This window comes from Caproiciproducens galactitolivorans (genome assembly GCF_029266045.1).
In the GTDB taxonomy this organism is placed as follows: domain Bacteria; phylum Bacillota; class Clostridia; order Oscillospirales; family Acutalibacteraceae; genus Caproiciproducens; species Caproiciproducens galactitolivorans.
In genome coordinates this window covers 230,686-288,356 of record NZ_JAJUFJ010000001.1, presented here as the reverse complement: position 1 = coordinate 288,356, position 57,671 = coordinate 230,686, and the positions used below count along the sequence as shown (strand labels likewise).

Below are 57,671 nucleotides of genomic sequence, written 5' to 3'. Positions count from 1 at the left end.
GAGAGCAAATGCTCGTCTATACGGGTATAAACAAGGAAACGGACGGGATCGTTATAACGACCCGCATCCAATTCGGTGATTATTGCCGGGGAAAAACAGAGCGGCTCGGCTTTCCCGATTGCGAATCGGAAAATGACCAGGAGCGGCATATGGCGGTTTTGCTTTTCCAGTTGCTTACCGATTATTGCGGGTTTGTACCGAAATGGGGGATTTTGACCGGAGTTCGCCCGGTAAAGCTGCTGCGCCGCTTGATTTCCGAAATGGGCGAAGCCAAAGCGCTGGATTTTTATCAGAAGGAACTGCTGGTTTCAGAGCAAAAAACAACATTAAGCTATATCACCATGCAGAACGAGGAGAAAATTCTCTCCTTATCGAAGCCGGAATCTTTCAGCTTGTATATATCCATTCCGTTTTGCCCAACCCGTTGCTCGTATTGTTCCTTTGTCTCTTCCTCTGTGGAAAAGACCGCAAAATTGGTTCCGGCGTATCTGAAACTTTTATGCAGGGAAATTGCGCATACGGCGCAGGTAGCCGCGTCTTTGCAATTGCGGCTCGAAACGGTTTATATCGGCGGGGGAACGCCAACGACTTTATCCGCGGAGCAGCTCGATATTCTTTTGAGCGCAATACGGGGAAGCTTTGATCTGTCTTTTTGCCGCGAGTTTACGGTGGAAGCCGGAAGGCCGGATACCATAACGATGGAGAAGCTTTTTTCGCTGAAAAAGTACGGAGTGACCCGTATCAGCATTAACCCACAGACATTAAACGATGAAGTTTTAAAAACCATCGGCCGCCGACATACGGCGGAACAGGCGCTCTCGGCTTTTGTCCTTGCGCGCCGAACCGGGTTTGACAATATCAATATGGACCTTATCGCAGGGCTGCCCGGCGATTCTCCGGAAAGCTTTGTTTCCACACTGGATCAGACGATTCGGCTGGCTCCGGAAAGCATTACGGTGCATACGTTGTCCTTAAAACGGTCGGCAAGGCTGTTTCAGGATGAAAGCGAACCTTACCGCAACGATGCGCAGGCTGCAGAGCAAATGATCGATTACGCGGATGAGCAGCTGTTAAAATACGGATATAAGCCGTATTATCTTTACCGCCAAAGCCGGATGGTTGGCAATCTGGAGAATACCGGATGGGCAAAACCGGGCTTTGAAAGTCCCTATAATGTTTTCATTATGGATGAAACCCACACGATCCTTGCGTGCGGCGCGGGAGCCGTCAGTAAAATCAAGGATCCGTATTCCGATAACCTCAACAGGATTTTTAACTTTAAATACCCCTATGAATATATAAGTCGGTTTGAGGAAATGATTATTAGAAAAGATCAGGTGAAAGCTAATTATGGTAAATTTTGTAGAATATCAGAACCAACTCCATCTGATTAATGCTGCTGCTTCCGATCACCCGGAAGCTTTTGTCAATCAGACGGAGGAAGCTTACCACGAAAGCATCCGCAATATCGCAGAGAGCATTGTCACCCAGAAAAGGAACTGCGGACTGGTAATGCTTTCTGGTCCGTCCAGCAGCGGAAAAACAACTACTGCGAATTTGTTGAAGAATGCCTTTCAGAAAATCGGCGTCGGCTCAACCATTATCTCCCTTGATGATTTTTACCGCGGGGAACGTCAGGCGCCGCTTCTTGCAAACGGGCAGCACGATTATGAAAGCGTTGACGCGCTTGATGTTCCGGAAGTGGAGCGGTGCCTTCTCAGCTTAATTGAAACAAGGCGCTGCAATATGCCGGTTTTCAATTTTGAAATTCATATGCCGTATCCCCACAAGCGGCAGGTTACCTTGGGGGAGCATGACATCGCGATCGTGGAAGGAATCCATGCGCTGAATCCGATTTTTATCAATAAGCTTCCTGCAAATGATGTCTGCAAAATTTATATTAGTGTGAAGCAGGGGATCCACGAAGGGAAAACCGAACTTTTTACTGCGAACGGGATGCGCCTGATCAGAAGGATTGTCCGTGACTATAAATTCCGCGGAGCCAAACCGGAGCGGACGTTGGAAATGTGGCCGAATGTCATGGATGGGGAAAGGAAGTACATCAAGCCCTATCGCGGAGATGCAGATTACACTATTAATTCCCTGCATGCCTATGAAACCTGTGTATTGGCGAAAGAAGCGATTCCGATTTTGCAGGAAGTTCCACAGGACTGCAAGGATTATGATTTGTCCCAGAAATTGATACAAAATTTGAAAAAATTCACAATAATCAGTAGTGAATTGGTTCCGAATAATTCAATCATACGGGAGTTTATCGGCGGCGGGATATATTAAACGAATTTTCATTGATTTTTCCGTCGTTCGTGTTATAATTTCAATAAGATAACCTTTAATAAAGGAGTGTGTATTATGGGATTGTTTGAAGATGTAGTTGTTAATGCGAAATCAGCGGTTAACGTTGTTGGAAAAAAAGCAGGCCAGTTTGTTGACATATCCAAGCTTAGAATCAGTTCTGCAGATTTAAATAATGAGATTTCAAAGCGCTTCGAGGCGCTGGGCAGGACGGTTTATGAAGCGAAAAAAACCGATAATGATGTTTCTGATCTGGTAAATGAATGTATTACGGCAATTGATGATTTGTATGAACAGCTTGACGCTGTGAATGAACAGTTGGTTGCCATGCGCGCGAAGCAGGTTTGCAAAAACTGCGGTCAGGAAAATCCGCAGAGTGCAGATTACTGCAGCAAATGCGGGCATAAGTTGTCGGAAGAGTAATCGGCATTTCATAAAAAAGGGGGTTGCACCCCTTTTTTTATTGCTTGCAATTCTGTTCATATTCTCTTTATTTATATAGTATACTATTTTATCGTGTTTTTTATCGGGTTTACGTTTGACTTTATTGATTGGATGTGTCTTAATGGAAAGGAAACGGGCTGCTGAAAAACAGAGCTTTTTACACGGTGCCTTAATTTTAATGGTGGCAATTGCGCTGGTCAAGATTATCGGCGCGTTGTTTAAAATACCGCTGGCGTGGATTCTTACGCCGGTTGGGAACGGTTATTTCGGAAACGCTTATTCGCTTTATTTCCCGATATTCAGCCTTGCGACCGCTGGATTCCCGATTGCAATTTCCAGACTGGTTTCCGAAAATTCCGCCCGTGGCCGGTATCGCGACATCCGCCAGATACATACGGTTTCCATCCGGATTTTTTTGATTCTGGGGATTGTTTCGTTTTCCATTATGTTTTTTGGTGCCAAACCCTATGTGACTTACGCGGCAAGCAATAACCCGGAAAACGCTCTACCCGCGATTTACGCGTTGGCGCCGGCCATTTTCTTTAATAGCCTTATGGCAATTTACAGGGGATACTACGAAGGGCTTCGCAATATGTATCCCACGGCGATTTCCGAAATCGTCGAAGCTTTGAGCAAGCTGGTTTTCGGGCTTACCCTCGCGTCGCTTATCATTCAGTCCGGAATGAAGGAATACGCTGCCAATGGCACAGTTTATGGCATAAAAAGGGTCTCGGAGGAATATGCTAAGATTGCAACCCTGCCATACGCCGCCGCAGGGGCGATTTTCGGGGTCACCATCGGCTCGGTCATGGGCTTCCTTTTTTTGTTCCTATACCATAAAAGGCATAGCGACGGGATAACCAAGGAAATGCTCCGTTCTTCTCCGCGTCCCCTTCCAATGCGGATAACGACTTCCCGGTTAATACGGACGGCAATTCCGATTGCGCTGGGCTCCCTAGCGGTAAACCTGTCCACTTTTATCGACAGCACATTTTTGCAGAAGCGCATCAATGACATTATGGCCGAAAATTCAGAAGTACTGCTGAAAATGTACGAGGGCGTTTTGCCCTCTTCGGTTGTGCAGTTAAATAATGTCCCTACGTTTTTATTCGGGTGTTTTTCCAACGCGTCCACGCTGTTTATGCTGGTGCCGGCGATAACACAGGCATTTGGTGTGAGCGCCCTTCCGAGTGTAACCGAGGCATGGACAGGCGGCAATCCGAAGCAGATCAAGCGAAGCATCGAGCAGGTTTTGCGTATTGTTGCGATGATTACGGTTCCGGCCGGTTTGGGGCTGTCCGTTCTTTCCACGCCGATTGCTGCCCTATTGTACGGGGAGAAAAACGCCCCGACGGTTATTGGAAAAATTCTGGTCGTATTGGGCCTGGGCGCAATTTTCGCCGCCATGAGCACGCCGATCAACAGCATGCTGCAGGCGGTCGGAAGGGTGGATCTGCCGGTAAAGCTGCTCGTGGTCGGTCTTGTGATTAAACTGGTGTTGAATTATACGTTGGTCGGAATCCCGGAAATTAACGTGATGGGAGCCGGAACGGGAACATTGGTGTGCTACATCTTTATCACGGTTTTTGCACTACATTACCTCTGCCGGGAAACAAAGGTCCGTCTCAATTTTGTCCGCATCTTTTTCAAGCCGCTTCTGGCTTCAATCATCAGCGTGGGCTTAGCATATTTTGTCCAAAAAACGGGAACATTGTTGCATTTTGGGAAATTGTCCACCCTGGTGGCAATTGCCTTTGCGGGTGTCGTTTATATGGCTTGTATGCTGTGGTTTAAAGCCCTTACAAGAAACGATATTCTTATGCTGCCGAGGGGACAAAAAATTGTAAAAATACTTGAAAAACATAATTGGATAAGGTAAAATAATAAAAGTTTACCGATAATTGGGTTTTACAGGAGATAAAAATTTGGATTTTCAAATGAAAGAACAATATAATATGGATGACCTTCTGAAAATTATGGAAATCCTACGTTCACCGGAAGGATGCCCTTGGGACAGGGAACAGACGCACCAAAGCATCCGAAACAATTTCATTGAAGAAACCTATGAAGCGGTTGAGGCAATTGATAATAATGACACGGATCTGTTAAAGGAAGAATTGGGCGATGTTTTACTGCAGATAGTATTCCACGCGCAATTGGAAAAAGAGAAGAACAGTTTTGGGTTTTCAGACGTTGTGGATGGCATAGTAAAAAAGCTGATTGTCCGTCATCCTCATGTCTTTGATAATACCGTTGTCAGCAATTCGGATGAGGTACTTGTCAATTGGGATGCGATCAAAAAGAAAACTAAGAACCAATCCACCCAGTCGGAAGTCCTGCAGAGTGTTTCCAAAGCCCTTCCTGCGCTGATGCGTAGTGCGAAAGTGCAGCATAAAGCGGCCAAGGTGGGGTTTGACTGGCCCGATGTATCGGGAGCACTTGATAAAGTCACGGAGGAAGTCTGTGAATTAAAAGAGGCAATCGATTCTGGCAGCGGGGAAGACCGTATGGAAGAATTAGGCGATCTTTTGTTTTCTGTGGTAAACGTTTCCCGATTTTTGAAAGTTGAGCCTGAACAAGCGTTGAGCAATTCCTGCGATAAGTTCATCCGGCGTTTTCAAAAAATGGAACAGCTTGCGGAAGAACGAGGAGCTTATATGGCTTCCATGTCACTGGAACAGCTTGATTCCCTCTGGAATGAAGCGAAGATAATGGATCATTCTCAGCTTTCAGCTGTAGAATAATAAAAAAACGGAGGTCAAATTTATGAACAAAACAGAATTAATTGCTGCTGTTGCTGAAAAAGCAGGTATGTCCAAAAAGGATGCAGATAATGCTGTTAATGCAATGATTGACACAATCGTTAACGCTGTTGCCGAAGGCGAAAAAGTACAGATTGTTGGTTTTGGTACTTTTGAAGTACGCAGCCGTAGTGAAAGACAAGGCCGTGACCCGAGAACAAATTCTCCGATTACTATTCCTGCATCCAGAGTGCCTGCATTTAAAGCCGGAAAGGCGTTTAAGGACGCTACAGCAAAATAAATTTTATTTTTGGGTTTTAAAGGCTGTAACAAATTTGCTGTTACGGCCTTTTTATATGAGAGGATAGTATGCGACTGGATAAGTATTTAAAAGTATCAAGAATTATTAAGCGGCGTACCATTGCAAACGAGGCCTGCGATGCCGGGCGCGTGCTGGTGAACGGGAAACCCGCCCGCGCTTCCTACGACGTAAAGGTTGGCGACATCCTGGAATTGCAGCTTGGTTCGCGCAACATAAAGGCCGAAGTGCTCAGCGTAAACGAATACGCCAAAAAGGAAACCGCGTCGGATATGTACAGAATATTGGACGACGGGTCGGCAAACCTTTAAGTATATGTCCCTCCGCTTATGCATACAAATTGGTATGAATGAGTAGGAGGGTTTTGAAATGGCAGAAGAAAAAAAGTCTGTTAAAGGCCCGCAGAATTTGATTCTTGAAAACCGCCGGGTGCTTACTGCGACGGGTGTTTCTAATGTTGACAGCTTTGACGAACAGACGATCATTGCTTATACGGATTTGGGGCAGCTCATTATCAAGGGAACCAAACTGCAAATTAATAGACTGAATATCGAAACCGGGGAGCTTACTCTGAACGGTGAAATCAGTTCGTTGTCCTATTCGGACAATCAGCCGTCGGGCGGCTTTTTGACAAAGCTGTTCAAATAGAGGAGTGAGGTTGCTTGAACGTTACACTCACTTGGCAGTTTCAGGGGTTTTTGATATCGATTGCAGCTGGCTTTTTTTTAGGCGCGTTTTATGATGTCTTTCGTATTTTCCGGACGGTTTTCCAATCCGAACAGCGCGCGGTTTTTTGTCAGGATCTCTTTTATATGGTTGTCGTTGCTTTTGTTACGTTTCTGGTGGCTTTAGGGGTCAATTATGGGGATGTGCGGTTTTACATATTGGCAGGAGAAGGCATTGGATGGTGCTTTTATTTTTTAACCGTTGGATTTGTAACTCTTCAGGTATTTCGGTTCCTCTCAAAAATTGTGAAAAGGTATATTATCAGCCCGATTCAATGGGTTAATTCGAAAATATCTCATTTCATCGCCCAAATGATTGGAATAATTGTGAAGAATATAAAAATACTAGCGGCAATTCCGAAAAAACGCTTGAAACATTGCCGTTCTATAGTGTATAATCAATGTATAGGTATAGTGAGAGAGAGGGTTAAGCAAAAAGGGGGCGGCTCTGCCAAATGAAAGTTATTAAAAACAGAAAACCCCAAAGGAGCCTTTTGCTTCGTCTTGCTGTTTTTTCATTTGCGGTGTACGCCACGATCGCGCTTATTAACCAGCAACTCCTGATTAGTCAAAAACGTCAGGAGTTGGATGCAATTAAACAAAAAATTGCTATCCAGCAAATGAAAAATGAAGATATAAAACATGCTTTACAGGCTGGGGCCAATGAGAACAGCGATTATATTGAGCGTGTTGCACGGGAAAGTCTTAATTTTGCAAAGCCGGGAGAGCGCGTGTTTGTCAATATTGCGGGGAATTGATCTCTCTAATTATTAAGGAGGAAATCACTTACATATGCAGCTTGAGGTAGGAACCATCCTGGAGGGTAAAGTTACGGGGATTACAAAATTCGGTGCCTTTGTTGAATTGCCGGGAGGAAAAACCGGTATGGTTCACATTTCGGAGGTAGCTCCAACTTTTGTTAAGGAAATCCGTGATTTTGTAACCGAAAATCAAATTGTAAAAGTAAAAGTTTTGAGCATCAGCGAGGATGGAAAAGTAAGCCTTTCCATGAAGAAGGCGGTTGCGCCCACACCAAAGAGCAGCACGCCGGCTCCTCGTTTGGCACGGCCCGGAAATTATGAATGGCAGAGCCGGAGAAACGAATCTGCCAGCTTTGAGGATATGATCTCCAAGTTCAAGCAGACAAGCGATGAAAAGATTTCCGATCTTAAAAGATGCGTGGAATCGAAACGCGGCGGTTTTTCCAAGCACGGTTCCAAAATCAATTGATATAATTTTAAGCGGAGTGTTGCGCACTCCGCTTTTTTTGGAGGTAAACGATGTTAATTACGAATGCAAAAATCCATACGATGGCAGGGGATACGATCGACAACGGCTGGATACATATAAAAGCGAATAAAATCGCAGCGATTGGTTCCCGTACGGATAAACCAATAAAAGACGAAGAGGTTCTGGATGTTCACGGCGCCGGGGTGTATCCCGGCTTTATCGACGCCCATACGCATCTTGGCATGTGGGAAGACGGCCTTTGCTTTGAAGGGGATGATGGAAATGAGGAAACTGACCCCATAACCCCGCAGCTTCGTGCAATTGACGCGATCAACCCCATGGATCGCTGCTTTTCCGAGGCGCTGGCGGCGGGCATAACGACGGTTGTAACCGGCCCCGGCAGCGCGAATCCGATCGGCGGGCAGCTTGCGGCGATGAAAACCTCCGGTTCCCGTGTGGATGATATGATTGTGAAAGCACCGGTCGCGATGAAGATGGCGCTTGGCGAAAATCCGAAATCCGTCTATCATGGGAAAAGCCAAACGCCCTCCACCAGAATGGCTACGGCGGCGCTTATTCGCGAGGAATTATTTAAAGCGAAACGTTATATGGAGGATCTGGAGCGCTCGAAAAACGACGAAGATTTTGAAGCACCGGAATTTGATATCAAATCGGAAGCGCTTCTGCCTGTGCTTCGGGGAGAAACGGAAGTACATTTCCATGCACACCGTTCCGACGATATCTACACCGCTATCCGGATTGCGAACGAGTTCCATCTCAATTACGTCATTGTCCATGGAACGGAGGGACACCTGATTGCGGATACCCTAGCAAAAGAAGGCGTGCGCGTGCTTGCCGGCCCATATCTCTGCGACCGTTCAAAGCCGGAGTTAAAAAACCAGACGCCCGCGAATCCGGGTATCCTCTCGAAAGCGGGGGTTTTTACTGCGATTATTACCGACCATCCCGTTATTCCTTTGCAGTACCTTCCAACGTGTGCGGCACTAGCTGTTCGGGAAGGAATGGATTATGAAGAAGCTTTAAAGGCTATTACCATTAACCCTGCCAAAATTTGCGGGATCGATCAGCGGGTAGGGTCCATTCAAGTTGGAAAAGATGCGGATCTGGTCATTTTTGATTCGGATCCCCTTCAAATGACGTCGAAGCCAGTCCATGTAATCGCCGACGGGAAAATTATGTTATAAGGAGAAAGACGATGAGAGAAATTGACGTTTCAGAAATTACAGTTGCGGTTAAGTCCCTTTTTATTGACGCAAACCGCGTCTTGCCGTCCGATCTTGAGAGCTGCATTGCAGCTGCGGCAGAAAAAGAAACCTCTGGGATCGGCAGGGAAGTCCTTTGCGATTTATGTGAAAATATGAAAGCGGCGAAGGAACTGAACATCCCCGTTTGCCAGGATACGGGCATGGCGGTTGTGTTTGCGGAAGTCGGGCAGGAGGTCCATATTACTGGCGGTTCCTTTGAGGACGCGGTCAATGAAGGCGTACATCAAGGCTATCTGGAAGGCCTCCTGCGCTGTTCGGTTGTTGCGGACCCCATTCGGCGCGGTAATACCGGCGACAACACGCCGGCAATCCTGCATACCCGCATCATACCTGGAGACAAGCTTGTGCTAACCGCGGCCCCGAAGGGGTTTGGAAGCGAAAACATGAGCCGGATAAAAATGTTTACTCCGTCAGCTAGCGTAGACGACATCCTCGATTTCGTAACCGATACCGTCCGTACGGCCGGCAGCAATCCGTGCCCGCCGATTGTACTTGGCGTTGGAATCGGCGGGGATTTTGAAAAGTGCGCTCTGCTTGCAAAAAAGGCGCTTTGCCGCCCGGTGTCTGAGCGGAACCCCGATCCGTTTTACGCGGAGTTGGAAACCAGAATGCTCAGTAGGATCAACGAACTGAATATTGGGCCGCAGGGGTTCGGGGGAATAACCACGGCTCTCGCCGTGAATATAGAGCAGTATCCTACGCATATTGCAGGTTTGCCTGTGGCGGTTAATGTAGGTTGCCATGTGACCCGTCACAAAAAGATTACGATTTAGACACGGATACTTTCTTTTAATAGAAGATTATGGTATATTATAGTTAGCGGATGTTCTTTCCTCAATTCTAGAAAAAGGAGATGCTCATATGAAGGTTTCGATTACTGGAAGGAAAGTGAATTTGAGGGATAATTTTAAAGAACTTGCCACAAAAAAGCTTTCCCGTTTTGACAGAATCTTTGACGAAGATGCACAGGCAAATGTTGTTGTAACAGTTGAAAGGAACCGCCAGACCGTTGAAATTACGATCAAATCAGGCAGCAGGATCTATCGGGCCGAGGAAACGGATTTTGAAATGAATGATGCGCTGGATAAGGTGATTAGTGCCCTTGGAAGACAGATTCGCAAAAATAAAACGCGGCTTGAAAAAGAAATCCATTCTGCCGCTTTGGATCAATATGTGCAGGATTATCTCCATACTGAAGAAGAACCGGATGAATATAAGATTGTGCGTACAAAGCATTTCTTTGTAAAACCGCTTAGTATTGAGGAAGCTATTTTACAAATGAACCTCCTTGATCATCAATTCTTCATGTTCCGCAATGAAACGACCGGGGAAATTAACGTGGTTTACAAACGTAAGGATGGAAATTACGGATTATTGGAACCGGACGTGGAATAATAGAATATCGCGCCGATTGAATAAGAATGGTGCCTAACGGAAAAGAGCTTATCCAAATTCGGGGCTGCGTACCGTCGCAGCCCCATATTTCGTTTTTATGGAGAGAAACATGCATAATTTTAAACTTGTATGCCCCTGCCTTCTTGGTGTGGAAGGTTTGGTTGCAGATGAATTAAGAAAGATGGACGCGCAGAATGTTGAACCGCAAAACGGGCGCGTTCTTTTTGACGGTTCCGAAGAAATGCTTGCGCGCGCAAACATCGGTTCCCGTTTTAGCGAGCGGGTCCTTGTTCAAATGGGAAGCTTCCCGGCACGGAGCTTTGAGGAGCTGTTTCAGAGCGTGAAAGCGCTCCCCTGGGAGGAGTGGATTGGCAAAAACGATCGTTTCCCTGTAAAAGGGCGAAGCCTGAATTCCAAACTTACCAGTATTCCGGATTGCCAGTCCATTATTAAAAAGGCGATTGTGGAGCGCCTGAAACAGAAATATAAATTGAATTGGTTTGAAGAAACGGGCGCATTGTATCAGATTCAGTTTCTAATCATGAAAGACAATGTAAGCGTTATGATCGACACTTCCGGGGAAGGGTTGCACAAGCGGGGTTACCGCGCCGCTTCTACGGAAGCGCCAATTAAGGAAACCCTTGCCGCCTGTATGGTGCATCTGTCGCGCGTGCGGCATGACGCCCATTTCATCGACCCGTTTTGTGGCTCTGGAACCATACTGATTGAAGCCACCCTGTATGCGCTGAATATTGCGCCGGGGCTGCGCCGCCGTTTTTCCGCCGAACAGTGGGCGCAAATCCGCCCGGACATTTGGCGGAGAGAAAAGGAACGAGCGCAAAGCCTTATAATGCATGACGCGCTGTTCACAGCCTATGGCTACGATATTGATGGCGCCGCCATAGCGCTTACGCTTGAAAATGCAAAAAAGGCTGGTGTTATTTCGCGGATTCACGCCGAAAAACGGTCGATTAAGGACTTCCGGTCCATTGGGGAATACGGCTGTGTGATCTGCAACCCGCCTTATGGGGAACGCCTGCTGGATATTCGTCAGGCAGAAGAACTTTACCGGACGATGGGGAAGGTGTTTGTGAAAAAGCACGGGTGGAGTTATTCGATCATCAGCCCGGATGAAAAGTTTGAGGAATGCTTTGGCAGAAAGGCGGACCGACGCAGAAAGCTTTATAACGGGATGATTAAATGCCAGTATTATATGTATTTTAAATGATCCCGGTTTCGTTAATATGCGTCCCTTGATTTCTTGCAAACGCCGTAAGCGGCGGAGAGCGGAAAGGGAATTTCGTTGCAGAAGATTTATGCTGCAGGCGGCGATACGCCAAATAAAATACCAGAGGAATTGCTAGAAGAAAAAAACGGAAACAGGAATTTTTTCCTTAAATTTGGAAATGATTACATCAGAATGTTTGGAAAACCGGAGTTTTTTAATAAAATTGTAAATATTTTATTAAATCGCAGATTTTAGTAAAAAAGCTCTTGATTTTCTGCAAGCAAGTATATAAAATATATCTTAGCACTCGGGTGTAATGAGTGCTAAAAGATCAAATGATTTGAAGGAGGACATATTATGACCATTAAACCATTGGCAGACAGAATTTTAATCAAAATGCAAGAAGCCGAAGAAACAACGAAAAGCGGCATTCTTCTTGCCGGTTCTGCAAAGGAAAAGCCACAGATTGCTGAAGTAATTGAAGTAGGACCGGGCGGTGTTGTGGACGGCAAAGAAGTAAAAATGTACGTGAAAAAGGGTGACAAGGTCATTACCAGCAAATATTCCGGTACCGAAGTTAAACTGGATGATCAGGAATATACGATCGTACGTCAGAGCGATGTTTTAGCGGTCGTTGAATAATCGGCTTGTTTTTATAATTTTATATTATTGGAGGTAATATATAGATGGCTAAACAGATTATTTACGGTGAAGATGCCAGAAAGGCGCTTTTAAGCGGCATTAACCAGCTTGCCGATACAGTAAAAATTACTCTTGGCCCAAAGGGAAGAAATGTTGTTCTTGATAAGAAGTTCGGCGCTCCCCTCATTACAAACGATGGTGTAACCATTGCCAAAGAAGTTGAGCTGGACGACCCGTTTGAGAATATGGGTGCGCAGCTTGTAAAGGAAGTTGCTACCAAGACAAACGATGTTGCCGGTGACGGTACCACAACAGCAACACTGCTTGCTCAGGCGATTATGCGCGAAGGCATGAAAAACGTAGCTGCTGGCGCAAACCCGATGATTATTCGCAGAGGTATTCAGAAAGCGGTTGACGCAGCCGTAAAATCCCTGAAAGAGCATTCCAAGAAAGTTGACGGTTCCGAAGATATTGCCCGTGTTGCAACGATTTCCGCTTCCAATGAATTCATTGGCAAGCTGATTTCCGAAGCAATGGAGAAGGTTACTTCCGATGGCGTTATTACTGTTGAAGAATCCAAGACAGCGGAAACATATTCTGAAGTTGTCGAAGGCATGATGTTCGACCGCGGTTATATTACCCCCTATATGGTAACCGATACCGAAAAAATGGAAGCGGTTATCGATGACGCTTATCTTTTAATTACAGATAAGAAGATTTCCAATATTCAGGAAATTCTCCCGCTTCTGGAAAAGATTGTTCAGTCCGGCAAGAAGCTCGTTATTATCGCAGAGGATATTGAGGGCGAGGCTCTCACCACCCTGATTCTGAACAAGCTTCGCGGCACATTCACCTGCGTTGGCGTTAAGGCTCCCGGCTTTGGCGACAGAAGAAAAGAGATGCTCCGCGATATCGCTGTTCTGACAGGCGGTCAGGTTATCTCTGAAGAGCTGGGGCTGGAGCTTAAGAATACAACGATCGAACAGCTTGGTCGTGCCCGTCAGGTTAAGATTGACAAAGAAAATACCATCATTGTCGACGGTATGGGTAATAAGGATGATATCAAAGCGAGAGTTGCCCAGATTCGTTCGCAGATCTCCACAACAACTTCCGACTTTGACCGTGAAAAGCTCCAGGAGCGCCTTGCAAAGCTTTCCGGCGGCGTAGCGGTTATCAAGGTCGGCGCTGCTACCGAAGTAGAAATGAAAGAGCAGAAGCTCCGCATTGAAGATGCTCTTGCGGCTACCAAAGCGGCCGTTGAAGAGGGTATCGTAGCAGGCGGCGGCGTTGCTTTACTCGATACAATTAAAGATGTTCAGAAGGTTGTTGACGCTTGCGAGGGTGACGAAAAGACAGGTGCAAAGATTATTCTGAAAGCTCTCGAAGAGCCGGTTCGTCAAATCGCAGCGAACGCAGGTCTGGATGGTTCTGTCATTGTTGACCACATTAAGAGTGCCAATAAGGTTGGCTACGGCTTCAATGCCCTTACCGAAGAATATGGCGATATGATTTCCTTCGGTGTTGTCGACCCGACTAAGGTAACCCGTTCCGCGCTGCAGAATGCTTCCTCTGTTGCGGCAATGGTGCTTACCACAGAGTCCCTTGTTGCGGATAAGAAAGAGCCCGCATCGGCACCGGCTGCTCCGGCAGACCCGGGCATGGGCGGCATGTATTAATTTCTCGGACAATAAAATTGAATTTCAACAAAAAACGGACGTCATTTTTGGCGTCCGTTTTTTATGCTATAAAATCCATCGGTTTATTTTCATTAACCTCCGTGACGTTCTGCTCCTATACCTTAATTGGAAATTTGAAAGATATGCAACTACGATAGCAGGAGGTCGATATACAATATAAGAATTATATCGGGAGAAATGATCCCAATGCCTTGAGAAAAGGCTTACGCATAAATATATGGTTGTGCGCAAGAAGAAAAAATTATGAAAAAGTGGAGGTTCTTCTTTCAAAAAGAAAGGCCGTTTGTTAATTATAGAGAGAATTTTGAAGTGACGCCTCTATTTTCAAAATAAAACATTCCCTTTTATTTCCAACTATAGTATAATGGGCTATAAGATTATATGTTTTTCTACAATAAAAATTATCAAGCGGATGTGAACCAACTCGAGCCATTTCGCCCCGATTCGATTCCATAAGACGGTATGGCGGATTCCATGAAAATGCGTTAAATTCGGTTTTTTTAGCTTATTACCGTCTTTGTGTTGAAATCCGATTTGTGATAAGATAGCAACTACAATCAGGAAAGGGGTGGTAACATGGAAGCATATTTACCGTATATCTGGCTTGGAGTAATCATTATTGCTGCAATTCTGGAAGGGTTAACCGCACAGCTTGTGTCAATTTGGTTTGTAATAGGCGGTGTGGCCGCGCTGATTGCGAATCTTTTAGGCGCTCCGATGTGGCTCCAAACCGTTTTCTTCGCTGGGGTGACGACGGTTACATTAATAGCGACGAGGCCGGTTGTTGGAAAACTGATGCGTTTTAAAAAGGAGGATACGAATACCGGTCGCTATATTGGTGAAACAGGCCTTGTCATTGCTGAAATCAATAATACCCTCGGCGTTGGCCAGGTAAAAGTCCGTGGCAGTATCTGGACCGCGCGCAGCGAGGACGGTTCCATTATTCAAACGGGAGAAAATGTACGAATCAACTCCATTGAAGGAGTAAAACTGATTGTAGCACCCATCCATAAATAAGGAGGATTTTTTAATGGGTTATATTTTGTTATTTTTAATCATTGTCGTCATTATAATTTTTATTACGAATATTAAGGTCGTTCCGCAGGCACATTCTTATGTTATTGAGCGTTTAGGCGCCTACAATAGCACATGGTTAACCGGGCTTCATTTCAAGATTCCGTTCATCGATAAGGTTGCGAAAAAAGTATCTTTAAAGGAACAGGTGATTGATTTCCCGCCCCAGCCTGTTATTACAAAGGATAACGTTACCATGCAGATCGATACGGTTGTTTATTTCCAGATAACGGATCCGAAGTTGTATGCTTATGGTGTTGAACGCCCGATTTCTGCAATTGAAAATTTATCCGCCACGACATTGCGTAATATTATCGGTGAGCTGGAATTGGATCACACGCTTACTTCCCGTGACGTAATCAATACGAAAATCCGCACTATCCTCGATGAGGCAACCGATGCCTGGGGCATTAAGGTAAACCGTGTTGAACTGAAGAATATCATCCCGCCGAAGGAAATTCAGGAATCTATGGAGAAGCAGATGAAGGCTGAGCGTGAACGCCGTGCGCAGATTCTGACGGCGGAAGGCGAAAAGAGTAGTGCGATTCTGATTGCCGAAGGTGAAAAAGAATCCGCGATCCTGCGTGCCGAAGCGAAGAAGGAATCCAAGATTCGTGAAGCACAGGGTGAAGCGCAGGCAATCCTGCTGGTACAGCAGGCTTACGCGGACAGTATCAAGCTTTTGAACGAAGCAAACCCGCGCGACGGCGTTATTGCCCTGAAGAGCCTAGACGCATTTGCAAAGGCTGCCGATGGCAAAGCAACAAAGCTTATTATTCCTTCCAATATCCAATCTATAGCCGGCTTGGCAGCCTCCGTAAAGGAATTGGTCGCAGATGAACCGAAACCGGCAGAATAGCGGCGGCATATTATACAAAGTAATGCCGAGGTTCATACCTTACAGCAATAGTTCTGTACAAAAATAATTTTTCGTACGATCATCTATTGAAATTCAGGTTTGAATCCCCTACAATAAATATATCATAAGTTGTCGGAGGGAACGCAAATGACAGGATTTTCCGTTTCCAGCAATTTTGAAATGCAAGGAATTCATTGTCGAGTTGCGCCAATATCCCGTTTGTTATCATAAGCTTAGGCTGTGCCTTTTCGTGGGGTGCAGCCTTCTTTTTATGTTCTTTTTACGGGCCGACGAAAACAATAGGAGAGTGTAATGATGGGTGTAAAAAAGGCAGCGATTATTATGGGTAGTGACAGCGACTTTCCAACCGTTTCAGCCGCTGTAAAGCGTTTAAAATTACTGGACATTCCCATGGAGGTACACGTAATGTCCGCTCACAGGACGCCGCAGGCAGCGGCGGAGTTCTCCGCTTCCGCTGTGAAGAACGGTTTCGGCGTCATCATCGCCGCGGCAGGAAAGGCAGCGCATTTGGCGGGCGTACTTGCCGCGCATACGACCCTTCCGGTTATCGGGATTCCGATTAAGTCGTCAACGCTGGACGGGCTGGATGCACTTTTAGCCACCGTACAGATGCCAAGCGGCATTCCGGTTGCTACCGTGGCAATTGACGGCGCGGACAATGCGGCCATTCTTGCTGCGCAAATCCTTGCTCTTTCCGATGAAACCCTTGCCGCAAAGCTGGTGGAAATGAAAAAGCAAATGGCACAGGGCGTTGCGCAGAAGGACGCGGCAATACAGGCAAAGGTTCAGGAACTGTGACAGGAGTAGGGAGGATAAAAATGAAAAGTTTCAGCGACAGCTATAAGGCGGCCGGAGTGGATGTTACTGCGGGATATAAAGCGGTTGAACTCATGAAAAGCCATGTTGCGCGTACAAACATACCGGGCGTTGTTTCCGGGCTCGGCGGCTTCGGCGGCCTGTTTCAGCCCGATCTGTCGGGAATGAAAACGCCTGTATTCGTGAGCGGCACGGACGGTGTGGGAACAAAACTGAAAATTGCTTTTTTAATGGACAAGCATGACACCATTGGCATTGACTGCGTCGCCATGTGTGTAAACGATGTGGTTTGCTGCGGGGCAAAGCCGCTGTTTTTCCTAGATTATCTTGCTGTAGGGAAAAATTTCCCGGAAAAAGTCGCGCAGATCGTATCCGGCGTGGCGGAAGGCTGTGTGCAGTCCAACTGTGCGCTGATCGGCGGGGAAACCGCAGAAATGCCCGGCTTTTATCCGGTCGACGAATACGACCTTGCCGGCTTTTCCGTGGGCATAGTGGATCGCGAAAAAATAATCGACGGATCGCAGATTGAAGTGGGCGACGTACTGATTGGCCTGCGCTCATCCGGCGTCCATTCCAACGGTTTCTCGCTTGTTCGCAAAATCTTCAATATTAGTGAAAAGAACATCAATATGCATATCGATGAATTCGGTCATACACTTGGCGAAGAGCTTCTAACGCCGACAAAAATTTATGTAAAACCGGTGCTTGCGCTGATGGAAAAAGTCTGTATCAAAGCAATTTCCCATATTACCGGCGGCGGATTTTTTGAAAATATCCCACGCATGCTTAAACCGGATACTACTGCGAAAATTGAGCTTGCGTCCCTGCCGAAGCTGCCGGTCTTTTCCGTGCTGCAGCGTGAGGGGAATATTCCGGAACGCGAAATGTACAATACGTTCAACATGGGAATCGGTATGTGTATGGCAGTTTCGAAGAACCAGGCCGATACGGCGGTTCAAGAGCTGAATTCCATGGGCGAACAGGCCTATATCATCGGAAGTGTTGTCAGCGGCGGGGAAGGGGTATCCCTATGTTGAATATTGCCGTGCTGGTATCCGGCGGCGGCACGAATTTGCAGGCGCTGATTGACGCCCAGAACCGTTCCGAGATACTGGGCGGCAGAATTGCGGTTGTCATTTCCAGCAAGGCGGAGGCCTACGCGCTGGAGCGCGCGAAAAAAGCCGGAATTCCAACGGAAACACTCATCCGGAAAGAATATTCCACCCAGGAAGACTATGATGCGGCGCTGCTTCGAATTTTGGGTCGCTATCAAATCGGTTTGATTGTTCTTGCTGGTTTCATGACTATAATCAGCGATAACGTTATCCGTCATTATGAAAATAAGATCATAAATGTTCACCCGTCGCTGATTCCGTCGTTTTGCGGCGCAGGGTTTTATGGCCTGCGGGTACATAGGGCGGTGCTTGAAAGGGGCGTAAAGCTGACTGGCGCGACAGTACATTTTGTCAATGAGGTCTGTGACGGTGGTCCGATTATTTTGCAGAAAGCGGTGAAGGTGCTTGAGGGTGATACGCCCGAAATTCTCCAGCGCAGGGTGATGGAACAGGCCGAATGGATATTGCTTCCTAAAGCGGTTGCTCTATTTTGCGAAGGGAAAATAACGGTTCATAACGGGAAAACTAAGATTCGGGAGGATTCGATATGAAAAAACAATGCCTTTTAGAAAATCTGAAAGCAAATGCTTACCCTGGTCGGGGGATTGTCGCTGGAAGAATCGGTTCGTGTGCGGTCATTGCTTATTTTATCATGGGCCGCAGCGAAAACAGCCGCAACCGTATTTTTGTTCAGGACGGCGAGGGTATCCGAACTGAAGCGTTTGATCCCGCCAAGCTGGTTGATCCTTCTTTGATTATCTATTCTCCGGTGCGGGTGTTGGATGGTACGACAATTGTTACAAACGGCGACCAGACGGACACGATCTATGCGTTTATGAAAGAAGGTAAGTCTTTTGCCGACGCCCTGCGCACGCGTACTTTTGAACCCGACGGGCCGAATTATACGCCCCGCATTTCCTGTATTATGGATAAATCGGGGGATTACCGGCTTTCCATTCTGAAAAGCGCAAACGGCAATCCGGATTCCGTACAGCGTTATTTCTTTGAATATACTTCTCCTGTCAGCGGAGAAGGTCACTTTATCCATACCTATTGCGGGGACGGGAGTCCGCTTCTGTCTTTTGAAGGCGAACCGACACTTGTTGGCATTTCCGGTGATATTGACGAATTTACCGGGAAAATATGGGAAAGCCTGAACGAAGACAATAAAGTTTCACTCTTTACCCGGTTCATCAATTTGGAAACCGGGGCGACAGAAACACGGATCGTAAATAAAAATCAATGACAGGAGAGGTTGAAATGGCAAACGAGCTTACGTTGAAATATGGATGCAATCCAAATCAAAAGCCGTCGCGCATTTTCAGAAAAGACGGCGGAGATTTGCCGGTACAGGTGCTGAACGGCAGACCGGGTTATATCAATTTTCTCGACGCTTTCAATAGCTGGCAGCTTGTGAAAGAGCTGAAGGAAGCGACGGGGTTGCCTGCGGCGGCTTCCTTTAAGCATGTCAGCCCGGCGGGCGCCGCGGTGGCAACCGAGCTTTCCGATACCTTAAAGAAGATTTATTTTGTAGACGATCTTGATCTTTCCCCTTTGGCCAGCGCATACGCCATGGCCAGAGGAGCGGACCGGATGTCCTCCTACGGCGACTGGATTGCCCTTTCCGATCCCTGCGACGTGCAAACCGCAACGCTGATCGCACGCGAGGTTTCTGACGGCATTATCGCGCCGGGCTATTCGGATGAAGCGCTGGAAATTCTCAAATCCAAACGTAAGGGCAGTTATAATGTCGTTGCGATCGATCCCGATTACCGGCCGGAGCCGATTGAATGCAAGGACGTATTCGGAATTACTTTTGAACAGGGCCGCAACGAAGTTAAAATTGACAACCAAATGCTCGAAAATGTTGTTACCGAGAATAAAAACATTCCGGAAAACGCAAAGCGCGATTTGCTGATTGCATTGATTACGCTAAAATATACGCAGTCGAATTCCGTCTGCTATGCGAAAGGCGGTCAGGTTATCGGCGTGGGTGCGGGGCAGCAGTCCCGAATTCACTGCACACGCCTGGCGGGCAATAAAGCGGATACATGGTACCTGCGCCAGCATCCGAAGGTGCTTGGTCTGAAGTTTAAGGAAGGCATCCGCCGTCCCGATCGTGACAATACCATCGACGTTTATATTTCCGAGGAATATATGGATGTTCTGGCGGAAGGCACATGGCAGAACCTGTTTGCAGAAAAGCCGGAACCGCTTACCCGCGAAGAAAAGCGCGCGTGGCTCGATACCCTTCAGAATGTTGCGCTTGGTTCGGATGCCTTTTTCCCGTTTGGCGACAATATTGAGCGCGCGCACAAGACGGGCGTGAAATATATTGCACAGCCAGGCGGCTCTATTCGGGACGACCATGTAATTGACACCTGCAATAAATACGGTATCGCCATGGCATTCACCGGCGTGCGGCTGTTCCACCATTAATTGACAAGTAAATAAAAGGAATTGAGGCGAAAGCGATGAAGATATTGGTAATCGGCGGGGGAGGTCGGGAGCACGCAATTATCCGAAAGCTAAAGGAAAGCCCCAAAGTAACGGAAATCTACTGTGCGCCCGGGAACGGAGGAATATCCCGGGACGCAGTCTGTGTGGATATTGCTGCAACAGATATTGACGGCGTTGTAAAGTTTTCCAAAGAGAAGAAAATGGATCTGGTGTTTGTTGCTCCGGACGACCCGCTTGCCGCCGGAATGGTGGACGCTCTGGAGGAAAACGGAATCCGTGCATTCGGACCGCGTTCCAATGCGGCAATCATCGAGAGCAGCAAGGTGTTTTCCAAGAATTTGATGAAGCGGTATCATATTCCTACTGCAAATTACGAAGTATTCAGCGATTCGGGCAAGGCTTTGGACTATATCCGAAAGAACGGGCAGTATCCCATTGTGATTAAAGCAGACGGACTGGCGCTTGGCAAAGGCGTGATCATCGCCGCGGATTTCAAGGAAGCGGAGAATGCCGTAAAATCCATTATGGAGGACAAGGTATTCGGCGCTTCCGGAAATCAGATTGTCGTCGAAGAATTTATTATGGGGCCGGAAGTGTCTGTCTTAGCGTTCACTGACGGCAAATGCGTCAAACCGATGGTCTCCTCGAAGGATCACAAGCGTGCCCTTGACAACGACAAGGGCCTGAATACCGGGGGAATGGGAACGGTCAGCCCGAACCCCTACTATTCCGAAGAAATCGCCAAGCTCTGTATGGATACAATTTTTCTTCCCACAATACAAGCGATGAACGCGGAGGGAAGGATGTTTAAGGGCTGTCTGTACTTTGGCCTAATGCTGACAAAGGACGGGCCGAAGGTAATTGAATACAATTCCCGTTTCGGTGATCCGGAAGCGCAGGTTGTGCTGCCGCGTTTAAAAACGGATTTTGTCGATATTCTGAACGCTGTGATTGACGGCCGCTTGGAAGAACAGCCCATCGAGTGGAGCAGCGACGCCTGTGCCTGTGTAGTAATGGCTTCCGGCGGCTACCCGGGAAAATACGCCAAGGGGCTTGAAATAACCGGACTGGACGAAAACGGGCAGGTGGAAGGCGCCACCGTATACCATGCGGGAACCAGCTGCAAAGACGGTGCGTTTTATACCAACGGCGGGCGTGTGCTCGGCGTTACTGCTTTAGGAAAAACGCTGGAGAAAGCGTTGCGGAAGGCGTATGAAGCAGTAGATAAAATCCATTTCGAAGGCGCGCATTTCCGGCACGACATCGGAAAATAAAGAAGCACGAAAAGGGCGATACGGTTATTCCGTATCGCCTTTTATCTATTGTTATTCAGCCAAAGCCCTTGTAAGCCATGCGTCCGCAATATCCATCGCTAAATATAATCCTTCTTTTTCGCTGGATTTTACAATCTGTTTCCGTGCGCGGATGTTTTGGTCGGTATACATTAGTTGAATGGTTACTTTATCGGCAACGTCCATGTCCTTAACTTTTTTTTTGCTTTTGATTTCAAGCCGGACAACATATTTATCTTTCATGCTTCCGTAATAAATCACATCACCGCAGCGCACCAACGGTTTGCCCTTATAGGTTGGAAACTGAGGTGTGCTCTCCTTAGAGTCATTCATTCAAAAGTGTCCTCCTTATTATTCGATTCATATGATAAGTGCTTCTTTACAAGTGCTGTGATTTACTCACCTAAATACGATTTTAATAATACTTGTAACAACTCGTCGCGATCAATTTTGCGGATCAGGCTGCGCGCATTATTGTGTGTAGTAATATATGTGGGATCTTCCGAAAGAATATAGCCAACAATTTGGCTGATGGGGTTGTACCCCTTTTCTTTCAAAGCATCGTACACCTGGGTGAGTGTTTTTTTAATATCCTCTTCACGGTCGTTACCGAGTGAAAAGGTCATTGTTTTATCAAGCATGGAAACACCTCCAACAATGTCATCATACAACATACATACAATAATTTCAAGAACTATTTTGTGAACACATGTTTAAGAGCGCAATCTGGCCCCCACTTTTTCAAGTTCATTTATTGTTTTTTTGATGATTCCGCTTACGCGTTCTTCGGTAAGTGTTTCGGTTAAAGAACGTAAAACAATACTGAATGCAACGCTCTTTTTGCCTGCGTCAATCTGTTCTCCCTTGTAGACATCGAACAGTTTAATGTTTTCCAGCAGATTTCCCGCGCCGCGGACAATTGCCTTTTCAAGCGTTAAAACAGGAATGCTGTCGTCGCAAATCAGCGCAAGATCGCGGGTAACAGCCGGGAATTTCGGTAGCGGCACATACGTTTTCTCTGTTTTCGCGTATTGGAACATCAGCTCAACATCCAATGAAAAGCAATAAACCCTTTCATCAATGCCGTAATTTTCAGCAACCTTCGGGTGAATTTCACCAATAACACCCAGACGGTGCCCGTCAATGCTCAGAACGGCGCAGCGGCCGGGGTGGAAGCTTGTTTCTTCGGATGAAGCTTCAATTTCATAATCGTATACACTAAGTTTTTCCAAAAGCTGCTCTGCCATACCCTTCGCGGTAAAGTAATCCGATTTATTTCCGTACATTCCAACAATCAGGCTGGTTTTTTCGATTGGCAACTTATCGTCGGTTGTCGGAATATATTCGCTGGCCAGCTCAAACAGGCACGCCTCCGCGTTGCGGTTATTAAAGTTGCGGGAAAGCACTTCCAGCATGGAGGGAAGGGCGGTTGTGCGCATGATGCTGGTATCTTCCCCGAGCGGATTGGAAATGGTAATGGACTTGCGAAGCGGGGAATCGGCGGGCATGCGGATTTTATCGTAGTATTTCGGGCTGATAAAAGAATACGTCATAATTTCGCTGGCGCCGAGCGCAAGCATGGTATCGCTGATGGCGCGGTTGAATTTCTGGCGCGGGGAATATTTTCCCTGCGCGCCGCCGCTGAGGGACGTTGAGAGAATTTTGTTGTAACCGTAAAATCTGGCGATTTCCTCCGCAATGTCGGCTTTATGCTCCAGATCAGGACGGAAGGTTGGCACCAAAATATCGTTACCGTCAAATTCGCAGCCCAGTTTGGCAAGGATCGCTTTCATCTGGTCGGCGCTCAGGTTTATATTGAGGAAATGATTGATCCAATCGGCGTCCAGATGGATTCTTTTGGGTTTCCTGTGGGAATGGTCGTCCAGAATCACGTCATCCAAAACATCGCCCGCGTCCAACAATTCCACCAGCTCGCACGCGCGCTCAAGAGCGGGTAGGCAGTTGTTCGGGTCAAGCCCTTTTTCGTACAGGGAGGAAGCGTCTGTGCGCATGCCCTGGTTCCTGGCGGTTGTACGCACGGAAGCCCCGTTGAAGCAGGCGGATTCGAAAACGATGGCGGTTGTGTCGTCCATAATCCCGCTGTACTCGCCGCCCATTACGCCGGCAATGGCAATCGGTTTGTTTGCGTCGGCAATGACAAGGTTTTTTGGAGTCAGCTTCCGCTCAACGCCGTCAAGCGTGGTGATGCTTTCGCCGTCTTTTGCGCGGCGCACACGGATTTTCCCTTCGTCGATGAAACGAATATCAAAAGAATGCATCGGCTGGCCGTATTCCAGCATAACGTAATTCGTAATATCGACGATATTATTAATAGGGCGTACACCCATGGCGCGTAGGCGCTCGCGCATCCAGCGCGGCGACGGCTTTACACGCACATTTTTTACAACGCGCGCGGAATAAATGGGGCATAGCTCGGGCTCCTCGACTTTTATGTCCAGCATTCCCTTGCAGGAGCCGTTTCCCGCTTTCACAACGGGCTTGTGCAGCTTTAACGGTTTGTCGAAAGTAGCGGCGGCTTCCCGCGCAAGCCCGATGACGGAGAAGCAGTCCGGGCGGTTCGAGGTGATTTCGAACTCCACCTTTGTATCGTTAAAGCCGAGCGCCTCACAGATCGGCTGCCCCAGCTTGCAATCCTCCTGCAAAACGAAAATGCCGTCCTCAATGGCATAGGGAAAATCATGCTTTGTAAGCCCCAGTTCGCCTAACGAGCAAAGCATGCCATTGCTTTCCACGCCACGCAGTTTGCCTTTTTTAATTTTTTTACCTCCCGGAAGAGTGGAATTATGCATGGCAACGGGAACTATGTCGCCGACTTTTAGATTCTGCGCGCCGGTGACAATTTGAATAGGTTCACAGGAATCAACGTCAATCTGTGTAATCCATAAATGATCGGAATCCGGATGCTTATTCAGAGAAAGCACCTTGCCGACAATAACATTCTCAATTTCGCTGCCTTCGACTTCCCAGCCCTCTACTTTGGAGCCGCTCATCGTCATCGCCTCGGCGAAATCCCGGATCGGCATTTCCTCCAGCGTTACAAATTCTTTTAACCATCTCATAGAAAGATTCATTATTCAGGCCCCCTTAAAATTGCTTCAGGAAACGTACGTCGTTTTCGTAGAAAAGGCGTAAATCGTCAATGTTGTATTTCCGCATGACTACGCGTTCCAGTCCCATGCCGAGCGCAAAGCCGCTGTATACCTCCGGGTCGATGCCGCAGTTGGAAAGCACCTTCGGATGAACCATGCCGCAGCCGAGAATTTCAATCCATCCTTCGCCCTTGCAAAGGCGGCAGCCTTCTCCGTGGCAGTTGAAGCATTGTACATCCACTTCGGCGGACGGTTCGGTAAATGGGAAGTGGTGCGGACGGAAACGCACAACGGAATCTTCGCCATACATGCGTTTCACAAAGGTTTCGAGGGTTCCCTTCAAATCCGCAAAAGTGATTCCCTTGTCAACCACTAAACCCTCAATCTGATGGAAGAGGGGGGAGTGGGTAGCGTCCACAGCGTCGGAACGGTAAACCCGGCCGGGGGAAATAATGCGGATAGGCGGTTTTTGCTTTTCCATCACGCGTACCTGAACCGGGGAGGTTTGTGTGCGCAGAAGAATATTGTCATTGATGTAGAAAGTATCCTGTGTGTCGCGCGCGGGATGGTCTTTCGGAATATTCAGCGCTTCGAAATTATAATAATCGTATTCGACCTCAGGGCCTTCCACGATTTCAAAACCCATGCCGATAAAAATTTCTTTTATGGTGTCAAGCTCAATGCTCAGCGGATGCTTTGCACCGAGTTCGCGGCGGGTTCCCGGCAGGGTAACGTCGATTTTTTCCCTTTCCAACCTTTTTTGCATTTCGGCTTCTTTTATTTCGGCTGCGCGTTTTACTAAATCTTTCTCTATAAAAGAGCGCACTTCGTTGGCCAGTTGCCCGATTTTCGGGCGTTCTTCCGCCGAAAGGCTGCCCATTTGTTTTAAAATGGAGGTGAGTTCTCCTTTTTTACCGAGGTATTTTATTCGCAGATTTTCCAGAACCTGCTGCCCTTTTGCTTCATTCAATTCACGCACTGCTCTTTCGCGAATTGCCTCAAGCTCCTGCTTCATAGCATAATCTTCCTTTCAGTTAGAAACTTTCCATTGGAATTAAAAAACGCCCCCGTCCCAAAGGGACGAAGACGAAACCTCCGTGGTACCACCCTAATTGATTCTTTTGGGGCCTCTAACGGTGCCTGCCGTCACAACCTACTGCTATTTCAGCCGTGCCACTCCGAAGGGAACTTCGCTGTTAGCATCTGCAGGCACGCTTTCAGCCGTGACGCACCCTCTCTTGGCAGGCGGGATAAACAGTTACTTCCTTCATCATCGTGTTATATTAATTAAATACTATATCATCTTCATGCGAAGATTGCAAGTACAACCTTATAATTTCGGATTCGGGCCTGTCGAATCGCGGACAATCAGTTCTGGCTTCAGCAGAACCTTGCTGATGTTAATGCCGTTGATCAATTCTTCAAGCATCATGAACGCGCTTTTCCCGAGGGAGAGACGGTCCTGGCGTATTGTGGTAAGCGAGGGGGAAAGGCGCCGCGCAATCGGAAGGTCGTCAAAACCAACCACGCTCACGTCCCTTGGAACCCGGACGCCAAGGCGTTTCAGCTCATATAATACGCCGGACGCGATTAAATCGCTAGCGCACATGATGGCGGTCGCCCCATGATTAAGAAACGTACTCACATAATCCTTTGCACAGTCCGCCACATAATACCCGTTGGCGATCAGCTTTGGATCGGCTTTTAAAGAATACCGTTCCATAGCTTGAAGGAACGCAAGGCGGCGGTCATTCGTTACCATGCAGTTCTTTGAGCCGTTCAGAAGGGCAATCTTTTTATGCCCATAGTCGTGTAAATGTTTTATCGCCATGTCGATGCCATGATATCCGTCAGTACCGACATAGCCGACAAACGGGTTGGGATTGTAGTTATCAAGCAAAACGGTAGCCACATTCGTTTTATTCAACTGTTGGATATAATCGTCGTGAAGGGCAAAGCCTAAAAGAAAAGCCCCGCTGAAGCCGTTCTTTAGCATAAAGCAATCGTATTTTTCCCGCGTCAGCAGGTTCAAGTTCGTGGGGATTACGGAAACCTCGCAATGGTGCCGAACCGCGCTGAGTTTAAAGCCAAGGACGATTTCATAACCGAACTGGTCAATATTTTCGTATTCCAAGTTTTCAATTAAAATACAGACCCTGCGTTTTCCGGGTTTCTTTCCCCTTTTTGGGGCGTACCCCATTTCCACAGCGGTATCCAGCACCATTTGCCGCATTTCTTCGCTGATGTCGTCGGCGCCGTTAAGCCCTTTGGACACGGTGCTGATCGAAACTCCCAGCTTATTTGCAATGTCTTTTATTGTGACCACTGCAATCCCTCATTTATTTTATTCCTAAGCGGGAATCATTCCGCAACCTATTTGAAATCATACAATAAAAAATTGGAATTATAAAATAGAAAAAAGAAATTTTGAATATTATGCAATTGACATTCATTATCCACCTTGTTATTATAAGGTGATATTTTCGTTATTTTTCGAAACAAGGGGCTGATATTCATGCCTGATACCGTCAAACACAAACAAAATAAGCGAAGTTCAGGAATTTTGCTCCCGGTAAGCAGTCTGCCTTCCGATTATGGCATAGGTGCTTTTGGAAGCGAGGCTTTCCGTTTTCTTGATTTTTTAAAAAGCGCCAGGCAAAAGTACTGGCAGATTCTCCCACTTGGCCCTACGAGTATTGGGGACAGCCCTTACCAGTCTTTTTCAGCTTTTGCGGGGAATCCTTATTTTATCGACTTGAACATTTTAATTGAGGAAGGATTGATAACGAAAGAGGAGGCCGGGGCGTTTAACTGGGGAAACCGGAATGAAGTGGATTATTCCTCCCTTTTTGCATCGCGGTATAAGCTTTTGCGCATGGCCTATAACAGAAGCAGACATTCAGCCACACAGGAATACGAAGTATTTTGCGGGGAAAATGCATATTGGCTGAATGATTACAGCCTCTATATGGCGCTGAAATTCCATTTTGATCAGCAGGCGTGGTGGCTCTGGCCGGAAGACATCCGCTTTTATGAAGTTTCCGCCATTCGGAAATACGAAAAAGAGTTAAAATACGAAACCGAATTTTGGAAGTTTTTGCAATTTAAATTTTTTGAACAGTGGAAGAAGGTAAAGGATTATGCAAATCATAACGATATAAAAGTGATAGGTGACATCCCGATTTATGTCGCTATGGACAGCGCGGATGTATGGTCGCACAGCGAATTGTTCCAATTGGACGCTCGGCGCAGGCCGGTAAAAGTTTCCGGCGTTCCGCCGGATGCCTTTTCAAAAAAGGGACAGCTTTGGGGTAATCCGCTGTATGATTGGGAAGCAATGGAGCGGCAGGGCTTTGACTGGTGGAAAAAACGGATGGAGTATTCGGCAAAAATCTATGACAAGATCCGAATCGACCATTTTATCGGCATTGTGCAGTATTATGCTATTCCGGCGGGGGAAACAACGGCGGTTAACGGAATCTGGGAAACGGGCCCCGGTCTGAAGCTTACGAACGCGATAAATTCCTCCGTAGGGAAAACAAGAATTATTGCGGAGGATTTGGGCGTTGTGGCGCCGGAAGTAAAACTCCTTCTGAAAAAAACAGGCTATCCCGGAATGCGGGTTTTGCAGTTCGCTTTTGAAGGGGACCCTCAAAACGAGCATTTGCCCTGCCATTATACCAACAATTTGGTGGCCTATTCCGGGACGCATGATAATAATACCCTTGTCGGTTTTTTTGACAGCTTGAAAAGAAAACATTTGAAATTCGCCAAAGAATACCTTCATGTGAAAAAGAAAAAAGAACTGCCGCAGGCTGCTATATGCGCTTTATATGCAAGCGTGGCGGATACGGTTATTTTACAGGCGCAGGATATTTTAATGCTGCCTGCCGGCGCAAGAATGAATTTCCCTTCGACAATCGGCAATAACTGGCGCTGGCGATTGGGGAAAAATGAGCTTAACCGGGAACTTGCGAAAAAGCTGGAGCGTTTAACCGTTGTTTATGACCGGTGATTTTATTATGGGAGAAGAATATGAACACATTTAAAAACGACGTTATCTTGTTGCTGGAATTGGAGTATGGGAAAACAGTTCAGCAGGCAAGTACCGTTGAGCTATATCATGCAATTACAAAAGCTGCCATGAAGCAGGTAACAGCAAAATGGGAAGTCCCGGTACCAGGGAAAAAAGCCTGTTATTTCTCTGCTGAGTTCTTAACCGGCCGGCTGATTTACAGCAATCTGATGAATTTAGGCCTTTTAAACACGCTTTCGGAATTGTTTCATGAACACAATATCGATGTTCAAGTTTTGGAAGAAGTAGAAGACGCCGCCCTTGGAAACGGTGGGCTTGGCAGGCTTGCCGCCTGTTTCCTCGATTCCGCGGCCACAAAGGAGATTCCCCTCAACGGATATGGAATCCGTTATCGCTACGGCCTATTTAAGCAGTATTTTGAAAATGGCTTCCAGAAAGAAGTTGTAGATGATTGGCAACGGTTTGGCGATCCATGGTCGTTGCGGCGCGAAGAGGAAAAAGTAACCGTTCGGTTTAAGAACCAGACGGTTTACGCAGTGCCATATGATATGCCGGTAATTGGCTACGGGGCGCAAATGATCAATACGCTTCGCCTTTGGCAGGCGGAACCCATTCATCCCTTTGATTTCCAACTCTTCAATGATCAGAAATTCGAAATGGCGGTTCGGGAGCGGAATGAAGCGGAGGCGATTTCTAGTGTATTGTATCCGAATGATTCCTCTTTGAAGGGGAAAAAGCTCCGCCTGAAACAGCAGTATTTCTTTACCAGCGCCTCCCTGCAAGATATGATATGTAGCTATAAAAAAAGGTATGGGAACAACTTTTCACATTTTCCGGATGAATACGCCGTGCAGTTGAACGATACGCATCCGGTTGTGTCGATTCCGGAGTTCATACGCCTTTTGGTTACAAATGAGAGAGTCACTTTTTCGAAAGCGTTAAAGCTTGCTAGGCAGATGTTTGCCTATACAAACCATACGATCATGTCGGAAGCCTTGGAAAAATGGGATGTCAGTCTTTTTAAGAGCGTCATTCCGAACGTGTACCGTTATGTTGTAATGATCGACAAGGCTCTGGTTAAAGAACTTGCGAAAATGGGGATTCCCGAAGACGAGCGGGGAGAGTATCGTATTATCGATGAAAACAATCAAATCCATATGGCAAGGCTGGCGGTGTTTGCCACGCATTCGGTCAACGGTGTTGCAAAAATTCACACGGAAATTTTGAAAAATAATACGCTGAAAGAATGGTATGCCCTTTACCCCCAGCGGTTCAACAATAAAACAAACGGGATTACACAGCGGCGCTGGCTTGCGCTCAGCAACCGGGAACTGTCCGGGTTCATTACTGAGAAAATCGGCAGCGGATGGCTGACCGATCTTAATAAATTAAAGAATCTGGAAAGATATAAAGATGATCCGGAAATGATTCGGCAGTTTGCGGAAATCAAGCAGATTAAGAAGCGCCAGCTAGTGGAGTATATTGAAGGGCAGGAAGGAATCAAACTGGATCCGAGCTTTCTTTTTGACGTTCAGGTAAAACGGATGCACGAATATAAGCGTCAATTGTTAAACGCTTTTTCCATCATGGATATTTACTACGGGATTAAGGAAGGGAGAATTCAAAACTTCCAGCCGACGGCTTTTCTTTTCGGCGGGAAAGCAGCCCCCGGTTATCTCCGTGCGAAGGGGATTATCAAGTTTATCAACGAGATTGCTAATCAAATCAATAATGACCCGGAAGTAAACGACAAGATGAAAGTCGTTTTTCTTTCAAATTACAATGTTTCCTATGCGGAAAAAATTATGCCCGCAGCGGATATTTCCGAGCAGATTTCAACCGCGGGAACGGAAGCTTCCGGAACCGGAAATATGAAGTTGATGCTCAACGGGGCTGTAACGCTGGGGACGTATGACGGGGCGAATATTGAAATTGTGCAGCAGGCGGGGGAGGAGAATAATTATATCTTCGGCGCGCGCGTTGAGGAATTAGAAAAGATAAAATCATTCTATGACCCGAAAGAAATCTATCAGCGTGAAGAAAGGGTACGCAGAGTGGTGGACAGCCTGGTCAGTGGGGAACTGGACGACGGCGGGACGAAGATATTCAGAGAATTATTCGATTCCTTGTTAATAGGCGCAAGCTGGCATCAACCGGACGCCTATTTCCTGCTTTATGATTTTCTGCCCTATTGCGAGAAAAAGCTTCAGGCAATTCAGGATTATGCGGATCGCTTCCGTTTTACCCAGAAATGCTTTTTGAATACCGCCAACGCGGGCGCGTTTTCCAGCGACAGAACCATTCAGGAGTATGCGGAGCAGATATGGTATGTATAAAGGCGCGGGCACGGCTCGTCCTTGCAAACCGGAGAAGGTTATGCTACAATAACGAGTAATAATGGTTGGGGAGATATGCATGGATATTTTTATTGAACAGCTTGTTAAGAGAAAAAAAGGAAGCAAGGACATTCTCATTTGGGTCGGCGTCCTGCTTGGTATTGCAATCATACTTTTTCTGGTTTTTGCCATGGCTCCTGTCCTGCTTCTACCTGTACTGATCGGACTTATCGCCGCGGCGTATTTTATTTTATCTTCCCGCAATATCGAATACGAGTACAGCGTAACAAACAGCGACATTACGATTGATAAGATTATTAACCGCCGGAAAAGAAAAAATGTTCTTTCCGTGGATGCGCACGACATAGAGTTTTTGGGGAAGTACACCCCGAAGGATCCTCATGCTAAATCCGGTGCGCAGCGCATCAATGCATCGGATAACGAAAAAGGAGAGGACGCGTGGTGCTTTACAGCGCGCCATCCACAGAAGGGAAATGTCTTTGTGCTGTTCAGCCCGAATGAAAAGGTTTTAACTTCCATAAAGCCATTTCTCACAAGGCAGGTAGCAATTGATGTTTTTGGTAGGAATTGATCTGGTCGAAAATAAAAGAATACAAAAATCGATATCTAATCCGCGCTTTTTAAGGAGAATACTGGGAACATCCGAGTATTCCCAGCTTGAGATGCGCGGATTTCCTGTTCAGAGCGTTGCGGCAAGTTTCTGTGCGAAAGAGGCTTTTTCCAAAGCGCTTGGAACCGGAATGCGCGGGTTTTCGTTGAGCGAAGTCGAGCTGCTACGCAAAAGTAGTGGGGAACCGTATTTGTGTTTAAGCGGGGAAGCTCAGCGGATTGCGGAAAGCCGGGGAATCGTCTTTCGTGTTAGTGTAACGCATACGAAAGAATATGCTTCCGCAGTAGTAATCGGGGAGGAAAAAAACAATGAAGGTATTAAATTGTGAGCAGTCGAAGGAGCTTGAAAAAAAGGCTGTAGACGCAGGAATGAGTTATTTGGAGCTGATGGAAAACGCCGGCGCCGCAGCCGTTCGCTTTATGCGGAAAAAATTCAGCCTGACCAATAAGAAGGTGGTTATTCTCTGCGGGAAGGGAAATAACGGAGGGGACGGGTTTGTTGCCGGCCGCCTTCTTTCTGAATACGGCGCACAGGTTTCCGTGGTTCTTGTGGACGGATACCCGGTGACGGAAATCGCCAAAACTATGTTTTCTCGTCTGAGCGACACAGCGGTGCGTATTGTTCATTATGCGGACAATGCGGGTACTGTCCATCTGCTGGTAAGCGGAGCGGATTTTATTCTGGATGCAATTTACGGAACGGGTTTTCATGGTTCCGCCGCAGAAAACCTACTTCCGCTTTTCCATTCGGTGCGCCATTCCTCCGCGACCGTCATCGCTGTGGATATGCCAAGTGGGGCCAACTGTGAAACCGGCGCTGTGGAAGGGGAATGCATCAAAGCGGATTATACGGTTACGTTTTCCACTTTGAAAAACGGACATATGATTCGGCCTGCACAGGAATACTGCGGGGAAATCGCCGTTGCGCCGATCGGTATCCGTTCGGATCTGATCAATTCGCAGGAGCATTCCCTTGAGGTTACGGAGCAGGCCGACGTCCGTTCGTATTTTACGCCAAGGAACCAGGAAAGCAACAAAGGGGATTATGGTCGCCTGCTGTGCCTGTGCGGGAGCGACGGAATGGCGGGGGCGGCCGTAATGAGCGCAAAAGCCGCTGTCCGCTGCGGGGCCGGTTTGGTAAACGTAGCTTTGCCCAGGTCGATTTATCCGATTGTCGCTTCTCAGGTAATTGAACCGATTTATACTTTGCTTGATTATGATCACAGAGGAAATTTGCAGAACGACAGCCTCACAGCCCTGTTTTATGCCCTTTCCTCGGCAAGCGCCTGCCTGATCGGGTGCGGGCTTGGACAAAGCAAACAGGCAACGGAGCTTGTCCTGGAGTTGATTTCCAAATCACAAGTACCGCTCATTGTTGACGCAGATGGCATAAACATACTAGCAGAGAATATAAATATATTGAAAACAGTCCAGGTTCCGGTCATATTGACGCCCCACCCCGGCGAAATGGCCCGCCTGCTTCAAACTTCAGCAAAAGACGTGCAGGCACATCGGCTTGCATACGCCCGGGATTTTGCGAAGGAGCACAATGTGATTTTGGTGCTTAAAGGAGCCGGCACGATCATTGCGGAACCAAACGGGATGGCGCATTTGAATATGACGGGGAATGCCGGAATGGCAAAAGGCGGCAGCGGTGATGTGCTGGCGGGCATGCTTGCTTCCTTTGCCGCGCAGGGGATGGACCCGGTAAAGGCGGCGGTTGGTGCGGTTTACCTTCACGGAGCTGCCGGCGACCGATGTGCCAAAGAATTTTCCAAAACCGCGATGCTGCCGACCGACATCCTTGATATGCTTCCGGGGCTGTTCTTGGAAATTGAGCAGTAAAGCCGCCTGTTTTCCGCGAAATACCGCGGCGCTCAATATTTTTTTGCGGAGAATGTACAGCCATGCGCCGAATATTTTGTATTTTCGCTTTTCTTGTTCTGGTTTTGCCGCTTGCCGCTTGTTCTTCGCCAACGGTGCAAGCAGCCGAGATTCATTTTTCTTTTCAATGCAAAGCCGATGTAAACACCAACGGAGAACAGTTCCTCTGCAATCTGAGCCGTACCGCGCCGGGCAGGGCAAGCGTTCAGGTTTTAAGCGGGGATTTAGATGGGTTGTCTTTTGATTGGGACGGGGACGGCTTTTCCATTTCATACAAGGACCTTTGTGCGAAGAGCGAGGACTGCGTGCTGCCGGATACGGCCTTTGCATCCGTTCTTGTTAAGGTTCTGGATTATGCGGAGAGAAGCGATTCCTTGACTTCGGGCGCAGATGGAAGCTTCACCGGAACTTTTGAGGATAAGGACTTCACGATCACCGTCGATAAAAATACAGGGGATATCCAAACGCTCGTTATTCCTGAAACAAATTTATCCGTTAAATTTTATAATCACAATAAAGAAAAAAGGTGTAACGTCTGTTACACCTTTTTGTTTTATATTTATGTCATCAGGCACAGATAAATAATATTATGTGTTAGGGACTGCCTATGAATAAAACCATTCAGCAATGTCAAGAATATTGGCAGAAACTATATCATAAATTATGCGGAGTGTGAAAGTGGTGAATATTCGAAGAGGCGATATCTATTATGCTGACCTAAGCCCTGTCGTCGGTTCTGAGCAGGGCGGTGTCCGTCCGGTTCTGATTGTTCAGAATGATGTTGGAAACCGGTTCAGTCCAACCGTAATTGCGGCGGCCATTACCAGCCAGCGGTCGAAAGCCAATCTTCCAACGCATATTATGCTGAACGCGGAAACCACCGGACTTGCGAAAGATTCCGTCGTATTGCTGGAACAGGTTCGTACAATCGATAAGCACAGACTGAAGGAGCGCATGGGGCGCCTTGATAATACGTGCATGTCACAGGTCGATCAGGCTTTGTCTATTAGCTTTGGCCTTGATTTTGCTCAGGAACAACGTGAGGCTACATAGAAGTGCCTGAAATCATAATAGCGACGTATATTTATTTGGGAATGCGGAAAACTAAGAAAACCAAATAAAAAGGAGTGTGTTACAATTGGCGTTAACGGAAAAGGAGCTGTCCGCAATTGAGGACCAGCTTAGTAACGAAAAGCTTCTTATCACAAAGTTTAAAGCCTACTCCCAGATGTGCTCGGATTCGGATATCAAGCAGAAATGCAATTCCATTGCGAGCCGGCATCAGGAACATTATGACAGGCTTTTAAACTTTTTGAGTTAAGGAGTGGGAACATGAACAATTCACAATCGAGCAATTCACAGTCCAGCGGCGCTCAGATGCAGGATAAGGAGATTTTGACCGATGTCCTGACTTCCCAGAAACATGTGACAGAAACCTATAATTCGTTTGCAAATGAGTGCGCGACCCCGAATATCAGAGACGAATTCATGCGTATTCTTGAAGATGAGCACAAAATCCAAGCCGAAGTTTTTGACGACATGAAAAAACGCGGCTGGTATCCGACGCCCGCTGCGGAACAGCAGAAAATCCAGCAAGCAAAGCAAAAATTCCAAAATCAGAACCAACAGTAATTACCGATCTGCCGGCTTCTTCCCGAAGCCGGTATTTTTAATTCTTGTTCCAATACAATATTTGACACAATGTTTGACCTTATACCGCTATAATAACTTTATCGCAGGGAGGGATCCTCTTTGAAGCAGAAGATTTACATAGATATTCTGGTCGGCGTAAATCTTTTTATCAATTATTTTTTATTGCTTGCTGTTTCAAAGCTTCTGTCGCTTCCGGTAAAACGTTCGCGCCTTCTCCTTGCCGCTTCTTTGGGCGCTGTTGGTTCCCTCTCGATTTTACTGCCGGAAATTCCGATGTTTTTTTCATTTTTATTAAAGATGGCAATGTCGGCGCTCATTATTCTGGCGGCGTATCCGCTTGCCGGGCTGAAATCCTTTCTGCGTGAACTCGCTGCGTTTTACGTCATCAGCTTTTCCTTTGCGGGATTCATGATTGCATTGTGGTATTTTTTCGCCCCTCAGGGGCTAATTATAAAAAATTCGGTTGTCTACTTCAATATTTCACCGCTGTTTCTAGTGGGGATGACCGTTATCTGTTATTTCATCATCCGGCTCATTCATCGCATAACCGGGCGGCAGGCCCCGGAAGACCTGTTCTGCACCATTCAAATCGATATGAATGGCAGGACCGTTTCCTGTTCAGCGAAGGTGGATACCGGGAATACGCTGAAAGAGCCGTTTTCAAATGCCCCGGTTGCTGTGGTGTGTGAAGACTGCATAACAGAAATCATACCAAAGGAGAATAAAAAAATCCGTTTGGTTCCTTATCAGTCCGTTTCCGGCACCGGGCTTCTTCCCGCGTTTAAGCCGGATAAACTGACCGTATGTATCGGAAGCCGGAAAACGGAAATTCACGAAGTGTACATAGCGGTTACAAAATCCAAGCTGGGAGCATTCAGCGCGCTTCTGAACCCGGATCTGTGTCAAAAAACGTCTGCCTAAATTTGGCCGTAGGCGGACGATTTATCCGCCGCGGCGGCAGCGGCAAAAGGGACAGATGAAAATGGGAATGAATAATTTGATACGGGAATTGGGAAATAAGCTGTCACAAATATGGCTTCGGCTGGGCCTGAACGGGCATATTCACTATATCAACGGGCCCGAAACGCTTCCTCCGCCGCTGACCAAGAAAGAAGAGGAGAAGGTGATGCAGAATATTCTGAATAATATTCCGAATGCGCGGGAACCGCTCATCACCCATAATCTCAGGCTGGTTGTTTATATCGCAAAAAAATTCGAATCAAGTAGCGCCGGAGTCGAAGATTTGATTTCCATCGGGACCATCGGCCTGATTAAGGCCGTAAACACTTTTTGCCCTGAACGGAACATCAAGCTTGCTACATACGCTTCCCGCTGTATTGAAAACGAAATTCTGATGTACCTGCGCAAAAGTTCCCAGCTTAAAAACGAGGTGTCGATCGATGACCCGCTAAATGTCGACTGGGATGGGAACGAGCTTTTGCTTTCCGATATTTTAGGTAGTGAGCAGGATACGGTCAATCGCAATATTGAGCAGGAGGTGGAACGGGATCTGCTGCTGGATGCAGTCGCACATCTTGCTCCGCGTGAGCGGGAGATTATGCAGCTTCGCTTTGGTTTAAATAATACCAAGGAGCATACGCAGAAGGAAGTCGCCGATACCCTTGGAATTTCCCAATCCTACATATCGCGCCTGGAAAAGCGCATCATTGAACGGCTGAAGAAGGATTTGGAGCGGGTCAGTTAGCTTTTAAATAGGGGAGGATTATGCTGTAGGCCTCTTTTAAGCGTTCATAATTGTAATACCGGCAGTTGGCCGGACTTGTAGAAGGCAGGGGGATAGAAGGAATTCCGGTGTTTTTCTCGCAGAAGCGATGGTACAAGGAAGCTGCTTTTGCGCCAGTTGTAAATACGGGTGCTTATTCCGTTTTTTCTCAGGAAATCGCCAATGTCGTTCGGTACAGGGTTCTGTATGCTGTTGTCGTCCGCGCCGGTAATGGTACAGCTTTTCAGAACGTCCCAAAGCGCAATATGGTTCCGAAGCAGGAAATCGGTTTTTTCCTCATTTGTTACCGGAAGTTCCTGGGACAGCAGGTCGGAAACTACGCGCCAGAAACGGTTTTGTGGATGGGAGTAATAAAAACCCGCCTCGCGGGATTTGGGCGACGGCATGGTGCCCCCAAAATCAAAACGCGGGAATCTACGTCGTAAATCGGCGGTAAAGTATGTTCAACCGTTTCCATTGCAGATTCCTTCCTTTTGTTGAATCATATATTTTATCAACTCCGAATTTTGGTTCGGGCATTTTCCGTCCATTACGGCGTTCAGAAGAAAAGAAAGCGTTTTGCCGATCTCGGCGCCCTTGGGAATGCCCAGCTTCATCAAATCCACACCGTTGACGGCAAGCCCCTTTATGGAATAGCAAAGGCCGGATTTCAGAATGTCGTCCAGAATTTTTTCCGTTTCCGCCAATTTTTCCAGCGCTTTGCTATCAACCGGGAGCCGTGCTTTCGCATCCGCCTCTTTTACTTTTAGCAGCAGCCGGAAATGATCGGCTCCAAGTTGGTTCAAATACCTTAAAATCTGTTTTTGTTCAGAAGGCAGCGGAAGATTCCGCTGCTTTACCAGCTCCGATACAGTACGGACAGTCCCTCCGTCGTATCGGAGTCTTTTTAGCGCCTGTTCTACCATTTCGGCACCCTTCAAATCGGGATATTCATGCTCTGTTTTGCTGATCTCATGAAGAAGCATTGTCAGGCGCAGTATGGGCGCTGCTTCCACGGCGCTGATGGCTTTCAGAGTGTGCTCCCAAATATTCTGGCCACAGCTGTTGTGCAATGTGGGCAAGGGTTCAATTTCGGGGAGAAACTGTTCGATGGCTATGCGAAAATCCCTTAGAATTCCTTCGGCTCCGCAGCCACAAATGAGCTTGGTGAATTCCGTATGGATCCGTTCGGCCGAAATCAGGCGGAGACGACCGCGATTTCTTCGGATGCTTTCCGATGTTTCTCTTTCAATTTCAAAACCTAGGACGGAAGAAAAACGCAGCGCGCGTAAAATCCGCAGACCGTCCTCCTGAAATCGAAGGTCTGGATTGCCTACGCAGCAGATTCGCCGGTGCCGTATATCTTCCAGCCCTTTGAAACAGTCGACCAGTCCGTTTGCGGGATTATAAGCCAACGCGTTCATGGTAAAATCCCTGCGCGCCAAATCCTCTTTCAGATTCCGCGTAAAGCGGATACTGTTAGGGTGGCGGCTGTCGGTATATTCGCCATCTATCCGATAGGCGGTAACCTCAATTGGCATATGGTCAATTTGCACGGTTAAGGTTCCGTGCTTTATTCCGGTTTCAATACATTTATAATTTGTAAAAGCCTTCTTTATTTCCTCCGGCCTTGCGGAAGTCGTAACATCCCAGTCAAAAGGCTTCTTGCCCATTATGGTGTCGCGCACGCAGCCACCGACTATGTAGGCCTCAAAGCCGGCGCGCACCAATATTTCGATTGCTTTTTCAACCTGTGGCGGTAATTGTATCTTCATTTCTCCGCCCTTCTTACACTATAAAATAATTGCGAAAATTCATTATAAATAGTATATACTGGAATACGGGGAAAAGCAAATAGGTGTCCGAATATTTTTAATTTTTCCTTCGCATGAATCACCCTACCCATGGTAATAATGATAGTAAGTTTTACATGGAATGAGGGGACGGCATGCAGTACAACAAAGTTGAAATCTGCGGGGTAAACACCTCTAAGCTCAAGGTTCTTACCGAAAAGGAAAAGATGGAGCTGCTACGCCGTGTAAAAGAAGGCGATACAAAAGCGCGCGAGGACTTAATCAACGGAAACCTGCGCCTTGTGTTAAGCGTAATTCAGCGTTTTACGAACAGAGGGGAAAACCTGGATGACCTTTTCCAGGTTGGCTGCATCGGCCTGATTAAAGCGATCGACCATTTTGATATCAGCCAGGGCGTCCGTTTCAGCACATATGGCGTTCCCATGATCATCGGTGAAATCCGGCGTTATCTGCGGGATAATAATTCCATTCGTGTCAGCCGCTCTTTGCGCGATACGGCCTATAAGGCCATGCAGGCGAAGGAAAGGATGACGGCACAGAACAACCGGGAGCCGACCATTGAAGAAATTGCAAAGGAACTGGACTTGCCCCGGGAGGATGTCGTTTTGGCGCTTGAATCCATTGCCGAACCGGTTTCCCTTTACGAGCCGGTTTTCTCGGACGGCGGCGATACAATTTACGTAATGGATCAGGTGGGGGATAATAATGATGATTCCAACTGGCTTGATGAAATCGCGCTCAAGGAAGCCATCCGGGATTTGAACAGCAGGGAAAAGCGTATTCTGTCCATGCGCTTTTTTCAGGGGAAAACGCAAATGGAGGTTGCTTCGGAAATCGGTATCAGCCAAGCGCAGGTTTCCCGGCTTGAAAAAGCCGCTTTGGACAAAATTAAAAAAGACATATAATGGTCATTTTTTTATCACTTTGTTATCACAATGAATCATTATAATCGCTGTATTAGATTTTAGGAGGCTTGTCTATGCAGCGATTTTTTGTTTTTGTTCGGAAAAACAAATATTTCATTGCGCTGTTTTTAATTTCAGTGCTCTCTTTCGGCTTGAATTTTTATGCCATATCCAATAATGGAACCGGAAACGAATATTACGCGGCCTGCGTTAAAAGTATGACGCAGAGCCTTAAAAATTTCTTTTTCGTATCATTTGACCCGGCCGGAATGGTATCGGTTGACAAGCCCCCGCTCGGTTTGTGGGTTCAGGCAATTTTTGTACTTATTTTCGGCTACCACGGTTGGGCGATGATGCTTCCGCAGGCTTTAACGGGAACTGCGTCCTGCATTCTAATCTATATTTTGACCGCCAAGTATTTCGGAAAACCCGCGGGACTGATTTCCTCCCTTTTCTTTGCTTTCACTCCGGCTGTGGTGGTTGTGGCGCGGAATAATACGATGGATATGCAGCTTGTCTTCGTCCTGCTTGTATCCGTATGGTTTTTATTCCGTTCGATTGAAAAAGGGAAATGGCGGTATCTTTTTGCAACGGCTGTCTTTATCGGGCTTGGCTTTAATATTAAAATGTTACAGGCGTACATGATTCTGCCCGCAATTGCGCTTACCTATCTGATTTATGCGAAAGAAAAACTCGGCAGGCGGTTCCTTGCGGGCATCCTCAGCATGGTCATTCTGCTTGGCGTGTCTTTTGCGTGGGTTTTGGTTGTCGAATTCTATCCCTCCGAAAACCGTCCCTATGTGGACAGCACCAGCAACAATTCCATGCTTGAACTGGTAATAGGACACAATGGAACAGAACGGCTGTTTGGGCAAGGCATGGGCGGCGGAAAAGGAATAGGGAATGTCGGTACACCGCCTTCCGGGGATGGAACCAACGCACTCAAAATTCCGGACGGAAGTAATACACCGGGAGATAATATGCCGGGAAAACCGGACGGGAATGGTATGCCGGACAGTCAGGACGGTAACGGTACAGATGGATTTGCGAAAAGGAACCGGGACGATGGGCGCCGTGCGGATAACCCGAATGGCGGCGTGATCGGAGGCGGCGGTTCGGAAATTGGAAACGCCTCGCCACTACGGCTCTGGTCGTCGAATCTGTACGGCCAGGGTTCCTGGTTTCTGCTCTTTGCGCTTTGCAGTATTCCTTTGTGCCTGCGAAAGAAAAGGAGTATGCAGCAGGGAGCGTTGGTTTTCTGGACGCTCTGGCTTGTTGTCATGGCTGTTTTCTTTAGCTTTGCCGGGTTCTATCACCGCTATTACCTGTGTATGCTTGCACCGGCGATTGCGGTATTATGCGGAATCGGCATTTTTGAAATGTATAAGGGCTTTAAAGAGCGCAAGGAAAAGAAATCGGACTATTTGCGGCCGGTACTGCTCCTGATCGCTTTCCTTGCCAATATCGGGCTGCAAATCGTATGCGTATTCTGGTATTCGGAGCTGGTAGCGTGGATGCTCCCCGTTATTGCAGGTGCAGCCGGGATCGGAATTCTTCTTCTAGTGGTGTTCTGCGTTAAGACGAAACAGGGGGTTCTCCTGCTTGCAGCCACGCTGCTTGTGCTTTCGTCCCTCGTTGCCCCGGCTTACTGGGCGCTGACCCCCGTAATGGGTTCTCCGAATGCCACCATGCCTTATGCCGGGCCGGAGCTGATCCAAAGCGGGAAGGTCGGCCGGGGAGGCGCGTTCGGTACGCAGAAGGAGCCCCAAAACGCAGTATCCGGTCTGGAGCAGTACCTGCTCAAAAATTATAAGGCAGGGAGTTTTCTTATTACGGCCCAGCGTTCTGCAACCGTTGCGCAGTACATAATCGATACGGGGCTTCCCTGCTATGCCTATGGCGGATTTTTAGGAACGGATAATTCCTTAACGCAGGAGAAACTGAAAAACCTTGTGTCAGAAGGAAAGATCACGTATTTCCTCCTATCCGGAGAGGGCAGGCAAAATGATGAGATTGCTTCCTATGTAAAGGAAAATGCGGTCAAAATTGACGCGAGCGAATACAACTCCGGTGGCAACTCCGGAAAGACAGGCGCGATGGGCCAAATGGGCGGGACGTTATATTTATTTAAGTCCTAAAGATAGAATAAAGCCGCTGTGATATATGACAGCGGCTTTTGAAATCTATCGCTATTTACAAAACTTATTTAGATAATTGTCAATGCAAGTCTGAATAATCTCCTTTGCATCCTCTGATCCTTTCATCTCGTCAATCGCGGTGACTTTTCCTTCCAACTGTTTGTAAACGGAGAAAAAGTGTGTCATTTCATCAAATATATGTTTCGGAAGTTCGTTAATATCGTGATAACTGTTGTAGTTTGGATCATTAAAGGGAATGGCGATGATTTTTTCATCCTTCATCCCATTGTCCGTCATAATGATTACGCCGATCGCATAACACCGAACTAGTGACAAAGACTGGATATCCTCAGAGGAGAGGATCAAAACGTCTAGCGGATCCTTATCGCTTGCGTAGGTACGCGGTATAAAGCCGTAGTTAGCAGGATAGTGGGTGGATGTGTAAAGAACTCGATCCATTAGGAGCAAACCGGTTTCTTTGTCCAGTTCGTATTTGATTTTGCAGCCTTTTGGAATTTCAATTACAGCGCAAAAATCATCAGCGTGAATTCTTTTGGGTGAAATGTTATGCCAGATATTCATGATTAGCTTTTTACCCCCTGATTTTATTAATTTTACTCTATTCTACCATTTCTGATAGGGTTAATCAATTAATTAATTATATAACAAAGTCGGGCATATAACTGTAGTGGAGGTGGGAGCGTGAATTGCAGACTGATTGATATGCGCCACAAAGAAGTCATTAATATAAAGGATGGAACGCGGATAGGATGTGTTTGTGATGTGGAAATAGATACGGCGGACGCGCGCGTGGTTGCAATTGTAATTTACGGCCGCCTGCGCTGCTTCGGCCTTTTGGGAAGGGAGGACGATATTATTATTAAATGGCAGGATATACAGGTTATTGGTGACGATACTATATTAGTGTGCTATAATAATTGTTGTCATGCGAGAAAACGATCGCGCGGATTCGGTGGATTCTTTGGAAATAATTAAAAAACTTGAAATTCTTTCCCGTTTATGGTATAATGATCGGCGCGATAAAAAACTCACGCTTTACTATGACGATTTGGTGCCCTTAGGGGTGTTGCGTCTGATCAAGTAGAGCGGCGGAAAAACCAAGGAGGAAAAATTATGTCAGTCGTATCAATGAAACAACTTTTGGAAGCAGGCGTCCACTTCGGTCACCAGACCAGAAGGTGGAACCCGAAAATGGCTCCGTATATTTTTACAGAGCGCAACGGCATTTACATTATTGATCTTCAGAAAACCGTTAAGAAGCTGGAAGAAGCCTATAATTTTGTACGCGACCTTTCGATGGAAGGCAAATCCGTACTGTTTGTAGGTACGAAAAAGCAGGCGCAGGATTCCGTAAAAGAGGAAGCGGAACGTGCAGGTGCTTATTATGTTAACGCTCGTTGGCTCGGCGGTATGTTAACAAACTTCCGTACCATCCGCCGCAGAATCGACCGTTTGAACCAGCTGAAAGCAATGGAAGAAGACGGAACCTTTGATCTTCTCCCGAAGAAGGAAGTTATTAAGCTTCGCTTGGAAATTGATAAACTCGAGAAGTTCCTGGGCGGCATAAAAGAAATGAAACAACTTCCCGGCGCGCTCTTCATTGTTGACCCGCGCAAAGAGAGAATTGCCGTAGCTGAAGCAAAGAAGCTTGGCATCCCGATTGTCGCAATTGTGGATACCAACTGCGATCCGGATGAAATCGACTATGTTATTCCCGGCAACGATGACGCAATTCGTGCCGTTAAATTGATTTCCGCGACAATGGCGAATGCGGTTGTTGAAGGCAAAGAAGGCCAGATGGGCGCCGCTGCGGCAGAAGAAGAAAAAGAAGACGAAGCAGTAGAAGAAGCAGCGGAATAATTACTTTAGAATATACAAGAGCGGAGGAAATATTCATGGCTTTTACAGCAAAAGACGTTGCAGCACTTCGCGAGAAGACCGGCTGCGGAATGATGGATTGTAAAAAAGCGCTTGCAGCTTCTGATGGAAACATGGACGCTGCAATCGATTATCTTAGAGAAAAGGGTCTTGCGGCCGCAACGAAGAAAGCCGGTCGTGTTGCCGCTGAAGGCGTGGCTTATGCAGCCGTAAACGAAGAAGGCAATGTCGGCGTTGATATTGAAGTGAACGCAGAGACCGACTTCGTTGCCAAGAACGCAGAATTCCAGAATTTTGTAAAGATTTGCGCCGATACCGTTATTGAGCAGAATCCTGCCGATCTCGACGCGCTCCTCCAGTGCAAAGCGAAGGGTACGGATCAAACCGTCGATGCTTTGCTGAAGGATAAAATCCTTACAATCGGTGAAAATATTAAGATTCGCCGCTTTAAACGTATGGAAGGCGTGGTTTCCGCTTATATCCATGCCAATGGCAAAATCGGCGTTCTGGTAAAGTTTGACACCACTCCGGACATTGCCGCAAAAGAAGAATTCAAAGAGTATGCCAAAAATATTGCAATGCAGGTTGCGGCAATTAATCCTCAGTATCTGAATCAACAAGCCGTACCGGCTGAAGTGGTTGAGCACGAGAAAGCAATTTTGAAGGAGCAGATTGTCAACGACGGCAAACCGGCCGCAATTGCTGAAAAAATTGTTAACGGCAGACTTGGCAAGTTCTTCAAGGAAGTTTGCCTTGTGGATCAGACTTATGTCAAAGACGGGAACCTTTCCGTTCAGCAGTATACGGATGCAACTGCAAAAGAGCTGGGCGGTAAAATTGCGATCGTCGATTATGTGCGCTTTGAAAAAGGCGAGGGTATTGAAAAGCGTGAAGATAATTTTGCTGAGGAAATTGCCAGCATGGTTAAATAAAAATCGCTTTTATAAATGGCGCAGGGATACATCCTGCGCTGTTTTTTTGCCCTCGTCGGTTATCCTGCCGGGCGAAATGTTTCGAAATTATAAAACTTGACAATAATAACTATATTTAGTTATGAAAGCCTTTACTTTATACAATGCTTATTGTAGAATAATATAAAAAGATAATAGGGGTGTTCTGTTTGAAACCTAAATATAAAAGAGTGCTCTTGAAGCTGAGCGGCGAATCCCTCGCCGGAAATGAAACGCACGGGATTGATTTTGATACGGTTTTAAAGATCTGTGAACCGATCAAGAAATGTGCGGATATGGGCGTTCAAATCGCGATTGTAGTTGGCGGAGGCAATTTCTGGCGCGGCCGCAGCAGCGGAAAGATGGACAGAACACGCGCGGACCATATGGGTATGCTCGCAACTACGATCAATGCGCTTGGCGTTGCCGACGCATTGGAGCAGCTTGGGATGCAGGTTCGCGTTCAGACCGCGATTGCTATGCAGCAGATTGCGGAACCGTATATCCGCAACCGTGCCGTCCGTCACCTTGAAAAGGGAAGAGTGGTTGTATTTGGATGCGGTACGGGAAACCCGTTCTTTTCGACGGACACGGCGGCGGCGCTTCGGGCCGCTGAGATTGACGCCGACATAATTATGAAAGCGACCATGGTGGATGGCGTTTATGACTGTGATCCTAAGAAAAATCCAAATGCCGTGAAATATGATTCGTTATCCTTTATGGAAGTACTGAATAAGAACCTTCAGGTAATGGACAGCACGGCTGCTTCATTATGCAAAGATAACAACATTCCGATTCTGGTATTCAGCATCAACGAGCCTGAAAATATCGTAAAGGCAGTATGCGGAGAACCGATCGGCACAATTGTAGAGGAGGATTCGTTATGAAAGAAGTATTGGCAAATGCAGAGGAACGCATGAAGAAATGTGTCAACACGTTATCGGATGAATTTGCATCAATCCGGGCTGGAAGGGCGAACCCGGCAGTTCTGGATAAAATCAAAGTCGATTATTACGGCACTCCGACTGCAATTAACCAGCTTGCCGCGGTATCTGTGAGCGAAGCAAGAATTTTAACAATCCAGCCTTGGGATGTTTCTGTTTGCCAAGCAATTGAAAAAGCGATTCAAACTTCGGATATCGGCATCAATCCGCAGTGTGACGGTAAGATTATTCGAATTACCTTCCCTCCGCTTACTGAGGAAAGACGCCGTGATTTGGTTAAGGATATCAGTAAAATGGCAGAGGAGCGAAAAATTACCATCCGGAATATCCGCCGCGACGCGTTGGAAAAGCTCAAAGGGATGAAGAAAAATTCGGAGCTTACGGAAGACGAATTAAAACAGGCCGAGAAGAAAACGCAGGACTTAACCGATAAATACTGCAAACAGGTCGACAGCGTGTTTGAGAAAAAGCAAAAGGAAATTTTAGAAATATAGGATCATTAAAAATGAAAGAGTATCGTTTGCCGCGCCATGTCGGCATCATTATGGACGGGAACGGTCGCTGGGCCAAAAAACGCGGCTTGCCGCGTTCTGTTGGCCATTCGGCTGGCGCGGCTGTTTTTAAAACAATCACACGATACTGTAGCTCCATCGGGATACAGTACCTGACGATTTACGCTTTTTCAACGGAAAACTGGAAAAGGCCGCAGGAAGAAATTCTTGGTCTGATGAAGTTGTTTAAGCAGTATTTAGAAGAAGCTTTGCGCGACTTTTTAAATGAAAATATAAAAGTGCGCTTTATTGGGGATACTACAGTTTTTTCACCGGAGCTTCAGAAATTATTTGCCGAAACGGAAGCCGTTTCGGCGGATCATACCGGTATGGTGTTAAATATTGCCATGAATTACGGTGGACGCGCGGAAATTGCGCGTGCGATGAAATTGTTAGCGGAAGACGTGAAAAATGGCAAATTATCACCGGAAGAGATTGATGAAAACTCCATAGCCCAAAAACTGTACACAGGCGGGCAGCCGGATCCGGATTTGATTATCCGCCCGAGCGGGGAGAACCGTATTTCGAATTTTTTACTGTGGCAGTCCGCCTATTCCGAATATGTCATTATGGATATTTTGTGGCCGGATTTCAAAACAAAGGATTTGGATCGCGCGCTTAAAGAATATGCAAACCGCGACAGGCGATTTGGAGGGGTTTAATTGAAACAAAGAGTTGCTTCGGGAGTCTCACTTATTATCTTTTTAGCAGCAATCGTGATATTTAACAATACTTGCCCGGCAGCTTTGAATGTTGCAATTTCCCTCATTTCCGTGTTGGCGGTTTACGAAATTATAGCCGCCTTGGGATTATTGAAGAAACATGTTCTGGTTATCCCAAGCCTTCTTTTTTCTGCGGCGGTGCCGTTGTTGCAGCTTGTTGCCGAACCGCATATGATGCATCTTGGGGTTTTGCAGCAAGGATTTTATTTTCTATATACCGTTGTGATTTTTAGTGCCCTGATCCTCTACCATCAATTTATAACGTTTCGTGAGGTTGGCGTTATCTACAGCATGTCCTTGATGATCCCGACCGCTTTGCAGACGATTATCAGTTTGCGTACGGTTGGCGGAAAACATGGCATGTTCTATGTGATTATTGCGATTTTTTCCGCATGGATTGCAGATACGGGAGCTTATTTTGCGGGGAGCCGCTTTGGAAAGCATAAGCTCTGCCCGAATATCAGCCCGAAAAAAACGGTGGAAGGGGTCATTGGCGGTTTTCTATTAAACATTGTTGCGATGATCGTTTTCGGCTACATTTTTCATGTGGTGTATTATGCTTATAGTGTGAATGTTTCCTATTTATCGCTGTTTTTAATCGGATTTTTCGGGACGATTATGTCCATATTGGGAGACCTCAGTTTTTCGCTGATAAAAAGGAGCTGCCATATTAAGGATTTCGGCGAACTGATTCCGGGCCATGGCGGAATTCTGGACCGCTTCGATAGTGTGATTTTCGAAGCGCCGTTTGTGTATCTGTTCGTTCATTTTATGCCGATTGTTATCCATTAATTTACGGCGGCGATGCAATAAAATTGCAAAATGGTGAATAATAATGAAAAGATGTTTATCGATTCTAGGTTCAACAGGCTCGATCGGCACGCAGACGCTGGATGTTGTTCGGGGGTTGAACCTTCGTGTTTGTGCGCTGGCGGCAAATTCGAATATTGCGCTGCTGGAGGATCAAATTCGTGAATTCAAGCCGGAGCTTGTTGCGGTTTTTGATATAGATGCTGCGAAAAAGCTGAAAATTGCGGTGGCGGATACTTCGGTTCGCGTTGTTGGAGGAATGGAAGGCCTTTGCGAAGCCGCGGCTTTTTCCGGCGCGGATCTGATTGTAAATGCGGTTGTCGGCATGGTGGGTTTAAAGCCGACTCTTGCCGCGATTGCTGCGGGAAAAGACGTCGCTTTGGCAAATAAGGAAACCCTTGTGGCCGGTGGCTCGCTGGTTATGAAAGCAGCGAAAGAAAAGTTTGTCCGGATTTTACCCGTGGACAGCGAACATTCCGCGATTTTTCAATGCCTGCAGGGCTGTCCGGAGAAGAAAGCATTGAAACGCCTACTTCTTACCGCTTCCGGCGGGCCATTTTTTGGAAAGACCAAAGAAGAATTACGGGATGTTACACCCCAGCAGGCTTTGAAACATCCGAACTGGAATATGGGCGCAAAGGTTACGATCGATTCTGCCACTATGATGAACAAAGGACTGGAAATTATAGAAGCGTCCTGGCTGTTCGACATGCCGGCTTCGAAAATTTCCGTTGTTGTGCACCGCGAAAGCATCGTGCATTCTATGATCGAATACGAAGACAATTCTGTGATTGCGCAGCTTGGCCTGCCCGATATGCGCATCCCGATCCAGTATGCCGTTACATGGCCGCAGCGCTTCCCCTCTCCGGTCGGGCAATTGGATTTGACCGATTATGGTAAGTTGACCTTTTATAAACCGGATTTGGAGACCTTTACCTGCCTTGCCGCCTGCCGAAAAGCAATCGAGCGCGGCGGGCTTGCTCCCGCGGTGGCGAACGGGGCAAACGAAGTAGCGGTTAAACTGTTTTTAAATCGCCGGATCTCCTTCCTTCAGATTGGTGAACTGGTCGCTCAGGCGGTGGAAAATCAACCGGATGTCCGGTTGGTTTCTTCCGTTGACGAAATAGAAAATGCAGACACGTATGCCAGAGAATATGTTCTAAAAGCATCTGGCAAATGATGAGGTGATCGTATTATACAGGTATTATTAATCGTTATCGCGGTATTGCTTTTCGGTTTCATTATCTTTATTCACGAATTCGGCCATTTCTTTACAGCAAAACTGTCCGGAATTCGGGTGAATGAGTTTGCAATTGGTATGGGACCAAAGCTATTTCATTTTCAGAAAGAGGAAACGTTGTATTCCCTGCGTGCATTCCCAATCGGCGGCTTTTGCGCTATGGAAGGGGAAGACGGGGAAAGCAACGACGAACATGCGTTTAATAACCGGCCCGTTTGGAAACGGATTTTGGTTGTCGCAATGGGTGCGGTTATGAATATCCTTCTCGGCATTATCCTGATGATGGTTCTTCTGGTGCAGCAGCCTGCTTTTTCCTCTACGACAATTGCAAAGTTTCCGGAGCCTTCCGGCTTTCAAGCTGCGGGGCTGCAGGTTGGTGACAAGTTCGCCAGTATTGACGGTTACAAAATCAATAGTGACCGTGACTTGAGCTTTGCGTTATCCATCATGAACCCGCAAAAAACGGATATCCAGGTCATAAGAAACGGGAAACTGCTGACTTTTGATAATGTCAAGTTAAAAACAAAAGACATTAATGGGAAAAAGGTTCTTGTAGCGGACTTTTATGTCGCTCCCATTCAAAAAAATCCAATTACCCTCCTGCAAAAATCGGTTGAGGATACGGTATCCACCGTTCGAATGGTCTGGTTTAGCCTGGTAGGAATGGTTACCGGAAGATTCGGAATGCAAGATGTTGCGGGGCCAGTCGGTGCGGCAAGCATGATCGGGCAGGCTGCTTCAATCGGTTTGAAGCAAAGCTTTGTCGCAGCCCTGAATAATATCATCATGATGATGATGCTGATTACAGTAAACCTTGGCGTTGTGAATTTACTTCCACTTCCGGCTTTGGATGGCGGCAGGCTCCTTTTTCTGCTTGTGGAAGCAATCCGCCGCAAGCCGCTGAATCCAAAGTACGAAGGCTTGGTCAATACGGCTGGTTTCTGTTTACTGATAGGGTTAATGGTCCTTATTACGTTTAATGATATCGTTCGGCTGGTAACCGGCAAGGGGCTGGGAGCATAATGAAGAAAACTAGAAAAATTTACGTGGGAGGACTGCCGATCGGCGGCGGTTCCCAAATTTCCGTACAGTCAATGCTGAACGTACCTTCCACGGATATAGATGGTAGTGTAAGGCAGGCGGTGAAGCTTGCGGAAGCCGGCTGCGACATCATACGTATCGCATTACCGAATATGGAAGCCATCGCGCTGATTCCGGCAATCAAAAACGTTGTCAAAGTACCGTTGGTTGCTGATATCCATTTCGATTACCGGCTCGCGCTGGAGGCGGTTGCCGCCGGCATTGATAAAATCCGGATTAACCCGGGAAATATTGGCTCGGACGAACATGTGAAAGCAGTTGCCGACGCTTGCAGAAGAAGAAATATACCGATACGCATCGGCGTGAATTCCGGTTCGCTGGAGAAAGAAATCCTTGCGAAATACGGCAGCCCCACGCCCCAGGCATTGGCGGAAAGCGCCTTATATCACGCGTCCCTGCTTGAAAAATTTGATTTTCAGGATATCGTTATTTCAATGAAATCGTCGGATGTGGACACAACGATCAGAGCATACGAAATCGCAGCGGAAAAGTGCGACTATCCGCTGCATCTCGGTGTAACCGAAGCGGGAACGGAACACATGGGGCTGATAAAGTCCGCGATTGGAATCGGTTCGCTTTTGCAGCGCGGAATTGGTGATACCATCCGTGTATCGCTTACAGCCGATCCCGTTAAAGAGGTTGCCGCCGGGTTTGATATTTTAAGAGCTCTGAATTTAAGGCGGGAAGGCATTCAGTTTATATCCTGTCCTACCTGCGGAAGAACTCGTATTAATTTAATTCGACTTGCGGATGAAGTTGAGCGGCGCTTGAAAGGCTGTAAAAAGCCGATTAAGGTTGCTGTTATGGGCTGTGCGGTCAACGGCCCGGGCGAAGCTCGCGAAGCCGACATTGGGATTGCCGGCGGGAACGGGGAAGGCCTGCTCTTCAAAAAGGGACAAATTATCCGAAAGGTTCCGGAAAGGGAATTATTAGACTGCTTAATGCAGGAGATTGAAAAGATGTAGAGGGTGAATCCCATTGAAAACATTTGGCGAATTTTTTAGCGAATACATAGAAACCGCACGACTTCCTTCCCCCGTATATGACGGGAATATTTCGTCGCTGCAAATTGATACGAACAAAAGAATCATTACTGCGGACGTGGCGTTTCCATCTTTGGTGGAGCGCCGCGTGCTTTATGACGTGGAAAAACGAATGGTTGCCTGTAAAGCACTAAAGCTTGCCAAGGTGCGTATCTTTCCATCCTTTCCTTCGGAATGCTTCTGCGTCGACTATTATCCCAGCCTGGTATTAGAACTGAAGCGCCGTGAAGCAAGCGTGAACGGCATTCTTACGGACTCTACCGCGCGCTTGGAAAACGGAAAGCTGATTGTTTCCTTGACGCATGGAGGCGGCGATCTGCTTCTTGCGCGCCGCGTTGACCGGTTGCTCGCGAAGCTGATTCAGCAAGAATTCGGTATCGGTTTAACCGTCGAGTTTGACGGCTTGCTTTCGCTCGACAGCCAGCATCCGGTCTATATAGAAAAAAAGCGGAAGCAGCAGGAAAAGATCCAGCGGGAAGCTATCGTGGAACAGATGGAAACGTACGAGTCAAACTTGAACCGTGTAAACCCGCCGAAAACGATTCAGGTTCGTTCCGGAGAAACGCTGCTTCCCACCATTATTCCGGAAAGCGCCCGTGATTTATATGGGCGTTCGGTAAAAGCAAAGCCCATCCCGATTAATCGGATTTCGCCTGATATTGGCACGGTAACGATTTGGGGAGAGATTTTTCAAAAGGACGAAAAGATCACGCGGGACGGGCAGAGAAAAATTATCACGATCAATATAACGGATTACACCGGCTCAATGACCCTGAAAATTATCGAAATGGTTCCCCAGTGCAAACCGATTGACACACTGGAAAACGGCATGTCAATCATTGCGCACGGTGAAATTGAATACGATAAATACGACCATGAAATCGTGCTTCGCACGAAATGTATTCGTACGGTTCAGCAGGTAAAAGTGGTAGACAAAGCGAATGTGAAACGGGTGGAGTTGCACCTGCATACCAATATGTCCACCATGGATGCAGTAAACTCCGCCAGCGATATCATTAAGCGCGCAGCAGAATGGGGACACAGCGCCATCGCGATTACCGACCACGGTGTTGCACAGGCATTCCCCGAAGCGATGAATACGGTTGAAGAACTGAAAAAGAAAGATATCCATATTAAAGTGATTTACGGCGTGGAGGCTTATTTTGTCAACGATCTGGTACAAGCCGTAAAAGGGAAATCTTCCAAATCCCTTAACGATGAATTTATAGCGTTTGATATAGAGACAACCGGTTTAAGCCCCAACAAAGAGCGGATTACCGAAATTGGCGCGGTCAGGGTGAAAAATGGAGAAATTATAGAAAGCTTTGACACCTTTGTCAACCCGCAGATACCGATTCCTGCTAAAATAACGGAATTGACCGGCATCACGGACGAAATGGTAAAGGACGCGCCTCTAGAAAAAGAAGCAATTCAGGCTTTCTATGATTTCTGCGGAAAAGACGCGGTTTTAGTGGCGCATAACGCCGATTTCGATACGTCGTTCATCCGGATTGCGGCGCAGCGGAACGGAATGGAATTTCCGTATACTTATATCGATACGGTACCAATGTGTCGTTCCATGCTGACAGGCATAAAAAACTGCAAACTGGATACGGTTGCAAAGTATTTAAAACTCGCTCCGTTTAACCACCACCGCGCAAGCGACGACGCTACCGTGCTGGGGGAAATTTTCAGCGCCCTATTGGAGCGTCTGAAAGAGGACACGTCTGCCCAAACGGTCGATGATATCAATACGTCGCTGGCGGGCGGCGACCCGAAAAAAATGCAATCGTATCATCAGATTATTCTGGTTAAAAATAAGACAGGGCTGAAAAATCTGTATAAGCTGATTTCCAAGGCGCATCTGGATTATTTTTATAAAAAACCGCGGATTCCAAAGAGCGAACTGGTAAAGCTCCGGGAAGGGCTGATTATTGGAAGCGCGTGTGAAGCTGGTGAACTTTACAGGGCTGTGTTCAATGCCCAGCCTTGGGAAACCCTTTGCGAAATTGCTAGCTTTTACGATTACCTTGAAATACAGCCGCTTGCAAACAACCAGTTCATGGTGCGGGATGGCTTAGTATCGGATGAAGAAAAGCTTAAGGAGTTCAACCGCACGATTATTAAACTGGGAGAAACGCTGAACAAGCCGGTGGTTGCTACCTGCGATGTGCATTTTATGGATCCGAAGGACGGCGATTACCGAAAAATTCTGTTGGCGGGACAGGGCTTCAAGGATACGGATATGCAGCCTCCGCTTTACTTGCGCACAACGGCGGAAATGCTGGAGGAATTCGCCTATCTGGGCAAGGAAAAAGCTTATGAGGTAGTCGTAACGAATACCAATCTGATTGCCGATATGATCGAGGAAGTCCGCCCGATTCCGGAGGGCACCTTCCCGCCATTCATTGAGGGCGCGGAGGAACAGCTTACCACCATTACCTGGACAAGAGCGAAAGAGATTTACGGTGATCCATTACCGGATATCGTGAAAAAACGCCTTGAACGTGAGCTGGACTCAATTACAAAGCACGGATTTTCTATTTTGTATATGACCGCACAGAAGCTGGTTGCCGACTCGGTGGCACACGGCTATTTGGTTGGCTCGCGTGGTTCCGTTGGTTCCTCCTTTGTTGCGAATATGTCTGGCATATCGGAAGTCAATCCGCTGGAGCCGCATTATGTCTGCCCGAAATGCAAGCACAGCGAATTTATTACGGATGGCAGCTATGGAAGCGGATTCGACCTGCCGCCGAAAAAATGCCCTGTTTGCGGAACAGATTATAACCGCGACGGGCACATGATTCCATTTGAAACCTTCCTTGGGTTCGACGGCGACAAAACGCCGGATATTGACCTGAACTTTTCCGGCGAATACCAGACAAGCGCGCACCGCTATACGGAGACCCTGTTTGGAAAGGATAATGTTTTTAAAGCCGGTACGATTGCTACGGTTGCGGACAAGACCGCTATTGGATTTGTAAAGAAATATGCGGAGGAAAGAGGAATCGTCATGCACCGCGCGGAAGAGCAGCGGCTGGCGAAAGGCTGCACCGGCATTAAACGGACCACCGGCCAGCATCCGGGCGGTATGGTTGTCGTACCGAAAGGAATGGAAATTTACGATTTCTGCCCGGTTCAGCATCCGGCAAACGATCAGAATTCCGACAATATTACAACGCATTTTGACTTCCATTCCATTCACGATACGATCTGCAAGCTGGACGAACTCGGGCACGATGTTCCGTCGATCTACCGTTACCTTGAAGATTACACCGGCATCCCGGTCATGGAGGTATCCATGAGCGACCCCAAGGTAATGTCCCTCTTCACGTCGACCAAAGAGCTCGGGGTTGAGCCGGATGATATCGATTCCCAGACCGGCACATTCTCGTTGCCGGAAGTCGGTACAAGCTTTGTGCGCCAGATGCTGATTGATTCCCAGCCGAAAACCTTTTCCGATTTGCTTCAGGTATCTGGTTTGTCCCATGGTACGGATGTCTGGCTGGGCAACGCGCAGGAATTGATTAAGAACAAGACCTGCACCATTTCGGAAGTAATCGGTACACGTGACAGCATTATGACTTATTTGTTGCATAAGGGCCTAGAACCGAAAATGGCGTTCAAGATCATGGAAATTACCCGAAAGGGAAAAGCTACGAAGCTCCTTACGGAAGAGCATATAAAAGCAATGAAGGATCATGGTGTGCCGCAGTGGTACATTGATTCGTGTATGAAAATAAAGTATATGTTCCCGAAAGCCCATGCCGCCGCATACATGATTTCCACCTTACGTCTCGGTTGGTACAAGGTACACAGGCCGGTCGAATACTATGCCGCCTACTTTACTGTTCGCGGGGAAGATTTCGATGGGGCAACGGTTATGAAGGGCAGGGATGCCGTGCGGCGCCGTATGAATGAAATCAAAATGAAGGGGAAAGAGGCCAGCGCGAAGGAAGAAGCTGCATATTCTACCTTTCAGATTATCAATGAAATGCTCGCGCGCGGGATTGAAGTGCTGCCGGTTGACCTTTACAAATCAGACGCCAAGAAATTTTTGGTGGAAGACGGAAAAATACGCCTTCCGTTCTCCTCTCTCAGCGGCGTTGGAGAAGCTGCGGCAAACAGCTTAGCCGCAGCGCGGGAGCAGGGCCCGTACATATCGATTGACGATCTGCAGGCACGCTCCAAGGTTTCCAAATCGGTGATCGAAACGCTGGAAGAAGCCGGAACACTTGCCGGCCTGCCGCAAAGCAGCCAAATGACATTATTCTAGTTGACATATGCGTTTTAGTATGCTATTATATTAGCACGCTAAAGCGAATAATCCTGGAGCATGGGGGTGACGCAATGAAAAAGTATAACAAAATAACTCCCGAAGGGACGAGGGACCTGCTTTTTGAAGAATGTCTGGTAAGACGCCATGTTGAAAAAACGCTTACCGATGTTTTTTCGGCCCGCGGATTTAACGAAGTGGTAACTCCGGGGTTGGAATTCTACGACGTGTTTGACCCTGAATTTTCGGGGATCGGACAGGAAGTCATGTATAAAATGTCGGATAAACGGGGCAGGCTTGTTGTAATGCGCCCTGACTCAACTCTTCCTATTGCCCGGCTTGTGGCAACAAGACTGCAAAATCTTCCGAAACCGATACGGCTCTTTTATACACAGCCGATTTACCGGAATAATACGGCTTTGACCGGGCGCAGCGATGAAACCGTACAAACTGGGATTGAAATGCTTGGCGCGCAGGGAATGCGTGTCGATCTGGAAGTCATTGTTACGGCGGTTGAAGCATTGAACCGGTGCGTACCGAATTTCCGTTTTGAATTGGGCCACGCCGGTTTTTTCCGGGCTTTGGCGGAGCAGCTTCCCATTTCTGAAGATCAACGGGAGGACATCCGCCAGGCGATTGAATCAAAGAATTATGCGGCGCTCAATACAATTCTAGACGGTTTGGCGCCTTCCAGGCAGGTTACGGCGATGCGGTCGCTACCGCGCCTGTTCGGCGGTGAAGAAGTTTTTGACCGCGCCGCTTCCTTCTGTTTAGATGAAAAATCCGCGAATACGCTTACCTATTTGCATGATTTATACCGCGCTTTAATCCAGTTCGGGCTTGGGGACAAGATCATTGTGGACTTGGGCTTGGTTCAAAGAAACGATTATTACACAAATATTGTTTTCAGCGCTTATGTGGAAGAATGCGGGGACGCTGTACTGCTTGGCGGACGCTATGACGAGCTGCTGAAACGGTTTGATACACCGATGCCGGCCATTGGTTTTGCGATCAATGTAGACGCCATTTCGAAAATCCTGCTGGGAAGTGGCAATGCCGAAAAAGTTTTACCCGCGGATGTCCTTGTGCATGGGGAGACTGGCTTCGAGATTCAGGCTTTACAATATGCTTCCGAACTTGTTCAAAAAGGTTTGAAATGTGAAAACAGTATTTTTGAGGAACGGTCAAAAGCATTGGAATACGCAAAAATCTGCGGAATAAAACGTGTGGACTGTATTGGAAATACGATGGAATCAATCGCGATCGCACAGGATGGAGAAAATTATGAAGCCACTTAGAATTGCCTTGACAAAGGGCAGGTTGGAAAAAGACACAGTTGCGCTGTTCGAGAAAATCGGCTTTGACTGTACCGCATTAAAAAATAAAGGCCGGAAGCTGATCCTGCCGGTTGGCGGCCATCAGTTTGAGGTTGTGCTTGCAAAGGCGGCGGATGTGATTACTTACGTCGAACACGGCGTTTGCGATTTGGGCATCGTCGGAAAAGACACCATTCTGGAAATGGGAAGCAGCTTTTACGAAGTGCTCGACCTAGGCTTCGGAAAATGCAAATTTGCGCTTGCCGGCCCGAAGGGTACGGATTTTTTTGGCGGATATTCCGCAAAGACCATTGCGTCAAAATATCCCAATGTGGCAAGAAATTTCTTTGAAACCAAAGGAATGGATGTCCGGATTATTAAAATCGAAGGCTCCGTGGAGCTTGCCCCCCTGCTTGGACTGTCTGACGCAATTGTCGATATCGTGGAAACCGGCTCTACGCTAAAAGAAAACGGTCTGGAAGTCATTGAAACCATCTGCGATGTTTCCGCAAGGCTGATTGTGAATGCGGCAAGCCTGAAGCTTCGGAAAGCCGAAATTGAGAGTCTTGCGGAGAAAATGGATAGGGCAAAGGAGGGAAAGCTGTGATTCGGGTTGTAAAAGAAGGCGGAAGCATTGGCATTGACTTTATCCGGCAATTAAAACTGCGCAGCGAGGAAACAAATAAGCAGGTGGAAGCCGCCGTAGCGGAAATTATAGAAAATGTCCGGACGGACGGCGATAAGGCACTCCTTGCTTATACAAAGAAATTTGACGGCAGAATCCCTGATAAAATGGAAATCCGTCGGGATGAAATCAAGGCGTTGGCAGACCGCTGTGAGCCTGCATTTTTAAACGCCCTCCAGAATGCCGCGGATAACATCCGCGATTTTCATATGCGCCAGAAGCAGCAAAGCTGGATGAATACCCGTTCC

Annotated in this window: 60 protein-coding genes and 1 other annotated feature (2 of these 61 only partly in view); of the genes, 52 read left to right on the top strand and 8 right to left on the bottom strand. The window is 47.1% G+C overall.

Annotated elements, in window-relative coordinates; genetic code table 11:
• From hemZ to purD, 25 genes are all read left to right on the top strand, one after another.
• Positions 1–1,394: the 3' portion of a coproporphyrinogen dehydrogenase HemZ gene (gene hemZ / locus P9B68_RS01405; protein ID WP_135657340.1), read on the top strand. It extends 112 nt beyond the left edge of the window; only the last 1,394 of its 1,506 coding nucleotides appear in the window; the start codon falls outside the window, past its left edge; its stop codon occupies positions 1,392–1,394.
• A 118-nt stretch (positions 1,395–1,512) separates the two neighbouring features.
• Positions 1,513–2,295 (top strand): uridine kinase family protein, encoded by a 783-nt coding sequence (locus P9B68_RS01400; protein WP_407932249.1) that lies wholly within the window; start codon positions 1,513–1,515, stop codon positions 2,293–2,295.
• Between the two features lie 75 nt (positions 2,296–2,370).
• The gene (locus P9B68_RS01395; protein ID WP_135657344.1) at positions 2,371–2,736 is read left to right on the top strand and encodes a zinc ribbon domain-containing protein; all 366 of its coding nucleotides are present in this window, start codon (positions 2,371–2,373) and stop codon (positions 2,734–2,736) included.
• A 142-nt stretch (positions 2,737–2,878) separates the two neighbouring features.
• Positions 2,879–4,636: a putative polysaccharide biosynthesis protein gene (locus tag P9B68_RS01390; protein WP_135657346.1), complete on the top strand. Its 1,758-nt coding sequence runs from the start codon at positions 2,879–2,881 to the stop codon at positions 4,634–4,636.
• A gap of 46 nt (positions 4,637–4,682) precedes the next feature.
• Entirely contained in the window at positions 4,683–5,501 is an 819-nt protein-coding gene (mazG, locus tag P9B68_RS01385) for a nucleoside triphosphate pyrophosphohydrolase (protein ID WP_277668323.1), read from the top strand.
• Between the two features lie 22 nt (positions 5,502–5,523).
• Positions 5,524–5,799 carry an HU family DNA-binding protein gene (locus tag P9B68_RS01380; RefSeq protein WP_135657350.1) on the top strand — a complete coding sequence of 92 codons (276 nt, stop codon included), beginning with the start codon at positions 5,524–5,526 and terminating at the stop codon, positions 5,797–5,799.
• A 68-nt stretch (positions 5,800–5,867) separates the two neighbouring features.
• Positions 5,868–6,128: an RNA-binding S4 domain-containing protein gene (locus P9B68_RS01375; RefSeq protein WP_277668322.1), complete on the top strand. Its 261-nt coding sequence runs from the start codon at positions 5,868–5,870 to the stop codon at positions 6,126–6,128.
• A gap of 58 nt (positions 6,129–6,186) precedes the next feature.
• On the top strand, positions 6,187–6,465 hold the full coding sequence (gene yabP / locus P9B68_RS01370; protein ID WP_135657355.1) for a sporulation protein YabP: 279 nt from the start codon (positions 6,187–6,189) through the stop codon (positions 6,463–6,465).
• 14 nt (positions 6,466–6,479) lie between these two features.
• Positions 6,480–7,001, top strand: coding sequence for a spore cortex biosynthesis protein YabQ (gene yabQ, locus P9B68_RS01365; protein ID WP_277668321.1), 522 nt, complete (start codon positions 6,480–6,482; stop codon positions 6,999–7,001).
• A complete protein-coding gene (locus tag P9B68_RS01360) occupies positions 6,998–7,300 on the top strand; it encodes an FtsB family cell division protein (RefSeq protein ID WP_135657359.1) in 303 nt (100 codons plus the stop codon). The genes yabQ and P9B68_RS01360 overlap by 4 nt, the downstream gene beginning before the upstream one ends.
• Before the next feature lie 34 nt (positions 7,301–7,334).
• Positions 7,335–7,772 carry a S1 RNA-binding domain-containing protein gene (locus P9B68_RS01355; protein WP_135657361.1) on the top strand — a complete coding sequence of 146 codons (438 nt, stop codon included), beginning with the start codon at positions 7,335–7,337 and terminating at the stop codon, positions 7,770–7,772.
• A 50-nt stretch (positions 7,773–7,822) separates the two neighbouring features.
• Positions 7,823–8,977, top strand: a complete 1,155-nt coding sequence (locus P9B68_RS01350; RefSeq protein ID WP_277668320.1) for an amidohydrolase — start codon at positions 7,823–7,825, stop codon at positions 8,975–8,977.
• Positions 8,978–8,988: 11 nt separating this feature from the next.
• Positions 8,989–9,831, top strand: a complete 843-nt coding sequence (locus P9B68_RS01345; protein WP_135657365.1) for a fumarate hydratase — start codon at positions 8,989–8,991, stop codon at positions 9,829–9,831.
• A gap of 88 nt (positions 9,832–9,919) precedes the next feature.
• Entirely contained in the window at positions 9,920–10,453 is a 534-nt protein-coding gene (hpf, locus tag P9B68_RS01340; protein WP_135657367.1) for a ribosome hibernation-promoting factor, HPF/YfiA family, read from the top strand.
• 109 nt (positions 10,454–10,562) lie between these two features.
• Positions 10,563–11,681, top strand: coding sequence for a THUMP domain-containing class I SAM-dependent RNA methyltransferase (locus tag P9B68_RS01335; RefSeq protein WP_135657369.1), 1,119 nt, complete (start codon positions 10,563–10,565; stop codon positions 11,679–11,681).
• Between the two features lie 357 nt (positions 11,682–12,038).
• Positions 12,039–12,323: a co-chaperone GroES gene (locus P9B68_RS01330; RefSeq protein ID WP_135657371.1), complete on the top strand. Its 285-nt coding sequence runs from the start codon at positions 12,039–12,041 to the stop codon at positions 12,321–12,323.
• A 44-nt stretch (positions 12,324–12,367) separates the two neighbouring features.
• Positions 12,368–13,999 carry a chaperonin GroEL gene (groL, locus tag P9B68_RS01325; protein WP_135657373.1) on the top strand — a complete coding sequence of 544 codons (1,632 nt, stop codon included), beginning with the start codon at positions 12,368–12,370 and terminating at the stop codon, positions 13,997–13,999.
• 597 nt (positions 14,000–14,596) lie between these two features.
• A complete protein-coding gene (locus P9B68_RS01320; protein WP_135659088.1) occupies positions 14,597–15,037 on the top strand; it encodes an NfeD family protein in 441 nt (146 codons plus the stop codon).
• Positions 15,038–15,050: 13 nt separating this feature from the next.
• The gene (locus tag P9B68_RS01315; protein ID WP_277668319.1) at positions 15,051–15,953 is read left to right on the top strand and encodes an SPFH domain-containing protein; all 903 of its coding nucleotides are present in this window, start codon (positions 15,051–15,053) and stop codon (positions 15,951–15,953) included.
• Between the two features lie 312 nt (positions 15,954–16,265).
• Entirely contained in the window at positions 16,266–16,772 is a 507-nt protein-coding gene (gene purE, locus P9B68_RS01310; protein WP_277668318.1) for a 5-(carboxyamino)imidazole ribonucleotide mutase, read from the top strand.
• A 20-nt stretch (positions 16,773–16,792) separates the two neighbouring features.
• Positions 16,793–17,827, top strand: a complete 1,035-nt coding sequence (gene purM, locus P9B68_RS01305) for a phosphoribosylformylglycinamidine cyclo-ligase (protein ID WP_135659094.1) — start codon at positions 16,793–16,795, stop codon at positions 17,825–17,827.
• Positions 17,821–18,456: a phosphoribosylglycinamide formyltransferase gene (purN, locus tag P9B68_RS01300; protein ID WP_135659096.1), complete on the top strand. Its 636-nt coding sequence runs from the start codon at positions 17,821–17,823 to the stop codon at positions 18,454–18,456. Before purM ends, purN begins: the two co-directional genes overlap by 7 nt.
• Entirely contained in the window at positions 18,453–19,151 is a 699-nt protein-coding gene (locus P9B68_RS01295; RefSeq protein ID WP_135659098.1) for an IMP cyclohydrolase, read from the top strand. The genes purN and P9B68_RS01295 overlap by 4 nt, the downstream gene beginning before the upstream one ends.
• Before the next feature lie 14 nt (positions 19,152–19,165).
• Entirely contained in the window at positions 19,166–20,344 is a 1,179-nt protein-coding gene (locus tag P9B68_RS01290; RefSeq protein WP_277668317.1) for a phosphoribosylaminoimidazolecarboxamide formyltransferase, read from the top strand.
• 35 nt (positions 20,345–20,379) lie between these two features.
• Positions 20,380–21,639, top strand: coding sequence for a phosphoribosylamine--glycine ligase (gene purD / locus P9B68_RS01285; RefSeq protein ID WP_135659104.1), 1,260 nt, complete (start codon positions 20,380–20,382; stop codon positions 21,637–21,639).
• A gap of 51 nt (positions 21,640–21,690) precedes the next feature.
• On the opposite strand, the gene P9B68_RS01280 is transcribed toward purD, so the two are convergent.
• From P9B68_RS01280 to P9B68_RS01260, 5 genes are all read right to left on the bottom strand, one after another.
• Positions 21,691–21,990, bottom strand: a complete 300-nt coding sequence (locus tag P9B68_RS01280; protein ID WP_135659107.1) for a hypothetical protein — start codon at positions 21,988–21,990, stop codon at positions 21,691–21,693.
• Positions 21,991–22,052: 62 nt separating this feature from the next.
• Positions 22,053–22,298, bottom strand: a complete 246-nt coding sequence (locus P9B68_RS01275) for an IreB family regulatory phosphoprotein (RefSeq protein ID WP_135659109.1) — start codon at positions 22,296–22,298, stop codon at positions 22,053–22,055.
• A gap of 72 nt (positions 22,299–22,370) precedes the next feature.
• Positions 22,371–24,749, bottom strand: coding sequence for a phenylalanine--tRNA ligase subunit beta (gene pheT / locus P9B68_RS01270; RefSeq protein ID WP_135659111.1), 2,379 nt, complete (start codon positions 24,747–24,749; stop codon positions 22,371–22,373).
• A gap of 13 nt (positions 24,750–24,762) precedes the next feature.
• Positions 24,763–25,782 carry a phenylalanine--tRNA ligase subunit alpha gene (pheS, locus tag P9B68_RS01265; protein WP_135659113.1) on the bottom strand — a complete coding sequence of 340 codons (1,020 nt, stop codon included), beginning with the start codon at positions 25,780–25,782 and terminating at the stop codon, positions 24,763–24,765.
• 58 nt (positions 25,783–25,840) lie between these two features.
• Positions 25,841–26,050: a binding site (T-box leader), on the bottom strand.
• Positions 26,051–26,097: 47 nt separating this feature from the next.
• Positions 26,098–27,093: a LacI family DNA-binding transcriptional regulator gene (locus P9B68_RS01260; protein WP_135659116.1), complete on the bottom strand. Its 996-nt coding sequence runs from the start codon at positions 27,091–27,093 to the stop codon at positions 26,098–26,100.
• A gap of 189 nt (positions 27,094–27,282) precedes the next feature.
• Between P9B68_RS01260 and malQ the strand changes: the two genes are divergently transcribed.
• The 11 genes from malQ to sigE all read left to right on the top strand — a co-directional run bounded on the left by malQ (position 27,283) and on the right by sigE (position 37,011).
• Positions 27,283–28,782 (top strand): 4-alpha-glucanotransferase, encoded by a 1,500-nt coding sequence (gene malQ / locus P9B68_RS01255; RefSeq protein WP_135659117.1) that lies wholly within the window; start codon positions 27,283–27,285, stop codon positions 28,780–28,782.
• 20 nt (positions 28,783–28,802) lie between these two features.
• A complete protein-coding gene (locus P9B68_RS01250; protein WP_277668316.1) occupies positions 28,803–31,139 on the top strand; it encodes a glycogen/starch/alpha-glucan phosphorylase in 2,337 nt (778 codons plus the stop codon).
• 79 nt (positions 31,140–31,218) lie between these two features.
• Complete coding sequence (locus P9B68_RS01245; RefSeq protein WP_135659121.1) at positions 31,219–31,731, top strand: DUF6106 family protein; 513 nt, start codon at positions 31,219–31,221, stop codon at positions 31,729–31,731.
• Entirely contained in the window at positions 31,712–32,098 is a 387-nt protein-coding gene (acpS, locus tag P9B68_RS01240; protein WP_135659123.1) for a holo-ACP synthase, read from the top strand. Before P9B68_RS01245 ends, acpS begins: the two co-directional genes overlap by 20 nt.
• Positions 32,079–33,614 carry an NAD(P)H-hydrate dehydratase gene (locus P9B68_RS01235; protein ID WP_135659125.1) on the top strand — a complete coding sequence of 512 codons (1,536 nt, stop codon included), beginning with the start codon at positions 32,079–32,081 and terminating at the stop codon, positions 33,612–33,614. The genes acpS and P9B68_RS01235 overlap by 20 nt, the downstream gene beginning before the upstream one ends.
• A 62-nt stretch (positions 33,615–33,676) precedes the next feature.
• The gene (locus P9B68_RS01230; protein ID WP_135659127.1) at positions 33,677–34,234 is read left to right on the top strand and encodes a hypothetical protein; all 558 of its coding nucleotides are present in this window, start codon (positions 33,677–33,679) and stop codon (positions 34,232–34,234) included.
• 82 nt (positions 34,235–34,316) lie between these two features.
• Positions 34,317–34,706, top strand: coding sequence for a type II toxin-antitoxin system PemK/MazF family toxin (locus P9B68_RS01225; protein WP_407932243.1), 390 nt, complete (start codon positions 34,317–34,319; stop codon positions 34,704–34,706).
• Positions 34,707–34,791: 85 nt separating this feature from the next.
• A complete protein-coding gene (locus tag P9B68_RS01220) occupies positions 34,792–34,974 on the top strand; it encodes a spore coat protein (RefSeq protein ID WP_135659132.1) in 183 nt (60 codons plus the stop codon).
• Positions 34,975–34,985: 11 nt separating this feature from the next.
• A complete protein-coding gene (locus P9B68_RS01215) occupies positions 34,986–35,285 on the top strand; it encodes a spore coat protein (RefSeq protein ID WP_243112970.1) in 300 nt (99 codons plus the stop codon).
• A 120-nt stretch (positions 35,286–35,405) separates the two neighbouring features.
• The gene (locus tag P9B68_RS01210) at positions 35,406–36,227 is read left to right on the top strand and encodes a sigma-E processing peptidase SpoIIGA (RefSeq protein ID WP_135659134.1); all 822 of its coding nucleotides are present in this window, start codon (positions 35,406–35,408) and stop codon (positions 36,225–36,227) included.
• A 55-nt stretch (positions 36,228–36,282) separates the two neighbouring features.
• The gene (gene sigE, locus P9B68_RS01205; protein ID WP_207669560.1) at positions 36,283–37,011 is read left to right on the top strand and encodes an RNA polymerase sporulation sigma factor SigE; all 729 of its coding nucleotides are present in this window, start codon (positions 36,283–36,285) and stop codon (positions 37,009–37,011) included.
• A 44-nt stretch (positions 37,012–37,055) separates the two neighbouring features.
• Here sigE and P9B68_RS01200 read toward each other — a convergent pair whose 3' ends face one another.
• Together P9B68_RS01200 and P9B68_RS01195 are read right to left on the bottom strand one after the other, a co-directional pair.
• Positions 37,056–37,436, bottom strand: a complete 381-nt coding sequence (locus P9B68_RS01200) for a uracil-DNA glycosylase family protein (protein ID WP_330686031.1) — start codon at positions 37,434–37,436, stop codon at positions 37,056–37,058.
• A gap of 57 nt (positions 37,437–37,493) precedes the next feature.
• The gene (locus P9B68_RS01195) at positions 37,494–38,804 is read right to left on the bottom strand and encodes a CCA tRNA nucleotidyltransferase (RefSeq protein ID WP_135659138.1); all 1,311 of its coding nucleotides are present in this window, start codon (positions 38,802–38,804) and stop codon (positions 37,494–37,496) included.
• 173 nt (positions 38,805–38,977) lie between these two features.
• On the opposite strand from P9B68_RS01195, the gene sigG reads away from it, so the two are divergent.
• Together sigG and P9B68_RS01185 are read left to right on the top strand one after the other, a co-directional pair.
• On the top strand, positions 38,978–39,748 hold the full coding sequence (gene sigG / locus P9B68_RS01190) for an RNA polymerase sporulation sigma factor SigG (RefSeq protein WP_135659140.1): 771 nt from the start codon (positions 38,978–38,980) through the stop codon (positions 39,746–39,748).
• Positions 39,749–39,822: 74 nt separating this feature from the next.
• A complete protein-coding gene (locus tag P9B68_RS01185; RefSeq protein ID WP_277668315.1) occupies positions 39,823–41,886 on the top strand; it encodes an ArnT family glycosyltransferase in 2,064 nt (687 codons plus the stop codon).
• Positions 41,887–41,937: 51 nt separating this feature from the next.
• Here the strand turns inward: P9B68_RS01185 and P9B68_RS01180 are convergent, their stop codons facing one another.
• Positions 41,938–42,468 (bottom strand): inorganic diphosphatase, encoded by a 531-nt coding sequence (locus P9B68_RS01180; protein WP_135659144.1) that lies wholly within the window; start codon positions 42,466–42,468, stop codon positions 41,938–41,940.
• A 120-nt stretch (positions 42,469–42,588) separates the two neighbouring features.
• On the opposite strand from P9B68_RS01180, the gene P9B68_RS01175 reads away from it, so the two are divergent.
• The 14 genes from P9B68_RS01175 to hisD all read left to right on the top strand — a co-directional run.
• Positions 42,589–42,882, top strand: coding sequence for a YlmC/YmxH family sporulation protein (locus P9B68_RS01175; RefSeq protein WP_243112971.1), 294 nt, complete (start codon positions 42,589–42,591; stop codon positions 42,880–42,882).
• A 138-nt stretch (positions 42,883–43,020) separates the two neighbouring features.
• Positions 43,021–43,767 (top strand): 30S ribosomal protein S2, encoded by a 747-nt coding sequence (gene rpsB / locus P9B68_RS01170; RefSeq protein ID WP_135659146.1) that lies wholly within the window; start codon positions 43,021–43,023, stop codon positions 43,765–43,767.
• 35 nt (positions 43,768–43,802) lie between these two features.
• Positions 43,803–44,717: a translation elongation factor Ts gene (gene tsf / locus P9B68_RS01165; RefSeq protein ID WP_277668314.1), complete on the top strand. Its 915-nt coding sequence runs from the start codon at positions 43,803–43,805 to the stop codon at positions 44,715–44,717.
• Between the two features lie 188 nt (positions 44,718–44,905).
• Positions 44,906–45,622, top strand: a complete 717-nt coding sequence (gene pyrH, locus P9B68_RS01160; RefSeq protein WP_135659150.1) for a UMP kinase — start codon at positions 44,906–44,908, stop codon at positions 45,620–45,622.
• On the top strand, positions 45,619–46,173 hold the full coding sequence (gene frr, locus P9B68_RS01155) for a ribosome recycling factor (protein WP_135659152.1): 555 nt from the start codon (positions 45,619–45,621) through the stop codon (positions 46,171–46,173). Before pyrH ends, frr begins: the two co-directional genes overlap by 4 nt.
• A gap of 11 nt (positions 46,174–46,184) precedes the next feature.
• On the top strand, positions 46,185–46,892 hold the full coding sequence (locus P9B68_RS01150; RefSeq protein WP_135659154.1) for an isoprenyl transferase: 708 nt from the start codon (positions 46,185–46,187) through the stop codon (positions 46,890–46,892).
• A complete protein-coding gene (locus tag P9B68_RS01145; RefSeq protein ID WP_277668313.1) occupies positions 46,893–47,744 on the top strand; it encodes a phosphatidate cytidylyltransferase in 852 nt (283 codons plus the stop codon).
• Between the two features lie 43 nt (positions 47,745–47,787).
• Complete coding sequence (locus P9B68_RS01140) at positions 47,788–48,942, top strand: 1-deoxy-D-xylulose-5-phosphate reductoisomerase (RefSeq protein WP_135659158.1); 1,155 nt, start codon at positions 47,788–47,790, stop codon at positions 48,940–48,942.
• Between the two features lie 45 nt (positions 48,943–48,987).
• Complete coding sequence (locus tag P9B68_RS01135) at positions 48,988–50,025, top strand: M50 family metallopeptidase (protein WP_243112972.1); 1,038 nt, start codon at positions 48,988–48,990, stop codon at positions 50,023–50,025.
• On the top strand, positions 50,025–51,068 hold the full coding sequence (gene ispG, locus P9B68_RS01130) for a flavodoxin-dependent (E)-4-hydroxy-3-methylbut-2-enyl-diphosphate synthase (RefSeq protein ID WP_135659162.1): 1,044 nt from the start codon (positions 50,025–50,027) through the stop codon (positions 51,066–51,068). The genes P9B68_RS01135 and ispG overlap by 1 nt, the downstream gene beginning before the upstream one ends.
• Before the next feature lie 13 nt (positions 51,069–51,081).
• A complete protein-coding gene (locus tag P9B68_RS01125) occupies positions 51,082–55,422 on the top strand; it encodes a PolC-type DNA polymerase III (protein WP_277668312.1) in 4,341 nt (1,446 codons plus the stop codon).
• A gap of 74 nt (positions 55,423–55,496) precedes the next feature.
• Positions 55,497–56,720 (top strand): ATP phosphoribosyltransferase regulatory subunit, encoded by a 1,224-nt coding sequence (hisZ, locus tag P9B68_RS01120; RefSeq protein WP_277668311.1) that lies wholly within the window; start codon positions 55,497–55,499, stop codon positions 56,718–56,720.
• Entirely contained in the window at positions 56,707–57,345 is a 639-nt protein-coding gene (hisG, locus tag P9B68_RS01115; protein WP_277668310.1) for an ATP phosphoribosyltransferase, read from the top strand. The genes hisZ and hisG overlap by 14 nt, the downstream gene beginning before the upstream one ends.
• Positions 57,342–57,671: the 5' end (the start) of a histidinol dehydrogenase gene (gene hisD, locus P9B68_RS01110; protein WP_135659168.1), read on the top strand. Its footprint extends 954 nt past the window's final position; 330 of the gene's 1,284 nt are visible here — the first part of the coding sequence; the start codon lies at positions 57,342–57,344; its stop codon lies off the right edge, out of view. The genes hisG and hisD overlap by 4 nt, the downstream gene beginning before the upstream one ends.

Coding starts and splice junctions, on each gene's coding strand:
- P9B68_RS01400 (WP_407932249.1), top strand. CDS start 1,513: ATGCTTTCTGGTCCGTCCAGCAGCGGAAAAACAACTACTGCGAATTTG.
- P9B68_RS01395 (WP_135657344.1), top strand. CDS start 2,371: ATGGGATTGTTTGAAGATGTAGTTGTTAATGCGAAATCAGCGGTTAAC.
- P9B68_RS01390 (WP_135657346.1), top strand. CDS start 2,879: ATGGAAAGGAAACGGGCTGCTGAAAAACAGAGCTTTTTACACGGTGCC.
- P9B68_RS01380 (WP_135657350.1), top strand. CDS start 5,524: ATGAACAAAACAGAATTAATTGCTGCTGTTGCTGAAAAAGCAGGTATG.
- P9B68_RS01375 (WP_277668322.1), top strand. CDS start 5,868: ATGCGACTGGATAAGTATTTAAAAGTATCAAGAATTATTAAGCGGCGT.
- yabP (WP_135657355.1), top strand. CDS start 6,187: ATGGCAGAAGAAAAAAAGTCTGTTAAAGGCCCGCAGAATTTGATTCTT.
- P9B68_RS01360 (WP_135657359.1), top strand. CDS start 6,998: ATGAAAGTTATTAAAAACAGAAAACCCCAAAGGAGCCTTTTGCTTCGT.
- P9B68_RS01355 (WP_135657361.1), top strand. CDS start 7,335: ATGCAGCTTGAGGTAGGAACCATCCTGGAGGGTAAAGTTACGGGGATT.
- P9B68_RS01350 (WP_277668320.1), top strand. CDS start 7,823: ATGTTAATTACGAATGCAAAAATCCATACGATGGCAGGGGATACGATC.
- P9B68_RS01345 (WP_135657365.1), top strand. CDS start 8,989: ATGAGAGAAATTGACGTTTCAGAAATTACAGTTGCGGTTAAGTCCCTT.
- hpf (WP_135657367.1), top strand. CDS start 9,920: ATGAAGGTTTCGATTACTGGAAGGAAAGTGAATTTGAGGGATAATTTT.
- P9B68_RS01335 (WP_135657369.1), top strand. CDS start 10,563: ATGCATAATTTTAAACTTGTATGCCCCTGCCTTCTTGGTGTGGAAGGT.
- P9B68_RS01330 (WP_135657371.1), top strand. CDS start 12,039: ATGACCATTAAACCATTGGCAGACAGAATTTTAATCAAAATGCAAGAA.
- groL (WP_135657373.1), top strand. CDS start 12,368: ATGGCTAAACAGATTATTTACGGTGAAGATGCCAGAAAGGCGCTTTTA.
- P9B68_RS01320 (WP_135659088.1), top strand. CDS start 14,597: ATGGAAGCATATTTACCGTATATCTGGCTTGGAGTAATCATTATTGCT.
- P9B68_RS01315 (WP_277668319.1), top strand. CDS start 15,051: ATGGGTTATATTTTGTTATTTTTAATCATTGTCGTCATTATAATTTTT.
- purE (WP_277668318.1), top strand. CDS start 16,266: ATGATGGGTGTAAAAAAGGCAGCGATTATTATGGGTAGTGACAGCGAC.
- purM (WP_135659094.1), top strand. CDS start 16,793: ATGAAAAGTTTCAGCGACAGCTATAAGGCGGCCGGAGTGGATGTTACT.
- purN (WP_135659096.1), top strand. CDS start 17,821: ATGTTGAATATTGCCGTGCTGGTATCCGGCGGCGGCACGAATTTGCAG.
- P9B68_RS01295 (WP_135659098.1), top strand. CDS start 18,453: ATGAAAAAACAATGCCTTTTAGAAAATCTGAAAGCAAATGCTTACCCT.
- P9B68_RS01290 (WP_277668317.1), top strand. CDS start 19,166: ATGGCAAACGAGCTTACGTTGAAATATGGATGCAATCCAAATCAAAAG.
- purD (WP_135659104.1), top strand. CDS start 20,380: ATGAAGATATTGGTAATCGGCGGGGGAGGTCGGGAGCACGCAATTATC.
- P9B68_RS01280 (WP_135659107.1), bottom strand. CDS start 21,990: ATGAATGACTCTAAGGAGAGCACACCTCAGTTTCCAACCTATAAGGGC.
- P9B68_RS01275 (WP_135659109.1), bottom strand. CDS start 22,298: ATGCTTGATAAAACAATGACCTTTTCACTCGGTAACGACCGTGAAGAG.
- pheT (WP_135659111.1), bottom strand. CDS start 24,749: ATGAATCTTTCTATGAGATGGTTAAAAGAATTTGTAACGCTGGAGGAA.
- pheS (WP_135659113.1), bottom strand. CDS start 25,782: ATGAAGCAGGAGCTTGAGGCAATTCGCGAAAGAGCAGTGCGTGAATTG.
- malQ (WP_135659117.1), top strand. CDS start 27,283: ATGCCTGATACCGTCAAACACAAACAAAATAAGCGAAGTTCAGGAATT.
- P9B68_RS01250 (WP_277668316.1), top strand. CDS start 28,803: ATGAACACATTTAAAAACGACGTTATCTTGTTGCTGGAATTGGAGTAT.
- P9B68_RS01245 (WP_135659121.1), top strand. CDS start 31,219: ATGGATATTTTTATTGAACAGCTTGTTAAGAGAAAAAAAGGAAGCAAG.
- acpS (WP_135659123.1), top strand. CDS start 31,712: ATGTTTTTGGTAGGAATTGATCTGGTCGAAAATAAAAGAATACAAAAA.
- P9B68_RS01235 (WP_135659125.1), top strand. CDS start 32,079: ATGAAGGTATTAAATTGTGAGCAGTCGAAGGAGCTTGAAAAAAAGGCT.
- P9B68_RS01230 (WP_135659127.1), top strand. CDS start 33,677: ATGCGCCGAATATTTTGTATTTTCGCTTTTCTTGTTCTGGTTTTGCCG.
- P9B68_RS01225 (WP_407932243.1), top strand. CDS start 34,317: ATGCGGAGTGTGAAAGTGGTGAATATTCGAAGAGGCGATATCTATTAT.
- P9B68_RS01215 (WP_243112970.1), top strand. CDS start 34,986: ATGAACAATTCACAATCGAGCAATTCACAGTCCAGCGGCGCTCAGATG.
- sigE (WP_207669560.1), top strand. CDS start 36,283: ATGAAAATGGGAATGAATAATTTGATACGGGAATTGGGAAATAAGCTG.
- P9B68_RS01200 (WP_330686031.1), bottom strand. CDS start 37,436: ATGCCGTCGCCCAAATCCCGCGAGGCGGGTTTTTATTACTCCCATCCA.
- P9B68_RS01195 (WP_135659138.1), bottom strand. CDS start 38,804: ATGAAGATACAATTACCGCCACAGGTTGAAAAAGCAATCGAAATATTG.
- sigG (WP_135659140.1), top strand. CDS start 38,978: ATGCAGTACAACAAAGTTGAAATCTGCGGGGTAAACACCTCTAAGCTC.
- P9B68_RS01185 (WP_277668315.1), top strand. CDS start 39,823: ATGCAGCGATTTTTTGTTTTTGTTCGGAAAAACAAATATTTCATTGCG.
- P9B68_RS01180 (WP_135659144.1), bottom strand. CDS start 42,468: ATGAATATCTGGCATAACATTTCACCCAAAAGAATTCACGCTGATGAT.
- rpsB (WP_135659146.1), top strand. CDS start 43,021: ATGTCAGTCGTATCAATGAAACAACTTTTGGAAGCAGGCGTCCACTTC.
- tsf (WP_277668314.1), top strand. CDS start 43,803: ATGGCTTTTACAGCAAAAGACGTTGCAGCACTTCGCGAGAAGACCGGC.
- frr (WP_135659152.1), top strand. CDS start 45,619: ATGAAAGAAGTATTGGCAAATGCAGAGGAACGCATGAAGAAATGTGTC.
- P9B68_RS01150 (WP_135659154.1), top strand. CDS start 46,185: ATGAAAGAGTATCGTTTGCCGCGCCATGTCGGCATCATTATGGACGGG.
- P9B68_RS01140 (WP_135659158.1), top strand. CDS start 47,788: ATGAAAAGATGTTTATCGATTCTAGGTTCAACAGGCTCGATCGGCACG.
- ispG (WP_135659162.1), top strand. CDS start 50,025: ATGAAGAAAACTAGAAAAATTTACGTGGGAGGACTGCCGATCGGCGGC.
- hisZ (WP_277668311.1), top strand. CDS start 55,497: ATGAAAAAGTATAACAAAATAACTCCCGAAGGGACGAGGGACCTGCTT.
- hisG (WP_277668310.1), top strand. CDS start 56,707: ATGAAGCCACTTAGAATTGCCTTGACAAAGGGCAGGTTGGAAAAAGAC.